This window comes from Meridianimarinicoccus zhengii, from assembly GCF_003254465.1.
In the GTDB taxonomy this organism is placed as follows: Bacteria; Pseudomonadota; Alphaproteobacteria; order Rhodobacterales; family Rhodobacteraceae; genus Meridianimarinicoccus; species Meridianimarinicoccus zhengii.
In genome coordinates, this window is record NZ_QDFI01000002.1 from 1 (window position 1) to 57,671 (window position 57,671).

Genomic DNA, 57,671 nt, shown 5'->3' on the forward strand with positions numbered 1-57,671 from the left:
CAGCACGCCCGCCTGCGCCATCGCCGCCACCGCCGGCGCGGGGTCGGGCGCGGCGAGCAGGCGCAGCATCTCGTGCCCGATCCGTTCGGCGGACACGCGCGCCAGACCGTTGGCCCCCGCGGCACAGGCCGCCAGCGCGTCCGCATCCACCCCGCCCGCCGGGTCGGCATACCAGGCGTGGAAGCGGAAGAACCGCAGGATGCGCAGATAATCCTCGGCGATGCGCGCGTCCGGGTCGCCGATGAAGCGCAGCCGCCCCGCGCGCAGGTCGGCAAGCCCGCCCACCGGGTCCAGCACCGCACCATCGGGCCGGGCATACAGCGCGTTCATGGTGAAGTCGCGCCGCGCCGCGTCATCCTCCAGCCGGTCGGAAAACCGCACCACCGCGTGCCGCCCGTCCGTGTCCACGTCGTGGCGGAAGGTGGTCACCTCGAACCCGCGCCGGTCCGCGACCACCGTGATCGTGCCATGGGCCGCGCCCGTGGGCACCGCTTTCAACCCCGCGGCTTCGGCGGCGGCCACGGTTGCGTCGGGATGCGCGTCGGTTGCGATGTCGATGTCGCTGACAGGCCGCGCCAGCAGCGTGTTGCGCACGCAGCCGCCCACGGCGTAGGCCGCATGCCCCGCCCCGGTCAGCGCCGCGAAGACCGCGCGCGTCGCCGGGTCCGCCAGCCAGTCGGCGTCCAGCCAGGCGACCGGGGCAAGGCTCACGGCGTCATCCGATCCGCAAGACCGCGCAGGATGCGCGCCGTGGCCCCCCAGATGTAATAGGGCCCCCACGGCACGGCATAGTACCGGCGCATCTGCCCGCGCCAGCGCCGCCCCTCGATCCGGTAGCGCGCGGGGTCGAGCACATGGTCCAGCGGCACGCGGAACACCTCGGCCACCTCGCCGGGCTCGGCGCGGGCCACGAAATCCCCGTCGATCCGCGCGAGCACCGGCACCACGCTAAAGCCCGTCACGGTTTCATGGGCGGGCAGGCGGCCCAGCACCCGCACCTGTTCTGCGGGCAGCGCGACCTCCTCATGCGCCTCGCGCAGGGCCGCTGCCTCGGGCCCTGTGTCGAACGGCTCCTGCTTGCCGCCGGGAAAGGCGATCTGGCCGGGATGGTGCACCAGCCGCGAGGACCGCTTGGTCAGCACCAGCGCGGGCGCATCGGGCGGGCCGATCACCCCCACCAGAACCGCCGCCGGGCGCAGGCTGCGCCCCGGCGTCAGGGCGATGCCGGGGTTCAGGTCGTAATCCGACGACGGGGCGCGCGACACGGCCAGCGCCGCGCGCAACCGCGCCGTCAGCGGGTCGTCCGGCGCGGCAAGGTCACGCGCGGCCATCGTCCCCGCCATCATCGCCCGAATCCTCGCCCGGATCGCGCGTGGCCTCGAACCCCAGCGTGGCGGGGTCGAATTCGTAATGCGCCCCGCAGAACTGGCAATCCGCCGTGACGATGCCGTCCTCGGTCGTCATGTGGGCGATATCCTTGGCCGAATAGATCGACAGGCTCTGGCGCACGCGATCCGCACTGCAGGTGCAGCCGAAATTGACCGGCTGGGGGTCGAAGACCCGCGGCGTTTCCTCGTGGAACAGGCGCACCAGCAGGTCGGTCGGCTGCACATGCGGGCCGATCAGTTCCATGTCGTCCACCGTGTCCAGAAGCATGTTCGCGCGGCTCCAGTCCTCCCCGCTGGTGTCGTCCAGCAGGTCGTCCGCATGCAGCAGCCCGCCTTCGCCCGACCCGCCCTCGGGCTGCGGGCGCACCGGCGCCTTCGGCATCATCTGCAGCATCACGCCGCCCGCGCGCCATTGCGCCGCGCGGCCCGGCACCCGCGCCTGTCCCCACGAGAGTGCGAATCGCGTCGGCAACTGTTCGGACTGCGCGAAATAGGTCTGCGCACAATCCGACAGCGACCCGCCCGCGATGGGCGTGATACCCTGGTAGGGCGTGGTGCCCTCCCCCTGGTCGAGCAGGATCGCGAAATAGCCCTTTCCGATCTGGTCGAAGGCCGGGCCGTCGGTCAGCTTGTCCGCGTCATAGCTCGCATAGGCGCGGATGCGCGCGGGCGCGCCATCCTCGGTCGGGCCGTAATAGTCGGTGGCGATCAGCCGCGCGCCGCCATCGCCGCGCACCTGCAGCGACAGCTTCCAGCGCAGCTTGATGGTCTGGCCGATCATCGCGGTCAGCAGGGCCATCTCGGCCACAAGCTCCTCGATCCGCGCGGGATAGTCGTGCTGCGACAGGATACGGTCGAGCACGCCGTCAAGGCGCGCCACCCGTCCGCGCACGTCGCTGCGGTCAAGCTGGAAAGGCAGGACGGTATCGTCCCAGGCGATCATAGATCCGATGGTCATGGGGTTTCCTTCGCCCGTTTGATTGGGGCATACCGCGCCCATATAGGCACGACAACCGCAGGACCAACCCATGCGCCGCTTCGGCCCCCCGCCCGAACCCGGCCGCCGCTACACCGCGCGGCCCGGCATCTACGCCATCCTGCTGCGCGAAGGGCGGGTGCTGCTGACACACCAGCAGACCCCATGGCCGGAATTCCAGCTGCCCGGCGGCGGGGTCGATCCGGGTGAACAGCCCGTCGCCGCCCTGCACCGCGAGGTGTTCGAGGAAACGGGATGGCGGATCGGTCCCGTGCGGCGGCTGTCGGTGCACCGGCGGTTCACCTACATGCCGGAATACGATCTCTGGGCCGACAAGATCTGCACGATCTGTGTCGCCCGCCCGTCCCTGCGCGTGGGGCCGCCCGCCGAACCGGGCCACAGCGCCCATTGGGTGCCCGCGGCGCTCGCGGCGGAGATGGTGGCCAGTCCGGGGGACGCAGCGGCATTGCGCGCCCTCATCGGCTGATCCGCGCGGCGGGCGCGGCCCGCGGGCAAGGCTTCAGGGCCGCGCCACGCAGGTCATCTCGGTCCCGTCCGGGTCGGGATCGCGATAGGTGGCGGTGTCGCCCCTGATCCAGATGAACCGCCCGAAACTGCCGTCATAGCGGCTGCCCGAAGCGGTCGGTGTCAGCACGCCCACATCGACCGAATCGCCCCGCTCGAACCGGACCGACGGCAGTGTCGTGTCGAAGAAGAAGGTCACGACCTCGTTCGCGGGGGTCCCGGCGCAACTCCACGCGGTCATCGCTACGGAGTCGCGCAGCATGTAGGTGGCGACCAGTTCGGCCTCGCGCCGCAGATACGCGGCCTCGACGCAGTCGCGCAGCCCGTCGCCGGCCTTCCAGCAGTCGTCGCGGCCCTTGATCCAGCCGCGCTGGAACGTCCGCAACGCCGCCTCGGTCTCTGCGGCGCCGACATCGAGCCCCCGCGCGACCTCCATCGCCGCGGCGAAGGTCTCGGCCATCGCCCGGTCGCGCATGGCCAGCGCGGCATCGGCGCAGACCAGTTCCTCCGCCGTGCTCGCGGCCCCGGTGCAATCGAAGGATGGCCCCTCCTGCGCCGCCACGGCCGTGGACAGCATCGCAAGATAGCCGGACAGGGCAAGGGCGTGGCGCATCGGCGGGACACTCGGCTGGGAACGACATGATATCATAGCGCGAATGCCGGTCGCTGTCTCAGCCATTCGGGCCGGCATATTCGAACAGCACCGCCGACAGGTCGTCGGGAAACCGCGCGCCGCCATGGAAGGCCGCAAGGTCCCAGACCAGCGTTTCCAGCAGCGCCGGGCCCCGCGTGTCGCGGCTGCGCACCAGCATCGCGGCCAGCCCGTCCTCGTCCAGTTGCGCCCCGTCCGGGCCGGGGCATTCCGTCAGCCCGTCCGAACACAAAAGCAGTCGGTCACCGGGCGCCAGCCGAAGCTCCACCCGCTCGTATTCCGCGTCCTCGATCAGCCCCACGGGAAGGCCACCCTCGCCCGCGAATTCCACCCGCCCGCTTGCCCGCTGCACCGCGGGATGGGGGTGGCCCGCCTGCGTTATCTGCACCCGCCCCGTCACCAGGTCGACCAGCGCGAAAGCCATGGTGAAATAATGATCCGTCTCGATCACGCGGGTCATCAGGTCGTTGAACCGCGCGACCACCTTTTCCGGCGGCAGCACGCGGTAATAATCCCCCGCCGTGTGGCTCAGCGCGATGTTGTGCTCGCGCGAGCAGGTGTTCAGGTGCCCCGCCAGCCGCGCGGTCAGCATGGCCGACGTGATCCCGTGCCCCGACACGTCGATCGCGTATAGCGCCACAAGCCGCTTGCTCGCCCGGAAGAAGCCGACCAGATCACCGCCCACATGGCCGCTCGACCGCATGAGCAGCGATACCTGCCCGGCCCCGAAATCGTGGAACCGTTCGCGCACCAGCGCGTCCTGCAGCTTGCGCGCCTCGCGCAGGTCGCTGTCCACCAGGTCGTACAGCCCCTGCAACTCGGCCAGCGTGTCCTGCACCAGCCGGTTCTTCGCGGTCAGTTCCGCCTGCATGTCGAGGATCCGCACCCCCGCTTTCAGCCGCGCGCGCAACTCGTCGCCATTCACCGGTTTCGTCAGGAAATCGTCCGCCCCGACCTCCAACCCCTGGGCGATCTCGGCCTGTTCGCTCTTCGACGTGAGCAGGATGAAATAGACGTAATCGCCGCCCTGCCGCGCCCGCACCGCGCGGCACAGATCCAGCCCGGTCATCCCCGGCATCATCCAGTCGCTCAGGACCAGCCGCAGACCGTGGGCTTCCATCAGGTCCAGCGCCGCCGCACCGCCATCGGCCTCGAACACCTCGAACCCGCCGCGCCGCAGGGTGGAGGCCAGCAGCATCCGCTGCGCCCGGCTGTCATCCACAACGAGGATGCGCGGCGGCCCGTCCCGTGCCGGGATGTCGGCGCTGGCGGTCTGGTCCGGGTCGGGCAGGCGGCGGATCGCTGTCATGGCATGTCTTTCCTCATGCGCCATGACTGCCACCACGCCGTTTAACGCAGCGTGAACGCTAAAATGCGGCCGAATTCCTGAACCGAACCTTAACTCGCGCCTGCTAGCCCGAGGTCAGCATCGCTGGAAATAGCGAAGGGGTGAGGTATGGACTGGAACAGGCTTGACGAACTGCGCACCGAAGTCGGTGCCGATGCGCTGGGCGAGGTGCTCGCGCTGTTTCTCGAGGAAACGGACGACATGGCCATGCGGCTTGCGGGCGGCGGCGACCCCGCGACGCTGGGCGACGACCTGCATTTCATGAAGGGTGCGGCCTTGAATCTCGGATTCGACGTGCTGGCCGATGCCTGCCGCGCGGCCGAAACGGCGCTGCGCGCCGATGGTCCCGCAGCCGTCGATGTCGCCGCGATCCTCGACAGCTACGCCGCCGCCAAGGCCGAACTGCACGCCCGCGAACCGGCCCTGCTGGGGGCGGCCTGATCCGTCAGATCAGCAGCTCGGCCAGCATCGGCGTGTGCGTGATGTCCTGATAGGCGAAGCCGCGCGCATCGAGCCGGGCAAAAAGATCCGTAAAATTCGCGGCATTCTCCGTCTCGATCCCGATCAGCACCGATCCGAAGTTGCGCGCCGATTTCTTCAGGTACTCGAAGCGCGCGATATCGTCGGCCGGTCCCAGCAGTTCCAGGAAATCGCGCAACGCGCCGGGGCGCTGGGGCAGGCGCAGGATGAAATACTTCTTCAGTCCCGAATAGCGCTGGGCGCGTTCCTTGACCTCGGGCAGCCGTTCGAAATCGAAATTTCCCCCCGAGGTGACGCAGACCACCGTCTTGCCGGCGATCTCGTCCGCGAGCGCAGGCAGCACGTCCACCGCCAGCGCGCCCGCGGGTTCCAGCACGATGCCCTCGATGTTCAGCATCTCGATCAGCGTGACGCAGATCCTGTCCTCGGGGGCGATCAGTACATGGGCCGGATCAGTGCCGCGCAAGGCGTCGAAGGTGCGCGCACCCACCCGCGCCACCGACGCGCCATCGACGAAATTGTCCACCCGCGGCAGCGTGATCGGCGCCCCTTCGGCCAGCGCCGCGGTCAGGCTCGCGCCGCCCTCGGGTTCCACCAGCCGCAGCGCCACGTCCGGCGCCACCTCCGACAGGTATCGCCGTGCGCCCGCCGACAGGCCCCCGCCGCCCACGGGCAGCACCACCATGTCCGGCATCCGCCCCAACTGGTCCAGCAACTCCACCGTGACCGAGGCCTGCCCCTCGATCACGTCCGGATCGTCGAAGGGTGCCAGGAAATGCGCGCCAAGCTCCGCGCAGTACGTCTGCGCCGCCGCCAGCGTCTCGTCGAAATAATCGCCCACCAGCCGCAGCTCGACCGCATCGCCGCCGAATGTCCGCGTCTTGTGGATCTTCTGCTGCGGCGTCGTCACCGGCATGAAGATCGTGCCGCGCACCCCGAAATGGCGGCAGGCATAGGCCACGCCCTGCGCGTGATTGCCCGCGCTTGCGCAGACGAACTGCCCCTGGTCCGGGTCGGCCGCGCGCACCTTGCGCATGGCGTTGAACGCGCCCCGGATCTTGTAGGACCGCACCGGCGACAGATCCTCGCGCTTTAGCCAGATATCCGCGCCGAACTTGTCGGACAGGAAATCGTTGCGTGCGCAGGGCGTGGGCGGGAAAACCGCCCGCATCCGCGCTGTCGCGGCAAGGGCGGCATCGGCGAAACTGGTCATGGCCCGGTTGTGCGGCAGGTGATGGAGCTTGGCAAGGCGCTTGTCGGGCTGGTCTTTCCGCGCGAACCTCGGGACCGAGACTTTGCGCGATACTGTGCTGACGCGCACAGTATGCTTGCCCACGATCTCCTATCGCTTGGATGTTGGCGCGTGTCTGCTGTCGCTCGTGTCAGGCTTGCCTTGTCGAGGCCGTCATGAAGCACTGGTCTGGGGAACGATGAAATGCCGAACACCAATAAACATGAGTGCGCCGCGGCGAAGGCCCGTGTAGCTTTCCATCATCCGAATGTTGACCTGCGGAGGTTGCCGAAATGATCCTCGGTTCGAGAAGTGCACAGACACCAAGTGAGAGCAGTCAGGAATCCCGCTCGAATCGCGGTGGCGGGGGTGACGACACCGAAGTCGCCGGTAAGCTTGCCGCGCTCGATGACGCGACGAATTACACGATCACCCATAGATGGCGCAAGGTCGGCAGCGTCGACGTCAAGGGCGCGCCGCATCACAGCCAGGTATTCCTGCAAAACGCGGGCGGTGACCTTATGTTCAGCTTCGGTCTGTTCGCCGACGAAGACGGCAAGGTCGTCCTGATCGAGCATTTCGAGCCGCTGGAACGCTATCACCTGAGTACGTCCTACAAGCCCAACCCGGTGCAGAAATCCGGTCTGGAGATCAAGCAGGCCTTTGCCGCAGCGAAGCAGAAATGCGGCCCCGACTACAAGCTGCTGCACAACAACTGTCAGAAATTCGCAAGGATTTTCATGCAGACCATCGGGTCAAAGCACCACCGGCATCTGTTTCATCCCTGACCGGAAAACCGCGGCGCGGCGATCCGCGTGTCGGAACGCCGGTCGATTTTCCGGACGGGTAACGACCCGCCGAACGACTGCGCGGCATCTGATCGGTGAGAAGCTGTCCCGCAGCCCTCAGCTTCCGTCTGTAAGGCGCGCCTCCAGCGTGGCCCGCACCTCCTGCGGCATGGGCGCGGCCTTGCGCAGGTGCGGGTCGAAGAACACCTCCACCACGTCGCAGGTCGCGTGCAGCGCGCCGGTGCTGGCATGCAGCATCCGCAGGTGGAACGCCGCACTCTTCGTGCCCACGCGCGATACCGCCCCGTCGATCACGATCAGGTCGCCCGCCACCAGTTCCTTGACGAACCCGGTGCTCGCCTGCGCGGTGACGCAATGCACCCCGTGGCGTTCCAGCATCCGGTCGTAGCCGATCCCCAGCGCCGCCCACAGGTGATAGCACGCGTCGTCGAAGAAGGGCGCGTAGTGGCGCACGTTCATGTGGCCGAAGTGGTCATGGTGCCACGGGTGGATCACGCCGCGCAGCAACTCGGTGCGTTTCGGTTCGGTCATGGCGGTCTCCTTTGCGACGGTTCGGAGTCATACGGGAGTCATATGAAATTCATATGCGAGTCATATCGCGTTTCGCGGCTTCCGGCCCCACCTTGCCCCGCCCGCCGAACCCGCGTAAACCGCCCCCCGATCCCGGCTGCGGAGTTGCCCCATGTCCCACCCTTCGAAAGTCGTGCTGGCCTATTCCGGCGGGCTCGACACCTCCATCATCCTCAAGTGGCTGCAGACCGAATACGGCTGCGAGGTCGTGACCTTCACCGCCGACCTGGGACAGGGCGAGGAACTGGACCCCGCCCGCAAGAAGGCTGAACTCCTTGGAATAAAACCGGAAAACATCTACATCGAAGACGTGCGCGAAGAATTCGTGCGCGATTTCGTCTTCCCGATGTTCCGCGCCAACGCGGTCTACGAAGGGCTGTACCTGCTGGGCACGTCCATCGCGCGCCCCCTGATTTCCAAGCGGTTGATCGAGATCGCGGCGGAAACCGGCGCCGATGCCGTGGCCCATGGCGCCACCGGCAAGGGCAACGACCAGGTCCGGTTCGAACTCAGTGCCTACGCCCTCAACCCCGACATCCGCGTGATCGCCCCATGGCGCGAATGGGACCTGACCAGCCGCACGAAACTTCTTGATTTCGCAGAGAAAAATCAGATCCCCGTGGCGTTGGACAAGCGCGGCGAGGCGCCGTTTTCCGTCGATGCGAACCTCTTGCACACCTCCTCCGAGGGCAAGGTGCTGGAGGACCCGGCACAGGACGCGCCCGATTATGTCTACCAGCGCACGGTGAACCCCGAGGACGCGCCGGATACCCCCGAATACCTTGAAATCACTTTCGAAAAGGGCGATGCGGTGGCGATCGACGGCACACCGATGTCGCCCGCGACGATCCTGACACGGCTCAACGAACTGGGCGGAAAGCATGGAATCGGGCGGCTCGATCTCGTCGAAGGCCGCTTCGTCGGCATGAAATCCCGCGGCATCTATGAAACCCCCGGCGGCACCCTGCTGCTGGAGGCCCACCGCGGCATCGAACAGATCACCCTCGACCGTGGTGCTGCGCATCTCAAGGACGACCTGATGCCGCGCTATGCCGAACTGATCTACAACGGCTTCTGGTTCTCGCCCGAGCGCGAGATGCTGCAGGCCGCGATCGACCACAGCCAGCAACATGTCACCGGCACCGTAAGGCTCAAGCTTTACAAGGGGCTGGCGCGTACCGTCGGGCGCTGGTCGGACCATTCGCTTTATAGCGAAAGCCACGTCACCTTCGAAGACGACGCCGGGGCCTACGACCAGAAGGACGCGGCGGGCTTCATCAAGCTCAATGCGCTGCGCCTGCGGCTCCTGGCCCTGCGCAACCGCCGTCTGGGCTGACACAAGATGGCCAAGCCCGCTCCGCGGGCCTGGCAGCGGATGCTGTCGGGCCGCAGGCTTGACCTGCTGGACCCGACCCCGGCGGATATCGAGGTGTCCGACATCGCCCACGGGCTCGCCTTCGTGGCGCGCTGGAACGGGCAGACCTTCGGCGACTATCCCTACTCCGTGGCCGAACATTCGCTGCTTGTTGAGGACATCTTCATCCGCATCGTCCCCAACGCGCCGCCGAAATGGCGGCTCGCGGCGCTGCTGCACGATGCCCCGGAATATGTCATCGGGGACATGATCTCGCCGGTGAAATCCGCCGTCGGTCCCGGCTACGGCGCGATGGAGGCGCGGCTGTCCGCGGCGATCCATCTGCGCTTCGGCCTGCCCGCGGTGCTGCCCGACACAGTCAAGCGCCAGATCAAGCGCGCCGACCGCGTGTCCGCTTGGCTCGAGGCCACGCGCATCGCCGGGTTTTCCGAAGCGGAGGCGGCGAAGTTCTTCCGTCCGCCGCCCCCGGACCTGATCCGGGGGCTCGACGTGCGCTTGCGCCCGCCAGTGGACACGCGCGCGGCCTTCGCCGACCGGGTCGCAGCGCTACTTGCGACGCTCTGACGGCGTGACCTGCGGCCGACCAAGCGCGACCGTGTGGCGCCGCAGTTCCCATTCCAGCGCAGCGCGGTCGCGCGGGTCCGGGCGGTGACGGTGGCTCGCAGCCGGCGGGGTGGACCGGGATTCGGTAAAAAGGCTTCTTGCAAACAAGGCTATCATGGTGGCGCACTCCTGCGTTCGGGTTGTGCACTCCACATAAGGCGATTGAACCGAATCCCGAAGTTGCGATAATTTCCAGACTGTAAGTCAGACTAACAGGTTACCCATGGACTGGCGTGAAATCCCTTCCCTGTCCGCCCTGCGTGCGTTCGAGGCCGTGGCGCGGCATGGTTCCTTTTCCGCCGCGGCGCGGGATCTGAACGTCACCCATGCCGCGGTGGCGCAGCATGTCCGGGCGCTCGAGTCCGAGTTCGGCACGGCGCTGGTGCAGCGGCAGGGGCAGGGGATGGGCCTGACCGAAGCCGGGTTGCGGCTGGCGGCGGGGCTTGGCGACGGGTTCGGCACGATCGCCGCCGCCGTGCGCGACCTGCGCGCCGACAGGGCGCTGAACCCGTTGCAGATCAGCGTCACGCCCAGTTTCGCCGAAGTCTGGCTGATGCCGCGCCTGGGCGAATTCTGGCGCCAGCACCCCGAGATCGAACTGGCGCTGCTGCCCTCGCCTGCGCTGGTGGACCTGCGCCGCGACGGCGTGGACCTGGCGATCCGCTACGGGCCGGGGGGGTGGCCGGGCACCTACGGCCATGGCCGGCTCGTGTCGCCCTTCGTGGTGATCGCGGCACCCGACTTTGCCGGTGGTGCACGAACCCTCGCGGATCTGGGGGACCTGGCGGCACAGCCCTGGGTGTTCGGGACCGCGTCGAACGAACAGATCGTCTGGGGCCGCTCGCTGGGGCTTGACACCGACCGGATGCGCGTCACGGAAATGCCGGGAACGAACCTCGTGCTGGCCGCGGTTCGGGCGGGGTACGGCCTGTCGGTGCAGTTGAAAAGCCTGGTGGAACGCGACCTGGCCGAGGGACGCATGGTCGCCTTGCACGAGGGCGAAAGCGGGCCGCTCGCCTATCACCTGCTGACGCCCGGGCCGCAGGTCAGCCCGCGGCTTCGGGTGTTTCTCGACTGGCTGACCCGGCAGGGCGGGGCCTGACGGCCTAGCGCGGGCTGCGCTTTGCGAGGATGCGCTGCAGCGTTCGGCGGTGCATGTTCAGGCGCCTTGCGGTTTCGGAAACGTTGCGGTCGCACAATTCGTAGACCCGCTGGATATGTTCCCAACGTACCCGGTCGGCGGACATCGGGTTGTCCGGAGGCGGCGGCAGGTCATCGCCCGTGGCCAGCAGCGCCGCGGTGATGTCGTTGGCATCGGCGGGCTTCGACAGGTAGTCGGTCGCGCCGATCTTGACCGCCGCCACTGCCGTGGCGATGGCCCCGTATCCGGTCAGCACCACGACCCTGGCCTCGGGCCGCTTTTCGCGCAGCACTTCGACCACGTCGAGCCCGTTGCCGTCCTCCAGCCGCAGATCGATCACGGCATAGGCGGGTGGGCGTGCCGTTGCGATGGCCTTGCCGGCGGCGACCGATCCGGCCATCTCCGGCGCGAAGCCGCGCTTCTCCATCGCTTTCGTTAGGCGGCGCAGGAAGGGTTCATCGTCATCCACGAGAAGCAGCGAGTTGTCCTCGCCAATCTCCATAAGCGGTTGTTCTGCCATGAACCTCGTCCTCTATCCCATTCCGGAAAGGATTAGCCGCAGCCCGCGGGCCCGTCAATTTCCATCATGGTCCTACATGTTCTGCGCGAAGCAGGCGACGGTGTCGGCCATCTGCTCGGGCGTGGTATCCCGGCGGAAAAACTCCACGAAGCCTGCCTCGGGCAACACCAGATAGGTCATCGTGGAGTGGTCGACCAGATAATAGGGATCGTCCAGATCGCCTGACACCTGGTAGAATGTCTTGTAAGCCTGACTTGCGGCGCGCACCTGTTCGGGGCTGCCGGTCAGGCCGATCATCTTGGGGTGCATGTTTGCAGCGAATTCGCCGACGATCTCGGGCGTGTCGCGGTTCGGGTCGATGGAGATGAAGACCGGTGTCACCGGCACGCCGCGGTCCGCGAGGATATCCACCGCCGCCACGTTGCGCGCGACATCGAGCGGACAGACATCGGGACAGAAGGTGTAGCCGAAATAGATCAGCGACGGTTCCGCGATGACATCGGCGTCGGTCACCGTCTCGCCCGCGGCGTTCACCAGTTCGAACGGTCCGCCGATATCGCCGCCCGCGACCTGGCTTTCGCGGCATTGCGCAAAGCGGTCGGCATCGCCGGGGCGCAGGGCGACCGATGCGGCGATCCCCCCCAGAACGAGCGCGCCGACACCGGCGAGGATCACGAGAAAGCGGGACATGGGCAGGGCCTTTCGTGCTGCTATCCGGTTGCGGCCAAGGCAAAACTCGGCAAGGTGCATCTAGAGGTAACGCACGGCACAATCAATCGCCAGCGACGGCGCGCCGCGGGCCGCGCAAGGGGGGCACAGCGCATGTCCGACACCGGCATGGCCATGTTCAAGACCGGGTCGCGCAGCCACTGGATCCGGCTGCGCACCCTGATCGTCCTGCGCTGGATCGCCATCGTCGGGCAGCTTCTCGCAATCACCGTGGCACAGGCGGTGTTCGGGCTGAACCTGCCGCTGGCCCTGTGTTATCTCGCGGTCGGCGCATCGGTCGTGTCGAACCTGATCGCGATCTATGCCTTTCCGGAAAACAAGCGCCTGACCGAGGCCGAAGTGGTGTCGATGCTCATGTTCGACATCGCGCAACTGTGTTTCCTGCTTTACCTGACGGGCGGGCTGAACAATCCGTTCGCGCTTCTGGTCATGGCGCCGGTGACGATCTCGGCGTCGGTGCTGCGGCTCAAGTCCACGCTGGTTCTGGGCGGGATCGCCTTCGTGCTGCTGTCGGTGGTGGGACTCGTGCATATCCCGCTGCGCACCCGCGAAGGGTTCATCATGCAGATGCCCCACGATTTCCTGTTCGGGTTCTGGGTGGCGATCGTCACGGGGCTGGCCTTCATCGCGGGCTACGCGCGGCGGGTCAGCATCGAGATCCACGCGATGTCGGATGCGCTGCTGGCGACCCAGATGGCGCTGGTGCGCGAACAGAAACTGACCGACCTTGGCGGCGTCGTCGCGGCGGCGGCGCATGAACTGGGCACGCCATTGGCGACGATCAAGCTGGTGAGTTCGGAACTGGCGGCGGAACTGGACGACCCGGACCAGCGCGAGGATGCGTGCCTGATCCGCGACCAGGCCGACCGCTGCCGCGACATCCTGCGGTCCATGGGCCGTGCAGGCAAGGACGACAAGCACATGCAGTTCGCCCCGCTCGATACCGTGATCCGCGAGGCCGCGGAGCCGCACAGCATGCGCGGCAAGGACATCCATTACAGCGTCGCGCCCGGTCGCGGCGGCGAGACCGAGCAGCCCATCGTGAAGCGCCAGCCCGAGGTGATCCACGGGCTGCGCAACCTTGTCCAGAACGGTGTCGATTTCGCCGAGTCGAACCTGTGGATCGACGCCCGCTGGACCCGTGACACGCTGAGCATCGCCATCGCCGATGACGGGCCCGGTTATCCGCCGCAGGTGATCGGGCGGCTGGGCGATCCGTTCCTGCGCCGCCGCCGCAGCGAGGAGGAGACGGCGAAGCGCCCCGGTTACGAAGGCATGGGTCTGGGATTGTTCATCGCCAAGACGCTTCTGGAACGGTCGGGTGCCGCGGTGTCGTTTTCCAACGGCGGCGACCCGTTCCTGACCGCAGACGAGCATCCCGCGCGATCAGGCGCGCTGGTCACGGTGACATGGCCCCGCGCCGCCATCTCGCCGGGAGCCGAAGGCCGGCCCGGTGCGCTGGGGGAAAACCAGCGCATCATGACGTGACGCAGGCGCAGCCTGAGGCTTCGCACACTGGACGTTCACCGGATCTTCACCCGCCTTAAGCAAGTGTTAATCCTGTTGCGCCATGGTTGCGTTTGGCGATACCCGATCAGTGGGGCGAGGTCTGCATGCTGGGTTTCGAGACGGTCATCGCGGTGGGACTTGCAAGCAGCCTCGTCACGGGGGTCTGCCTTGTTCTGCTGCCCCGTCTGCCGCGCTGGCGCCGCGACGACCCGGAACCCGCGGGCACCGCCCTGTCCCATCGGCGGGACGAGGATATCGTGTTCCTGTTCAGCGGCGGCGTGCTGGTCGATTCCACCCCGGCCGCACGCGGGCAGTTGTCGGCCGAACCGGCCCATGCCGATGATCTCGCCCGGTTCGTGATCGCCTATTGCCAGCGCTTCGAAGGTCTGTCGGAACGGCTGGAACGGTTCGAACCCGGCGACCGGTTCGAGATCGCCGAGGTTCCGGAAGATCCGGACAGCCTCCGGCTGGTGGCCGAGAACCTGGCGGGCCAGTTGCGCATCGCGATCACCGATCCCGCGCGCGACAGCCGGTCGGAAATGGTCGCCCATTACAGTCTGGCGGCCATGCGGGCGGAACTGTTCACCCTGCGGTCCATCGCTGAACGCTCGCCCATTCCCACGTGGAAGCGGCGCCATGACGGCACGATCATCTGGGCCAATTCGACCTACATGCGGCTTGCGGTGGAACTGGCGGGGGAGGACGCGCTGATCAGCTGGCCGCCGCCCGACCTGTTCGCCGGACTGATCGGAGACGCCGGACCGGACGCACCCCCGCCGCAACGGCGGGTGTCGCTCGTGCCCGACACGCCGCAGGCGCGCACGATGTGGTTCGACTTGATCGCGCTGCCCGGCGAGATCGAGACGTTGTATTTCGCGCTGCCCATCGACAATCTCGTGCGGGCCGAGAACGCGCTGACGGAATTCGTGCAGACGCTGACCAAGACCTTTGCCCATCTGCGCATCGGGCTGGCAATCTTCGACCAGAAGCGGCGGCTTGCGCTGTTCAACCCGGCGCTGGTGGACCTGACCGGCCTGCCCGCCGCGCAACTGAGCGCGCGCCCCACCCTGCACGCGTTTCTCGATGCGCTGCGCGATACCCAGAAGATCCCCGAACCGAAGGACTACAAGAGCTGGCGGATGCAGATCGCGCAGCTGGAAACCGGGGCCGCCGAAGGCACGTACGAAGATACGTGGCACCTGTCCAACGGGCAGACATTCCGGGTGAGCGGGCGGCCGCACCCCGACGGCGCGGTGGCCTACTTGTTCGAGGACATCTCGTCCGAGGTGTCGATGACCCGCTCCTTCCGGTCCGAGATCGAATTGAGCCAGTCTGTCGTGGATAGTCTTGACCTCGCCATCGCGGCCTTCGCGCCGAATGGCCAGTGCACGCTATCGAACCGCGCCTATGGACGGCTCTGGAGCCTCGATCCAGGCGAGGTGGAAGACATCGGCGCAGCCTGCGAACGCTGGCGCACCGCCTGCCAGCCCGGCACCGATTGGCAGGCGTTGCGCAATCGCGTCCTTGTGCCCGGCGAGCGGCTGCCCTGCACCCTGCCGGTGCATCTGCGCGACGGTCAGGTGCTGCGTTGCGATACGCGGCCGATCGCTGGCGGCGCCACGCTTGTGACCTTCGCCCGGCTGGACGCCGGCAGCGGTGCGGTGACGCAGTCGCCCATCGGCCTGCGGACGCCCGATAGCGGAGCCGTGCTTGCGCCCGCGGCGGATGTCACGGGCCTGCCAGCGCCGCCGCCGGGGCGCGCGGTCGGTCTTTAGCACGGCTGCGGTTCTCGCACTTGCGGCACAACCGCGTTAGCATGGCGGTACAGAGCCATTGCCCGAGGACCGCAGCCGCCATGCAGCACCACGTCAGGACCGCCTTTTCCTTCATGATGGGTCTGAAGAACCGGACCGACCGGGCCAACCTGTCGCTTGTGGCCGCGGGAGGTGCGTTCTTCGCGATGCTGTCGCTGTTTCCAGGTCTCGCGGCGGTCATTGCGCTTCTCGGCTTTCTCGCCTCCCCCGAGATCGTGGACGACCAGTTGCATCTCTTGCAGGACTTCATGCCCGGCGAAGCGTTTACTCTGATGCAGGACCAGATCCGGCGGCTGGTGCGCACCTCCAGTTCGACGCTTGGCTGGGCCACGGGGATTTCCACGCTGGCGGCGCTGTGGTCGGCGCGGCGCGGCACAGACGCCGTCATCCGCGCGGTCAATACGGTCTACGACGCCCCCATGCGCGGCGGGGTCCGGGCGATGGCCGTGGCGTTCCTGATCACGCTTGCGCTCACCTTCGTGGTGGTCGTGGCGATCCTGACCATGCTGGTGCTGCCCGTCACGCTCGCCTTTCTGCCACTCGGCCCTTACGCAGGTTTCGCGCTCCAGGTCACGCGATGGGCGCTTGCGCTCGTCGTGGTGTTGTCGGGGATCTGGGTGCTCTACCGTTTCGCCCCGAACACGAAGGGCGCGCGCGTCCGTTGGCTCAATACCGGGGCGATACTGGCCGTGCTGGTCTGGGGCGGCGCGTCCTGGGCGTTTTCCTACTTCCTTGCGAATTTCGGCAACTACAACCAGGTGTATGGGTCAATCGGGGCGGTGATCGCGCTCTTGATGTTTCTCTACATAACGATCTTCGTGGTGCTGCTCGGCGCCAGCGTGAACGCCGAGATTTTCGACAATGCACGGGCGCGGCGCGCGGCTGACGCCCCCGAGGCGGAAGAAGCGCCGGGTGCGCCCGCCGCGCCATCCGACCCGCCCCGCGCCGAGGACGACACGGCCGGGGCCGCGACCTGAGCCACGGCTGAAACCTTGCGTAAGATAACGTGACCCTCAGGCCCTTGCGCCCGTGACGGGGCCGCTTAAAAGGCGAATAACGACAAGGGGCAGGCGTCAGATGGCGGACCAGACAGCGGTGATCGTTCTTGCGGCGGGCAAGGGCAGCCGGATGCAATCGGACCGGCCCAAGGTGCTGCACGCCATCGGCGGCCTGCCGCTGCTGGGTCACGCGCTGCGGTCTGCCGCGGCACTGGACCCGGCGCGGGTTGTCGTCGTCGCAGGTCACGGCGCAGACGCGGTCGAGGCCGCACTTGCCGGGCTTGCCCCCGATGCAACGACCGTCCGTCAGGCGACCCAGCAGGGCACGGCCCATGCCGTGGCGCAGGCCGCCCCGGCGCTGGACGGGTTCATAGGCGATGGCGTGGTGCTCTACGGCGATACGCCGTTTATCTCCCCCGGTACGCTGGCAGCGATGGCCGACGCGCGCGCGGACGGTGCGGACGTGGTCGTTCTGGGCTTCGAGGCTGCGGACCCCGGCCGCTATGGCCGGCTGATCGTCGATGGCGACCGGCTGGCCCGCATCGTCGAGTTCAAGGACGCGACCGAGGCCGAGCGCGCGGTGACCCTGTGCAATTCGGGCGTGGTCATGGCGGATGCGGGGCTGCTGTTCGATCTCGTGGCGCATGTCGGCAACGACAACGCGGCGGGGGAATACTACCTGACCGATATCGTCGGGCTGGCCAACGGTCGCGGGTTGCGCTGCGCGACCGTCACCTGTCCCGAATGCGAGACGCTGGGCATCAACACCCGTGCCGAACTGGCCGCCGCGGAGGCCGTCTTCCAGGCCCGCCGCCGGGCCGAGGTGATGGCCGCGGGGGCGACGCTCGTCGCGCCTGAGACGGTGTTCCTGAGCGTCGATACCGTGCTGGGCCGCGACGTCGTGGTGGAGCCGAACGTGGTTTTCTGCCCCGGCGTGACGGTGGCCGATGGCGCGCAAATCCGGGCATTTTCGCATCTCGAAGGAGCTCATGTAGGCGCAGACGCAGTCGTCGGTCCCTATGCCCGGCTTCGGCCGGGAACCGTTCTGGGTGCCGGTGCGCGCGTCGGGAATTTCGTGGAAACCAAGAACGCCGATCTGGCTGCGGGGGTGAAGGTCAATCACCTGTCCTATGTGGGCGACGCCGCCATCGGGGCGGACAGCAATGTCGGTGCGGGGACGATCACCTGCAACTACGACGGTGTGCTGAAGCATCGCACGACCATAGGGTCGAACGCCTTCATCGGGTCGAACACGATGCTCGTGGCGCCGGTGACCGTGGGCGACCGGGCGATGACCGGGTCGGGATCGGTCATCACGTCGGACGTGCCTGATGGTGCGCTGGCGGTGGCGCGTGCGCGGCAGGTCAACAAGCCGGGGCTGGCCGTGCGGTTGCGCGACCGGCTTCTGGCGGTCAAGGCCGCGCGCGGCAAGTGATTTTCAGGGTGTTTTCGAAGGAGCGGGATTGATGTGCGGGATTGTGGGCGTTTTGGGCCAGCACGAGGTGGCGCCGGTGCTGGTCGAAGCCCTGCGTCGGCTCGAATACCGCGGCTATGACAGCGCGGGGATCGCCACGTTGCAGGATGGGCGGCTCGACCGTCGCCGCGCGACGGGCAAGCTGGTGATGCTCTCCGACCTTCTGGTGCACGACCCGCTGCCCGGCAAGATCGGGATCGGCCACACCCGCTGGGCCACCCATGGTGCGCCGTCGGTGAAGAACGCCCATCCCCACCAGGCCGGGCCGGTCGCGGTCGTGCATAACGGCATCATCGAGAATTTCCGCGACCTTCGGGCGGAGCTTGCCACCGACGGCTATGGCACCTGCACGGACACCGACACGGAAACGGTGGCGTTGCTTGCGCAACGATATCTCGCCGCCGGGCTGGAACCGGTGGATGCGGCACGGGCGACCATCGCGCGGCTCGACGGGGCGTTCGCGCTGTGTTTCCTGTTCGATGGGCACCCCGACCTGATGATCGCCGCGCGGCGCGGATCGCCGCTCGCCATCGGGCATGGCGAAGGCGAGATGTTCGTGGGATCCGATGCCATCGCGCTGGCCCCGCTGACCAACCGGCTGAGTTACCTCGAAGAAGGCGACATCGCCGTGCTGCGGCGCGACGGTGTGGCGATCACCGATGCGGCGGGCGCGCCTGTGGACCGGCCCATCCGCACGCTCGCCCCTGACACGAGCTTCGTGGACAAGGGCGGGCACAAGTACTTCATGGCCAAGGAAATCGCCGAGCAGCCGTCGGCCATTGCGGACACGCTGTCCGATTACCTGCGCCCCGGCGCGCCGGGCGTCACCGTGCCCGAAGGGCTGGATTTCGGGCCGGTCTCCCGGATCACGCTGGTTGCCTGCGGCACGGCCCACTACGCCTGCCTGACGGCAAAATACTGGTTCGAGCAGCTCGCCCGCTTGCCGGTGGAGGTCGATATCGCGTCCGAGTTCCGCTACCGCGAGCCGCCGCTGCCCGAAGGGTCGCTGGCGATCTTCGTCAGCCAGTCGGGGGAAACCGCCGATACGCTTGCTGCCCTGCGCCATGTCACCGCGCAGGGCGTGCCCACCGCGGCTGTCGTGAACGTGCCCGAAAGTTCCATCGCGCGGGAAAGCGGCGTGGTGTTGCCGACCCATGCCGGGGTGGAAATCGGCGTGGCCTCGACCAAGGCGTTCACCTGCCAGCTTGCCGTTCTGGCGGCGCTTGCGCTGCGCGCCGCGGCCGATCGCGGAACGTTGAGCGCAGAGGCGCTGGCCGAAGCGATCGAGAGCCTGCGCGCCGTTCCCGCCGCGGTGAACCAGGCGCTGGCACTGGGCGCCGATATCGCGGCGATGGCGCCCGAACTGGCCGAGGCACAGGATGTCATCTATCTCGGGCGCGGGTCCATGTTCCCGATGGCGCTCGAAGGGGCGCTGAAACTCAAGGAGATCAGCTATATTCACGCCGAAGGCTATGCCAGCGGCGAGCTGAAGCACGGTCCCATCGCGCTGATCGACGGCAATGTGCCGGTCGTCGTCTTCGCTCCGGTGGACCGGCTGTTCGACAAGACCGTGTCGAACATGCAGGAAGTCATGGCCCGTTCGGGTAAGGTGCTGCTGGTGACGGACGGAACCGGACTGGAGCGCGCGAGCGACGGGGTCTGGAAATGGCTGCGGATGCCGCGTGTCGATCCGGTCTTCGCGCCGATCGTCTATGCCGTGCCCGCGCAACTGCTTGCGTTTCACACGGCGGTCGCCAAGGGCACAGACGTGGACCAGCCGCGCAATCTTGCGAAATCCGTGACGGTGGAGTGACGCTGGAGCGGGTCGTCCGCCGGGGGGCGCCACGGATCTCAAGCGGGGGGCAGGGCGTTCCCGGTGCTTTCCGCGCAATTGCATGCGCGGGCGATCGGGCCGCGCGATGCGCCGCGCAATGTCGACACATGGCAGGCGGAATGCGGCCCGGAAAACGGGTTGCTGTGTGACAAACGCCACTACGCTGGCGCACCGGCCCGCCGCATTCAGGCCGGGGCCGGGGCCTGCGCGGCCGCCCAGGCCTTCAACGCCGCGGGTTCGGGCGATAGCTGGATCGCCATTCCATCGGCGAAGGCTTCGAACGCCGCACGGTTCAGTGCGTTGAGCCCGACGAGAACGGGTATGCCGCGAGCCACCGCCTCGGCGATCACGGGACGGAAGCCCCGCCCCTCGGCTTCGTGCTTGCCGAACTTGTTGACGATGAGGAAATCCGCGCCCGCGGCCAGCCCGCTCGCGGCCAGCCCGACCGCCGTCTCCAGCGCTGCGGGATCGAGGCGGCAGCCCCGCGACTGCCGCCCGAGATCCTGGCTGATGCGCAGGACCGGCCCATCGGGGAGTACCCGCACATCCATGTCGCACGGACCCGCATCGGCACGTTCGGTGTTGATCTGCACCGTTCCGCAACAGCGCAGGCCCCGGTTGGCAAGGTCCGCCGCGAGTCCAGTCAGAAGCAGGTCGGTGTCGCCGCGCCCCGGCGCCATCGTGTAGGCAAGTATCATGACCGGGCTCCTCAGGATTGGGTGAACGGCAGGAATTCGACAAGCGCTCGTGCGGGAAGATGCCCGGTATCGGCGGGCAGGAAGATCAGGCCGTCGGCGTGCGGAAGGTGGCTGACACGGTCGGAAAGGATGGCGCCGTCGCAGCGGACGATATCGCGCCCGTGGCCGTCGAACCCGGTCAGCATGGCCGGGCGCAATTCGCAACGTCCCGTCTTCCGGCGGATGGCGGCCGCGGTGACCACGTGGCGGCGGGCGGGCGCGGCGCCCGTTTCGCCCGACAGCGCGCGCAACAGGACCGTGCCGAAGACCTGCCACGTCACGAAAGCCGACAGCGGATTGCCCGGCAGACCAAGCCAGAACGCGGTTCCGATGCGTCCGAAGGACACCGGCTTGCCCGGTTTGATCGCCACGCCGCTGAACAGGATTTCTCCACCCGACGCGGACACAGCCGGCTTTACATGGTCCTCTTCGCCGACGGAGATGCCGCCCGTGGTCACGACAAGATCGGCGCGGACGGCGAGAGCGCGCAACTGTTGGGCAAGTTCCTCCCGGTTGTCGGCGCCATGGGCGGCTTCGACGATGACCGCACCCTCGGCCCCTAGCGCGGCGGCCAGCATGGGCGTGTTCACGTCCCGGATCTGCGCGGCCCCCAGTGTGCCGCCGGGCTGGCGCAGCTCGTCGCCGGTCACCAGAAGCGCCACGCGAGGACGGTCGCGGACCCGGACCAACCCAGCACCGGCGGCCGCGCAGGCGGCGGTGGCCCGCGGCCCAAGCCGGTGGCCGCTGCCCATTACGGTCGCGTCCGCGTCCATGTCGCTGCCCGCAAGCCGGATGTTCAGCCCCGCCGCGGGGCGGCTGTCGAGACGCATGGTTTCGCCGTTCCGTTCCACGTCCTCTTGCTTCACGACGGCATCCGCTCCGGGGGGAACAGGCGCGCCGGTGAAAATGCGGGCGGCCACGGCACCGGAAAGCGGCACGGTCGCGCCCTGTCCTGCCTGCACGCGTGCCACCACGGGCAGCTCCCATGGCCCGACGCCGGTGAGCGCATCGGTGATGACCGCGTAGCCGTCCATCGCGGCGCTGTCAAAGCCGGGCACGGGGGCGACGGACCGGACGGGCCGGGCAAGGATGCGCCCGTACGCACGGTCGAGCGGGACCGCTTCGATCCGGCCCGCCGGGGTCGCATGGGCCGCGATGCACGACAGCGCCGCATCCATGCCGATGAGCCTGCCGGACAGATCCCGGTCGTCGCAGCCGCATCCGGGCGTTTCGATCGCTCCCAGGGCCGTCATCGTGCGGCCTCCCGTCGCCGTGTGCCTGTCTGGAAATGGCCGGGTCCGATGCTGCAATCGAGATCGCGCAGACGCCCGTCCGTCAGCCCATAGATCAATCCGTGCACGCGGACGTCCGCCCCGCGCCGCCATGCCCTTTGCAGGATCGGCGTTTCGCAGACGCGCCGCACGCCTTCGGTGACGTTCAGTTCGGCCAGCCGGTCGCGGCGGCCTTCCAGGTCCGGTTCTCGGCCCAGATCGACCGCGAAACTGCGGGCAAGTCGGCGGATCGGTTCCAGCCAGTGATCGGCCAGCCCATGCGGCAGGTCCTCGGTCGCGGCTTTCACACCGCCGCAGCCGTAATGTCCGCAGACGATGACTTCGCGCACGTGCAGGGCGTCGACCGCGAATTCGAGCGCGGCGAGCAGGTTCATGTCGGACGAATGGACGATGTTGGCGACGTTGCGATGCACGAAGACCTCGCCGGGGTCGAGACCCGCGACCACGTTCGCGGGAACCCGGCTGTCGGAACAGCCGATCCAGAAGAATTCCGGTGCCTGAAGCGCGGCCAGCCGCGTGAAGTAGTCCGGTTCCCGTGCTTGGCGGGTTTCCGCCCAGTCCCGGTTGCGGGCCAGAAGATCAGTCAGCATCGAATGTCTCCGTGACAGGGGACAACCCGCGCCGCGACTGCATGTTCCGGGACCGAAACCGCAGGTCCATCCGGGCGCGGCGGGCACGGGCGAGCGGCGGCAGGATCGGGTTTGCGGCCCATTTGTCCATGATCACGCAGCTCCGGCGTTCGCACAGGCGATGCGCGCCGAAGAAGTCCAGCATTGCGGTGTGCCGCCCCGGATGGGTCGGGGCAACGGCGCCGCCGCTTTCTGCGCAATCTCGCTGTTCCATCGCACGCGCTTTCGTGAGGGTCAGATGGGTGCAAGGCTTGCGCCCCGGATCTCTGCCCCTTCGGCCAGTGTTTCGATGAATTCCCGTGACGCCCGCGCCCAGGCGGCCTTTTCCAGCGCCTGCGCGATCTTCGGGCGCACGGTGTCATAGGGTAGGACCTGTCCCGGTGCCGTCGCGTTCAGCCGGATGATGTGCCAGCCGTGCCGGGAAAGGACCGGTTCGGCGGTCATCCCTTCCTCGGCCAGCGTGCGCAGCGCGATCTCGAATTCGGGCACGGTATCGCCGGGGCCAAGCTGCCCCAGATGCCCGCCGGATGCCTTGGAGCCGCAATCGCTGTCGCGGGCGGCTTGCGCGAAGGACTTCGCATCGCCATCGAGCCGCGCGAGGATCGCTTGCGCGCGGGCTTCGGCCATGTCGCGGGCCGCGTCGTCGCGCGGGTCGCAGGCACACAGGATGTGCGACACGTCCCACAGGGGCGCCGACTGGAACCGGTCCGGGCCGCGCGCCCATTCGGCGCGCACCGCGTCCTCGGTCACCGGCGCGATGGTCAGCGCCGCATCGAGAAGGGCGCGGATCATCGCCTCCTCCTCGGTTTCGGTCCGGCCCGGTGCCAGTTCCTCGGGCTCCGGTTCAAGTCCGCGCCGCCGCGATTCCTGCAGCAGCAGTGCGCGGATCGCCAGTGCCTGCGCCGCCTTGCGCCACGCGATGCCCGGCTTGTCCTTCGGTCCGGTGTGGTTCTGGGCCTCGGCGGCGACGGCCGCCGAGGGGATGGTTTCGCCGTTCACGAAGACATCGGGGAAAAGCGCTGCGTTCATCGCGTTCACTCCGCCGCGGTGGGGGCCGCGGGCCGGCGCGTCTTGCCCTCGATCTTGTCGAAGGCGCGGCGGCGTTCCTCCAACGGGCGGCGGCGGCGCGACCGCACGACCTGATAACCGGGGCGCAGGGTGACGTAGCGGATCGGCACCGACAGCATGTGCACGAGGCGGGTGAACGGGAACGCGGCCACGATCACCATGCCCAGAAGGATATGAACCTTGTAGAGCCAGTGCACGTTGATGACCTGAAGCCACGCGTTGATCTGAAGCGTCATCACGCTTTGCGACCATGTCATGAAGCGCACCATTTCGGACCCGTCCATGTGTTCCAGCGTCAGGATGATCGTGCCCAGCCCGACGACGATCTGCAGCCAGAGTGCCACGAGGATCGCGATGTCGGCGAAACTGGAATTGACCCGGATGCGCGCATCGAACAGCCGCCGGTGCAGCAGCATGGACGCCCCCACGAATGCGACGATCCCGGCTGTGCCGCCCAGAAGCACGGCGATCCACTGTTTGAGGCCGTAGGGGATGCCAAGAACGTCGAGCACCCAGACGGGGGTGAAAAGTCCGATGAGGTGGCCGAAGAACAGCACGATGATGCCCCCGTGGAACAGCACCGACCCCCACATCAGCTGCTTGCGGCGCAGAAGTTGGCTGGACGAGGTCTTCCACGTGAACGGGTCGCGTTCATAGCGCGCGATGGTGCCGATCAGTGCCACGGCGAGCACGGCATAGGGAAGGATGCCGAAGATCAGGAAGTTGATGTCGAAATCGGGCAGCATGTCAGGCACTCCGGTTCAGGGGTGTTGCGGGCGCGTCCATATTGGCAAGCATGTCACGGACCTGGGGGCAGCCCGCTGCGGGGTCGGGGCCGAAGGTGACCTCGGTTTCTTCCCAGACCGCGTCGAGCGCTTCGAGATCGGTGGGATCGTCATCGGGCACAGCCAGCATCTCGGCCAGCGCTTGCGGCTCCGCCGACGCCCCGGCTAGTTGCGCCAGCGCGGCGAAGACGGCGGCATAGCCGCTGCCGCGCCGCACCAGCCGCGCATCGATCGCCGTCAGGATATGCGCGGCGTCGGCAAGGATATCCTGCGCCTCGGCCCATGGACGCGTGGACAGGAACTCCAGCAGCACCGGCAGATGATCGGGGAGTTCCGTGGTGGCGGGCTCGACCCCGCCCGCCCGGTAGGTTTCGATCAGGCTGACCATCGCCCCGCCGCGGTCCCGGCTTTCGCCGTGGACATGTTCGAACAGGTTCAGCGACAGCGTGCGCGAGCGGTCGAACAACATGACGTAGCTTTCCTGTAAGTCATAGAGATCGCCCATGCCCAGCCGCCCTGTCAGGGTTTGCAACGCGAGTTGCGTGTCGGGGTTGATCCGCCGATCGGCGTGGAACACCGCCCCGATATCGGGCATCGCCCGTTGCAGTTCCGCCGTCGGATAGCTCAGCGTCAGCGACAGCGCCTTGAGTGTGCGCTCCATCATCAGAACGTCTCCGTCGGAAGGGCGAAGCTCTTCTTCTTTCCGCCGAACATGGTGGTCTTGCCGCTGGTGCCGCTCGAACAGCCATTGCCATCGGTGAAGCCGCAGCCGCCGCGGATGTCCGCGCCGTCCTCGGTCTGTTCGCGATGTGCCGTGGGGATCGCGAAGCGGTCCTCGTAGTCGGCAATCGCCATGATCTTGTACATGTCCTCGATCATCCGGCCCGACATGCCGACACGGGCGGCGATGCCTTCGTCGCGCACGCCGTCCACCGACAGCGCGCGCATGTAGAGCCGCATGGCCGACATCCGTTCCAGCGCGTGCACGATGGGTTCCTCGTCGCCCGCCGTCAGCATGTTGGCGAGGTACTTCACCGGGATGCGCAGGGAGCGCACGTCCGGCATCTGGTCGCTCATGGCGATCTGCCCGGCCTGAGCGGCGTTCTGGATCGGCGAGAGCGGCGGGATATACCACACCATGGGCAGCGTCCTGTATTCCGGGTGCAGCGGAAACGCGACCTTCCAGTCCATCGCCATCTTCCAGACCGGGCTGATCTTGGCGGCCTCGATCCAGTCCTCGGGGATGCCGTCGCGGCGGGCGGCGGCGATTACCTCCGGGTCGTTGGGATCGAGGAACACGTCCATCTGCGCGCCGTAAAGATCGGTCTCGCGCTCGGCACTCGCCGCCGCCTCGATCTTGTCGGCATCATAGAGGATCACGCCCAGATAGCGGATGCGCCCGACGCAGGTTTCCGAACACACCGTCGGCTGGCCGCTTTCGATCCGCGGATAGCAGAAGGTGCATTTCTCGGATTTGCCGGATTCCCAGTTGTAGTAGATCTTCTTGTAGGGACAGCCCGATATGCACATCCGCCAGCCGCGGCATTTTTCCTGGTCGATCAGGACGATGCCGTCTTCTTCGCGCTTGTAGATGGCACCCGACGGGCACGACGCCGAACAGGTCGGGTTCAGGCAATGCTCGCACAGGCGCGGCAGATACATCATGAAGGTATTTTCATACTCTCCATAGATTTCCTTCTGCACGTCCTCGAAGTTGTAGTCAGCCGATCGCTTCGAGAATTCCCCGCCGAGGATTTCTTCCCAGTTTGGTCCCTTCTCGATCTTCTCCATCCGTTCGCCGGTGATCCGCGACCGTGGACGGGCGGTCGGGAACGCCTGCATTTCGGGCGCGGATTTCAGGTGGTCATAGTCGAAATCGAACGGCTCGTAGTAATCGTCGATCTCGGGCAGGTCCGGGTTGGCGAAGATGTTGGCAAGGATCCGCCACTTTGACCCCTGCTTGGGGTGCAGCTTGCCGCTGGCCGACCGCGCCCAGCCGCCGTTCCAGCGTTTCTGGTTCTCCCAGTCCGTGGGATAGCCGGTGCCGGGCTTGGTCTCGACGTTGTTGAACCACGCGTATTCGACACCGTCGCGGGTCGTCCACACGTTCTTGCAGGTGACCGAGCAGGTGTGACACCCGATGCATTTGTCGAGGTTCAGGACCTTGCCGATTTGCGCACGAACTCTCATTCCGCTGCCTCCACGTTCCGGGTTGCGGACCGGGCTGCGGGTTTGTCGAGCCAGTCGATCTTCTTCATCTTCCGCACGATCACGAACTCGTCGCGGTTGCTGCCCACGGTGCCGTAATAGTTGAACCCGTAGGACAGCTGCGCGTAGCCGCCGATCATGTGCGTCGGTTTCAGGGTTGCGCGGGTCACCGAGTTGTGGATGCCGCCGCGATGGCCGGTCTTTTCCGATCCGGGCGTGTTCACGATCTTTTCCTGCGCGTGGTACATGAACAGCGTGCCCTGCTTGATCCGCTGGGACACCACCACCCGCGCGGTCAGCGCGCCGTTGGTGTTGTACGCTTCGACCCAGTCGTTATCGACCAGCCCCGCCTTGCCGGCGTCCACCTCGGACATCCACACGACCGGCCCGCCCCTGTTCAGCGTCAGCATCAGCAGGTTGTCGGTATAGGTCGAATGGATGCCCCATTTCTGGTGGGGCGTGATGAAGTTCAGCACGACATGCGGGTTGCCCTCGGCCGCGTCGTTGTTGACGGCCGCGGTGATGGTCTTGAGGTCCACCGGCGGACGGTAGCCCACGAAGCCTTCGCCGAACGCCCGCATCCACAGGTGATCCTGATAGAGTTGCTGGCGCCCCGTGAGCGTCCGCCACGGGATCAGTTCGTGCACGTTGGTATAGCCTGCGTTGTAGCAGACCTCTTCCGACTCGATCCCTGACCACGTGGGGCTGGAGATGATCTTGCGCGGCTGCGCGGCGATATCGCGGAAGCGGATCTTGGTGTGATGCGCCCCTTCGGCCAGATGAGCGTGGTGGCGGCCGGTGGGTTTTTCCAGTTCCTCCCACGCCTTCACGGCCACCTCGCCGTTGGTTTCGGGCGCGAGCATCAGGATCATTTCCGCCGCGTCGATGGCGGTTTCCAGCTTCGGCTGGCCCTTCGACACGCCTTCGTCCAGCACCGCGCCGTTCAGGTCGCGCAGATGCCCGACCTCGACCTTGGTGTCCCAGGTGATGCCCTTGCCGCCGTTGCCGAGCTTTTCCAGAAGCGGCCCGACTGAGGTGAACTTCTTGTAGAGGTTTGGATAATCCCGTTCGACCGCGATGTAGTTCGGCGCGGTCTTGCCGGGGATCAGGTCGCATTCACCCTTTTTCCAGTCCTTGACATGGGCCTGCGCCAGCTCGCCCGGCGTGTCGTGCAGCAGCGGAAGCTGGACGATGTCCGTCTCGACACCCAGAACCTCTGGCGCGACCTCGCTGAACTTCTTCACGATCGACTTGAAGATGTCCCAGTCCGACCGCGACTCGTAGGCGGGGTCCACCGCCGCCTGCAGCGGGTGGATGAACGGGTGCATGTCCGACGTGTTCAGGTCGTTCTTTTCGTACCAGCTGGCCGTGGGCAGAACGATGTCGGAATAGACCGCCGTGGTGGACATGCGGAAGTCGATGCAGACCAGCAGGTCGAGCTTCCCCTTTGGCGCTTCGTCATGCCACACGGCCTCCTTCGGCATCACGCCGCCTTCCTCGCCCAGGTCCTTGCCCATCACGCCGTGATCGGTGCCCAGAAGGTGCTTGAGGAAATACTCGTGTCCCTTGCCGGACGACCCCAGCAGGTTGGACCGCCACACGAACAGGTTGCGCGGCCAGTTTTCCGGCGCGTCCGGGTCTTCGCAGGACATCTGAAGATCGCCGGATTTCAACTGTTCGACGACGTAATCCTTGATGTCCTTTCCCGCCGCCCTGGCCTGTTTCGATACCTCCAGCGGGTTGGTCTTCAGTTGCGGCGCCGACGGCAGCCAGCCCATCCGCTCCGCACGGATGTTGTAGTCGATGAGGCTGATGTCCCAGTCGCCCTCGGGCGCCGTGGGCGACAGGATTTCACCGGCGCGCAGCGTCTCATAGCGCCACTGGTCGGTATGCGCGTACCAGCAGGAGGTGGAGTTCATGTGCCGCGGCGGGCGGTTCCAGTCGAGCGCGAAGGCCAACGGCTGCCAGCCCGTCTGCGGGCGCAGCTTCTCCTGACCCACGTAATGCGACCAGCCGCCGCCCTCCTGCCCGATGCAGCCGCACATCACCAGCATGTTGATGATGCCGCGGTAGTTCATGTCCATGTGGTACCAGTGGTTCAGACCGGCCCCGAGGATGACCATGGACTTGCCATGGGTCTTTTCGGCATTGCCCGCGAATTCCCGGGCCACCGCGATGATCTTTTCCCGGTCAACGCCGGTGATCTTCTCGGCCCATGCGGGGGTGTAGGGGCTGTCGTCGTTGAAATCCTTCGACACCCAGTCGCCGCCCAGCCCGCGGTCGAGCCCGTAATTCGCGCAGAACAGGTCGAACACCGTGGCGACCAGCACCTCCTGCCCGTCGGCGAGCGTGACGCGCCGGGCGGGGATGTTGCGGGTCAGAACCTCGGGGTGGTCGCATTTCACGAAATCGCCCGTGGCCGCCCCGCCGAAATAGGGGAAATCGACGCCGACGACCGTGTCGTGGTCATTGTCGAGGATCTGGCTCAGGCGCAGATGAGCCTCTGCCCCGTTCGCCTGCTGTTCGAGGTTCCACTTTCCTTCCTCGCCCCAGCGGAAGCCGACGGACCCGTTGGGCACCACGACCTCGCCCGATGCCTCGTCAAAGGCGACGGTTTTCCAGTCCGGCTTGTTCGCCTCGCCCAGCTTGTCCTGGAAATCGTCGGCGCGCAGCATCCGGCCCGGCACAAGGTGGCCGTCCTTTTCATCAAGCCGCACCAGCATCGGCATGTCGGTGTATTTGCGGGCGTACTCCTCGAAGTACGCGGCCTGCCGGTCGAGATGGTATTCGCGCAGGATGACATGGCCCATCGCCATCGCCAGCGCCGCATCGGTGCCGGCCTGCGGGTTCAGCCAGATGTCGCCGAACTTCGCCGCTTCGGAATAGTCCGGGCTGACCACCGCGGATTTGGTGCCGCGATAGCGCACCTCGGTATAGAAATGCGCGTCCGGCGTCCGGGTCTGGGGCACGTTCGACCCCCAGAGCATCAGGAAACCGGCATTGTACCAGTCGGCCGATTCCGGCACGTCGGTCTGTTCGCCCCATGTCTGCGGCGACGCGGGCGGCAGGTCGCAATACCAGTCGTAGAAGGACATGCAGGTGCCGCCCAGAAGGCTCAGATACCGCGACCCGGCGGCATAGCTGACCATCGACATGGCCGGGATGGGTGAGAAGCCGAACACCCGGTCGGGCCCCCAGACCTTGGCGGTGTGCGCGTTGGCGGCGGCGACGATCTCGGTCGCCTCGTCCCATGTCGCGCGCACGAAGCCGCCCTTGCCGCGCGTTTTGGTATAGCTCCCGCGCAACTCGGGGTCGTTCTGGATCGCGGCCCACGCGGCGACGGGCTCCATCGTTTCGCGCAACTGCCGCCACGCGCGCATCAGGCTGCCGCGGATCAGCGGGTTCTTCACCCGGTTGGCCGAATACAGATACCAGCTGTAGGACGCGCCCCGCGCACAGCCGCGCGGTTCATGGTTGGGCAGGCCCGCACGGGTGCGCGGATAATCGGTCTGCTGGGTTTCCCACGTGACGATCCCGGACTTGACGTAGATCTTCCATGAACAGGACCCGGTGCAGTTCACCCCGTGGGTGGAGCGCACGATCTTGTCGTGCCGCCAGCGGCTTCTGTAGGTGTCTTCCCAGTCGCGGTTCTCGGTCGTGGTCTGGCCCCAACCGTCCGAGAATTGCTCCAGTTCCTTGCTCTGGAAGAAATTCAGTCTGTCGAGCAGATGGCTCATCTGGCTGTCCTTTCGGGTATCTGGGTGCGGGCGGCGATCTGCGCCGCCCGCGCATGCGTTTGGTTCACTAGGCGGGTTGGGCGGCAGCGTCCGCCGACCCGTTGCCACCGTGCTCGATGTCGTGCAGCAGCCCGCCGGGGCGCGTGTAGACGACCCAGGTCAGCACCACGCAGATCGCGTAGAAGATCAGGAAAGCCCACAGCGCCCCCACGGCCGACCCGGTCATCGCGATGGATGTGCCGTAGGCCTTGGGGATGAAGAACGCGCCATAGGCCGCAATGGCCGAGGTGAAGGCCGTGATCGCGCCGGATTCCATGGCGATCTGGCGCTTGCGCTCCTCCAGCCCCAGATGCGGCATCAGGCGCGGCACCTCGCGGCCCATGATGATCGGGATCATCTGGAAGGTGGACGCATTGCCGACCCCGGTCAGGAAGAACAGTGCCATGAAGCAGGCGAAGAACCCCACGAACGATCCGAGCCCGAGGAAGGTGATGACCCCGAACGTCGCCGCGATCATGGCGAGGAACGTCCAGAAGGTCACCCGCCCGCCGCCGAAGCGGTCGCTGACCCAGCCGGTGCCAGCGCGGCTGAGCGCCCCCACAAGCGGCCCGAGGAACACGAAGTTCAGCGCGTTGATCTCGGGGAAGGCGAGCTTCGTGAGCAGCGGGAAGCCTGCCGAATAGCCGATGAAGCTGCCGAAGGTGCCGGTATAAAGGATGCACATCAGCCAGTTATGCTTGCGCCCGAAGATCACCGCCTGGTCGGCGAAGCTGGCACGTGCATCCGCGATGTCGTTCATGCCGACCCATGCCGCGACGGTGGCCGCGATGATGAACGGCACCCAGACGAAGCCCGCGTTCTGCATCCACAACTGGCCGCCGTCCGACATGGTAACCGGCTCGCCGCCCAGTGCCCCGAACACCCCCGCCGTGATGACGATCGGCACGAGGAACTGCATCACCGACACGCCGAGGTTGCCGAGGCCCGCGTTCAGCGCCAGCGCGTTGCCCTTTTCCGCCTTCGGGAAGAAGTAGCCGATATTGGCCATCGAAGAGGCGAAGTTGCCACCGCCGAAGCCGCACAGAAGGGCGAGGACGAGGAAGATCAGGTACGGCGTCTCCGGGTTCTGCACCGCGTATCCGATGCCCATCGCGGGCAGCAGCAGCGACGCGGTGGAAATCGTGGTCCAAAGCCGCCCGCCGAAGATCGGCACCATGAAGCTGTAGAAAATCCGTAGCGTCGCGCCGGACAGTCCCGGCAGCGCCGCCAGCCAGAACAGCTGGCCCGGCGTGAAGTCGAAGCCGATGGCAGGCAGGCGCGCCACGACGACCGACCACACCATCCAGACCGAGAACGCCAACAGCAGCGCGGGGATCGAGATCCACAGGTTGCGCCGTGCGACGGCCCGGCCCTTGTCGGCCCAGAACTGCGCGTCCTCGGGACGCCAGTCTTCCAGCACGCGGGGCATCGCAGTTTTCTCGGGGTGGTGAATGGCTTGCATTTCGGGAAGTTCCGGCAGCCGGTCGAGCGCGTCGCCATGCGCGGCCCGTTCCATCGCCCGGACCGACAGGTGCATCCATGCCAGGGCGACCGCCACCAGCAGGAACAGAAGGGCGAAGCACGACGTGTAGATGCCGGTCAGGTCCAGCAGCGCGCCGAAGGCGATGGGCAGCACGAACCCGCCAAGCCCGCCGATCATCCCCACAAGTCCGCCGACCGCGCCGACATGCTTGGGGTAGTAGACCGGGATATGCTTGAACACCGCCGCCTTGCCGAGGCTCATGAAGAAGCCGAGCCCGAACAGGGTGGCGATGAAGGGCCACAGGCCCATCTGCGTGGAAAAGACGATCGGACCGTTCTTGCCCGCGATCACGTAGTCGGTGGGCGGGTAGGACAGCATGAACAGGAACACGAGGCTGAAGCCGAAGGTCCAGTACATGACCGTCCGCGCGCCGAACTTGTCGGACAGGTGCCCGCCATAGGCCCGGAACAGCGAGGCCGACAGGCTGAAGGACGCGGCCGCCATGCCGGCGAAGCGCACGTCGATCCCGTAGACGTCGATCAGGTAGTGGGGCATCCACAACGCCAGCGCCACGAATGCGCCGAACACGAAGAAGTAGTAGAGCGAGAAGCGCCAGACCTGGAGATTCTTGAGCGGCGCGAATTGCTGCGCCAGCGACGGCGCCTTGGCGCCCGTGCGGCGGCGTTCGACCAGCTCGGGATCGTCCTTGGCCAGGATGAAGAACAGCACGCCGATCGTCGCCAGCGCCGCCGCCCAGACATAGGCTACGCCATGCCAGCCATAGGCCACCATGACGAAGGGGGCGACGAACTTGGTCACCGCAGCGCCAACATTACCGGCGCCGAAGATCCCCAGCGCCGTGCCCTGGTGGCCCGCGTCGTACCAGCGGCTCACATAGGCCACGCCGATGATGAACGAGCCGCCCGCAAGCCCGATGCCAAGCGCCGCGATCAGATACATGATGTAGCTGTCGGCCAGCGTCAGCGCCCATGTGGCGAGCGCGGTCAGGATCATCTGCGACGAAAATACCAGCCGGCCGCCGTATTTCTCGGTCCACACGCCCAGAAACAGGCGGGTGACGGACCCGGTCAGGATCGGGGTGGCCACCAGCAGGCCGAACTGGGCTTCGGTCAGGCCCAGCTCCGCCTTGATGGCCACGCCGATGATGGAAAAGATCGTCCAGACCGCGAAACACGCGGTGAAGGCGACGGTGCTCAGCGCCAGCGCGCGGGTCTGGTCCGCGGGGCTGGCTGTGGCTTCGGTCTGCATGGCAGGGCCTCCGGCAAATTGTCGTTGCAACCCTTCTCAAGGTTGGTCCGACCCATGGCGCGGCGTCAGCAGAAAAGGTTTGATCCAGATCAGTTCGGGCGAATTTGTCGCTTTGAAATAAAGGGTTATAGATAAATGTCATGTCCGCCCGCAGGCATGTGCAAACGCGAGATCCACCTTTGTCGCGTGACAAATTGACAAAAATCAATTCTCTGCCCACCCTGCTGCCGCGCGAAGGGAAGCCACCGATGTCCGATTCTGAATTCTCCGAGGTTCGGCGACTCGATCTCTTCGCGGGCATGGACGACGCGCATTTCCGCGCGTTGATGCGCGGGGCCTATGTCCAGAGCTTTCCGCCCCAGATTGAACTCATCGCCGAAGGGGAACACAGCGATTTCCTGCACGTGGTGATGGCGGGCGCGGTCGACCTGTTCACGTCGTGGAACGGCCGCGACACCAGCATGGCCACTGTCCGGCCCATTTCCACGTTCATCCTTGCGGCGACGGTCCGTGATGCGCCCTATCTGATGTCGGCGCGTACGATGGAAAAAAGCCGGATCGCGCTGATCCCAAGCGCCGATGTGCGCGCGGTCTTCGATGCGGACGGCAACTTTGCCCGCGCCATCGTTGCGGAACTCGCGACCTGCTACCGGTCCGTCGTCAAGTCCCAGAAGGAACTCAAGCTGCGCAATTCGCGCGAACGGGTTGCGAATTTCCTGCTGCGCCAGCAGCGCCGGGCCGGTGGCAAGCCGGTCTTCGACATGGATCTCGAGAAACGCAGGCTGGCATCAGTGCTCGGGATGACGCCCGAAAACCTCAGCCGCGCGATCAAGGGGCTGCGGGGTCATGGCGTCGTCGTCGACGGCACCCGCGTTACCGTCACCGACCAGAACGCGATCGAGTGTTTCGCCAAGCCGAACCCTTTGATCGACGATCTCGCGACCTGAGCCGAGGCCGGGTCCGGCGGGGATCACGGCCCCTTGCGCCGCGCGCGGGGCCGCGGGCCTGCACCGAACTAATGCGACTGGGGCGCAGTCGGCATCGGGCACAACGGGGCACAGGCATCGCCCGAAATTAGCCGCGCAAACGACGCCAGCCGGTTCGAACACAGCAACGGGGCCGCCGCCGCGCCGTTCAGGCGCCCGTCGCGCCGTGCGACACAAGGCCAGCCGATCCCGTCGATCTGCGGACGACCCTTGCGAGGCGGTGCGTATCGGTGGCGGATTCATCACTATCCCGCCCATCCGTGCGCGTCACACCCGGAACGATATCGACGGCGATACCGGCGGCCCGGGCGGCATGGCGTTCATCGTCCAGTCGTTCGAAGCTGCCCGGGTCGTCCGGAGTCAGGCGCACGACGCGGCGGCCCTTCCGCGCCTCGGCCAGAATGACGCCGACGATGCGCTCTCGCGGCCACGCCTTGGCGCCCATATGCGTGCCAACGAACACCCGTTCGGCATCGCGCCGGGCAAGCTCCAGCAACTCCGCATCCCCCGGCCTGTCGTAAAAAACCACGTCGGCGTCCTGCAGGCGCTGCACCGCGCGCAGGGTCAGAAGATCCCGCGCGCCCGGCCCCGCGCCCACGAACGAGATGCGCCCGGCGGTATCGGTGTCGGGGGCGTGGCCTGCGGCAATGGCGGCCTTGATGGCGGTGATGGCACCGCGTTCGGCCCCTTGCGTCCAGTCCGCACGCGGGCTGCCTCGGAACACCCAGCCCCAGAAGGTGCGGCGCTGCTCTTGCGGCACCCTTTGCGCCACGGCCTCCCGCAGCCGCCCGGCCAGTGCCGCCAAGCCGCCGAGGTTCTGGGGCAGCAGCGTTTCCAGCGTCGTCTTGATCTCGCGCGTCAGCACCGGTGCCGTGCCTTCGCTGCCGATGGCTACGACCACCGGGTCACGGTCCACGATGGCGGGGGTCGTCAGGTCGCACAGTTCGGGCCGGTCCACCACGTTCACCGGGCAGCCCGCGGCCTGCGCCAGTCCGTAGGCTGCGGCGTCGAAGCCGGGGCAACCGGTGCCGATGAAGCCCATCGCGGCGCCCGCGAACACGGCCGCCGACAGGTTCGGCGTGCAGGCGACGCGCCCGGATGCCACGAGCGCGGCCAGTTCCGGGTCGGGATTGCGCGCCACCACCACGAGATCGGCATCGGTCTTGAGCAATAGCCGCATCTTCTGCGCGGCCTGTTCGCCGCCACCCACCACGACGACCCGGCGGCCCGTGGTGCGGATGAACATGGGGAAGCTTTTCATCATGGGCTCCTGTCAGGCGGGTTGGGCATGAGCGGCAGTCGCGGCCGTGCCCAGCGTGTCGAGCGCCAGCGCGGTTGTCTCCGCGACCATCGCGGTCTCGAACGGGGACAAGTGTGCAGGCAGGTCAGAACCGGGGCGCGGTTCGGCGGCGCAATTCCACACGGGCGGCAGGTCGACCTGCCACGCCGCCCCGTCGCGCAACCCGAAGGCGGCGACCATCTTGGCCGGGTTGCGTTCGAACTCGCCGCCACCGCCCTTGATGACGGTCAGCCGGTCCCAGTCCAGACGCTGCGCCGCGTCGGCCTGGAGCAGCCGGTAGGATGGGTGGAACACGCCCTGCACGCTGGCGGGCGCGCGTCCGGGGTTGAGCATCCGGCAGACGGTGTTGACGCAGGACCGCAGGCCGAGCACCGACCGCAGCCGCAAAAGCCCGAAGAGCGCGGGATGCGCGGCTTCCAGCGGCAGGTAGGCGATGCCGTCCAGGTCCAGCAGGTGCGCCGCCCGGTCCGGACTGTCGGCCATGGCGATACCGGCCTGTACCAGCCCCGCGCGCACCGCGTCGTCGCCGCCGTTCCAGCCGTGGATCAGCACCCGGTGCCCGGCCCGCGCCACCGCCCGCGCCGAGTGCAGGAACAGCGGTGCCCCCCGCGTGCGCCCGGCGGCGTAGCAGGGCCAGTCCAGATCGACAGGTCCAACGGGCGGCATGGCCGCCTGTGCCGCCGCCGCGAAGCCCGCGATCTCGTCGGCGGTCTCGCCCTTCATGCGCAGCAGCATCAGGAGCGCGCCGACCGCTTCGGGGGCCGCATCGCCCGACAGCATCAGGCGCATGGCGTCCGCCGCCTCGGCCCGTGTCAGCGACCGGGACCGGCCCGGCCCCCGCCCCAGCGTCCGCACATGGTCCGCGAGGCTCATTCCGCTGCCGCCCTTTGCAAGGCGCCGTCCAGCAGCGCTGCGATTTCCGGGCGGCATGAACCGCAGTTGGTGCCCGCCTGCAGGGCCGCGCCCACCGCGTCCGGATCGGTCAGACCGTCCGCGTCGATGGCCCGCAGGATCGTGTTCACGCCCACGCCGAAGCACGCGCACAGGACCGGGCCGGGGTCGGGCCGCCCCGCCGCCGGCCGCCCGGACAGCACGTCCGCCGCGTTCGTACCCGGCAGCGTCACAAGATAGTCGCGCATCACTGCCACGGGCGCGGCGGCGACGAAGATCGCCCCCACCAGTTGCCCCGCGCAGGACAGCGCCACACGCGCCAGCCCGCGTGCCGGGTCGTGGAACGAGGTCGCATCGGCGTCGGGCACGGCGAACAGGCGGCGCGCCTCGGCCTCCCAGTCCGCCACTGGCGTCGTTCCGGCAAGCTCCGCCCGCCAGCCAGCATGGGTCCGCGCCATGGCCCAGTAGGGCGCATCCGGCGCCATCGGCATTGCGGACACGGCGAAGCCATACCACGCGGCGGGCCAGCGGCGCAGGGCCACCACCGCGGCCTTGCTTTCGGGCTGGCCCGAAATCGGGTCGGTCACGGCGGGCACCAGCCGGTCGATCCGGGCCGAAGGTGCCGTTTCTCCCGTCCAGTGCATGGGCGCGAAGACCTGTCCGGGCTGCACGCTGTCGGTCACCCTCGCGCGCAGGATCGCGCGGCCCCGCAGGCTGTCCAGCGCCACGAGGTCGGCGGGCGCGATGCCCAGCCGGGACGCGTCATCGGGATGCAGCTCCACGAACGGCTCCGCCAGATGCGCCGACAGCCGCGGGCTGAGCGCCGTGCGCGTCATCGTGTGCCACTGGTCGCGGATGCGCCCGGTGTTGAGCCGGAAGGGGTAGCGCGGTTCCGTCTTCGCCGCGGGCGGGCGATGGCTGACGGCCACGATCCGCGCGCGACCGTCCGCATGGAAGAACCGCCCGTCGCCGAAGAACCGCCCGCCGCTGCGTGTCGCGGTGACGGGCCAGCGCACCGGGTCCAGCGCGGCGTAGCCAGCGTCGTCCAGATCGGCGAGACCCGAGATGTCGAAATCCCGCCCGAAGCCGCCCGCGATCCCGGACAGGGCGGCATGTTCGCGGAAGATCTGCGCAGGCGCGTCATAGGCAAATGCGTCGCGCCAGCCCATGCGGCGCCCCACCTCGGCGAGGATCGCCCAGTCGGGGCGGGCGGCACCGGGGGCTGGCAGGGCGGCGCGCTGGCGGCTGATGATCCGGTCGGAATTGGTGACGGTGCCGTCCTTTTCGCCCCATGCGGTTGTGGGCAACAGCACATCGGCCAGCCGTGCCGTGTCGGTGGCGGGGGTGATGTCGCTGACCACGGTAAAGGGGCAGGCCGCGATGGCGTCGGCCACGGCAACCGCATCGGGCATGGACACCGCCGGGTTGGTGTGGATGATCCAGAGCGCGCGAATGCGCCCATCTGCCACGGCGCGGAACATGTCCACCGCCTTCAGCCCGGCGCGGTCGGGCATGGCAGGGGCGCCCCAGAACCGCTGGACGGCGGCGCGGTGATCGGCGTTTTCCAGATCCATGTGGCAGGCGAGCATGTTGGCCAGCCCCCCCACCTCGCGCCCGCCCATGGCGTTGGGCTGGCCGGTGACGCTGAAGGGCCCCATGCCGGGCCGCCCGATCCGCCCGGCCGCCAGATGGCAGTTGAGGATCGCATTGACCTTGTCGGTGCCGCTGGAGGACTGGTTCACGCCCTGGCTGAAGACTGTCACGACCCGGTCGTGGTCGCCCCACATGCGGCAGAAGGTTTCGATCTGGTCGGCGGGGAGCCCGGTTGCGGCAGGATCGCAGGCGCGCGCCGCGGCAAGGGCCGCGTTGAAGCCGTAGGTGTGGGCAAGGAAATCCCGGTCCACGATCCCGGTGTCGGCGCAATGCACCAGCAGCCGGTTGAACAGGGCTACGTCGCTGCCGGGGGCGAGGGGCAGATGCAGGTCGGCCCGGTCGCAGCTTGCCGTCCGGCGCGGGTCCACGACCACGATCTTGGTTCCCCGCGCCTTGCGCGCCGCCAGAAGCCGCTGGTGCAGCACCGGGTGGCACCAAGCAGGGTTCGATCCCACCAGCACCACAAGATCGGCGGTATCGAGATCGTCATAGGTCCCCGGCACGGTATCGGTGCCGAAGGCGCGGCGGTGCCCGGCCACGGTGGACGCCATGCAGAGCCGCGAATTGGTGTCGATGTTCGCGGACCCGATGAAGCCCTTCACCAGCTTGTTGGCGACGTAGTAATCCTCGGTCAGCAACTGGCCTGACACGTAGAAGGCCACGCTGTCCGGACCGTGCGCCGCGATGGTGTCGCGGAACCGGTCGGCCACGAGTTGCAGCGCGCTGTCCCAGTCGGTGTCCGTCCCGTCCACGCGCGGGGTCAGCAGCCGCCCCTCCAGCCCCACGGTATCCCCCAGCGCCGTGCCCTTGGAACAGAGCCGCCCGAAGTTCGCCGGGTGGTCCGGGTCGCCGCGCACCGCCAGCCCGCCCACGCCGTCCGGGGTCAGCAGGACGCCGCAACCCACCCCGCAGTAGGGGCAGGCGGATTTCACCGCAGGCAAAGTGGTGCCGTTCATCACGCGGCCGGCGGCCGGAGAAGTGCTGCGGCGTCGATCAGCACGCGGCCGCCTTCGACCCGCACGGGATGAACCGCGATGCTGCCCGCATCCGCACCCTGCGCCTGCCCGGTGTTCAGGTCGAACACCCAGTTGTGCAGCGGGCAGGTCACGGATTGGCCGTGCACGATCCCTTCGGACAGCGGACCGCCCTTGTGCGGGCAGCGGTCGGTCGCGGCGAAAGCCTCCTCCGGGCCGGTGCGGAACAAGGCCACGCAGCCCATCGCCGTCTTGATCTTGCGGGCGCCGCGCAGCGGGATGTCGTCCACCGCTGCGATGTCGAGCCAGGTGAATCCGGTCATTCCGCGGCCTCCAGCGTCAGGTCGGCAAGGGGGGCGAAGCGCGCGGGGTCCGCCGCAAGCTCCGCCCAGGGGTCCTTCTGGTAGATGGATTGCGACAGCGCGAAGGCGTCGATCAGGCGCTGACGTTCGGTCAGGTCATCGACCACGCGCGCCTTGACCCAGTCGAGGCCCACCTTCGCCACCCATTTGTAGGGCCGGTCGAGGTACTTGGCGTTCTCGCGATAGAGCTGGATGAAGGCGACGGTGAGGTCGATCGCCTCCTGTTCCGTGGCCACGTCCGCCAGCCGTTCGGTTTCCTTCACGTCCATGCCCGCGGCCCCCGCGACGCCGACCTGGTAGCCGCTGTCCACGCAGACGATGCCTACGTCCTTGCAGGTCGCCTCGGCGCAGTTGCGCGGGCAGCCGGATACCGCGAGCTTGACCTTGTGGGGCGTCCATGAGCCCCAAAGCGCCTTCTCCAGCCTGATCCCCAGCCCGGTGCTGTCCTGCGTGCCGAACCGGCAATGGTCGGTCCCGACACAGGTCTTCACCGTGCGCAGCCCCTTGGAATAGGCGTGTCCGCTGACCAGCCCCGCGCGGTTGAGGTCCGCCCAGATGGCGGGCAGGTCCTCGCCCTTCACGCCCAGAAGGTCGATGCGCTGCCCGCCCGTGACCTTGACCGTGGGCACGGCGTACTTGTCCGCCGCATCCGCGATGGCGCGCAGTTCCTGCGGGGTGGTGATGCCGCCCCACATGCGCGGGACCACGGAAAAGGTGCCGTCCTTCTGGATGTTGGCGTGCTTGCGTTCGTTCACGAAGCGGCTTTGCGGATCGTCACGATACTCCAGCGGCCAGTCCGCGAGCAGGTAGAAATTGATCGCGGGGCGGCAGACATGGCAGCCGTTGCGGGTCGTCCAGCCAAGGTCCTGCCAGACGGCCTCTTGCGATTTCAGCGGCGTGGTCTTGATGAGCCGCCGCACGTCTTCGTGGGTCAGATGGGTGCAGCCGCAGATCGGTTGCGCCGTGGGCTTCACGAAGCCGTCGCCAAGCGTCACCTGCAAAAGCTGTTCGACCAGCCCGGTGCAGGTGCCGCATGATGCACTTGCCTTGGTGGCCGCGCGCACGGCGCCCAGATCGGTCGCCCCGCCATCGATGGCGGACACGATGGTCCCCTTGCACACGCCGTTGCAGCCACAGATTTCCGCCTCAGGCGGCAAGGCTGCAACGGCTGACAAAGGGTCCGCGGCGGCACCCCCCTGCGCCGCGGGGCCGAAGATCAGTGCCTCCCGCATGGGTTCGATATCGGTGCCGTCCTTGATCAGCCCGAAGAACCAGTTGCCGTCGGCGGTGTCGCCGTACATGACCGCACCCACCAGCCGGTCGTCCTCGATCACCAGCCGCTTGTAGATGCCTCGACCCGGATCGCGGAAGACGATATCCTCGCGCCCCGGCCCGTCGGCGAAATCGCCCGCGCTGAACAGATCACAGCCTGTGACCTTCAGCTTGGTGGCGGTGTCCTTGGGGAGGAACACGGCGGGCGTGCCCGTCAGCCCCGCCGCCACGACCTTCGCCTGATCGTAAAGCGGTGCCACCAGACCGAAGAGCTGCCCGGCACATTCGACACATTCGCCCACGGCCATGATATCGGGGTCGGAGGTTTCCATCTGCGCGTTCACGACGATGCCGCGCCCGACCTCCAGCCCCGCATCGGTGGCAAGGCGGGTTTCCGGGCGGATCCCCACGGCCATCACCACAAGATCGGCGGGCAGGGTGGTGCCGTCTTCCAGCAGCACCGCCTCGGCCCGGCCGTTGCCGATGATCGCCTTGGTCACGGCCTGCGTGCGCACGGTGATGCCGCGCGCTTCCAGATCGCGGCGCAGAAGGTATCCTGCGGCGGGGTCGAGCTGCCGTTCCATCAAGTGGCCCATCAGGTGCAGCACGGTCACGTCCATGCCGCGTTCCGCCAACCCTGCCGCGGCCTCCAACCCCAGCAGGCCGCCGCCGATGACCACGGCCTTGCCGCCCTGGTCCGCCGCGGCGATCATGGCGTTGGTGTCGTCGAGATCGCGGTAGGTCACGACGCCCGGCAAGTCGCGCCCCGGCACCGGGATGATGAAGGGCGCCGATCCGGTCGCGATCAGCAGCTTGTCATAGGACAGCGTGTCCGCGCCCACGGTCACGGTCTTGCCCGCGCGCTCGATGGCGGTGACGGCGGTGCCGAAGCGCGTGGCGATGCCGTGCTTCGCGTAGAACGCGTCGTCATGGGTGACGATGTCGTCATACGTCTTCTCGCCCGACAGTACCGGCGACAGCATGATTCGGTTGTAGTTCCCGCGCGGCTCGGCGTTCACGAGCGTGATGTCGAACGCGTCGGGCGCGGTATCGGTCAGGTGGTCGATCACCCGACCCGAGGCCATCCCGGCCCCGATGATGACGAGTTTCTGGGTCATGGGGTCACTCCGCGGCCAACGGCTTGGGCGCCGGTTTCGGACGCGCGCCGTGTTCGTATTCTTCGAGGAAATCGAGCACCTCCTGCCGGTAGGCGTAATAATCCGGGTGCTCCAGCAGCGCCTTGCGGGTGCGCGGGCGCGGCAGTTTCACGTCGGTGATCTTGCCGATGGTGGCCTGCGGGCCGTTAGTCATCATCACCACCCGGTCGGCCAGCAGGATCGCCTCATCCACGTCATGGGTGACGCAGATCGCGGTGACCTTGGTGCGCGACCAGACCTCCATCAGCACTTCCTGCAACTCCCACCGGGTCAGGCTGTCGAGCATCCCGAACGGCTCGTCCAGCAGTAGCAGTTTGGGCGACAGCGCGAAGGCCCGCGCGATCCCGACGCGCTGTTTCATGCCGTTCGACAGGTCCGACGCGGCGCGGTCCATGGCGTCGGCCAGTCCCACCCGTTCGAGGTAGTAATCCACCACGTCCTGCCGTTCGGCCCGCGACGCGCGGGGATAGACCTTGTCCACCCCGATCGCCACGTTTTCCCGCGCGGTCAGCCAGGGAAACAGTGACGGCGACTGGAACACCACCGCGCGTTCCGGGTCGGCCCCTTCGACATGGCGGCCATCGAGCTTGATCGCGCCCTTCGTGATGGCGTTCAGCCCCGCCGCCATGGTCAGCACCGTCGACTTGCCGCAGCCCGAATGACCGATGAGCGAGATGAATTCGCCCCGGTTCACCTTCAGATCGAACCCCTCGACCACGGTCAGGGGGCCTTTCGGCGTCGGATAGACCTTGTGCAACTGGCTGAAATCGAGAAACCGGTCGTCGATCAGCCCGTCCTGTACCGTCCGCACGGCGGCGGGCAGGGCGTGGATCGGGGTGACGTTGGGCAGCACGCGGTCGCCATCGACCTTCGCCGCGATCCCCACGTCCATCAGGTAGGTCGTCACCCGCGCGCGCAGCGCCTTGAACACCGGGTCGGTGTTCATCGTGGTGCGGTCGCGTGGGCGGGGGATCGTGACGCGGAACTCGTCGCCCAGCGTGCCATCGGGGTTCAGCGCGATGATCCGGTCGGCGAGCAGGATCGCCTCGTCCACGTCGTTGGTGATCAGGACACAGGTCTTCTGGTCGGCTTCCCAGATGCGTTCGATTTCTTCGGCAAGGTTGGCGCGAGTCAGCGCGTCGAGCGCGGAAAGCGGCTCGTCCAGCAGCAGCATCTCCGGGTCCATCGCCAGCGCGCGCGCCACGTTGACCCGCTGGCGCATCCCGCCGGACAGTTCGGCCGGGCGGCGGGCGGCGGCGTGGGACAGGCCCACCATGGAAACGTAGCGATCCACCTTGGCGGCGCGTTCCGCCCGGCTGAGACCCGGAAAGACCGTGTCCACCGCCAGCGCCACGTTGCCCGAAACGGTCAGCCACGGCATCAGCGAATAGTTCTGGAAGATCACGCCGCGTTCGCGCCCGGGTTCGGTGACCGGACGGCCCTTGTAGGTGACGGTGCCGCTGGTGGGCGCCGTCAGCCCCGCCATCAGGTTGATGAGCGTGGTCTTGCCGCTGCCGGAAAAACCCAGCAGCACAAGGAACTCCCCCTCCTGCACGCGCAGGTCGATGTCGCGCAGCACGTCCTTGCGGGCTGTGCCGGTGCCGAAGGAATTCGAGACGCCCTTGAATTCGAGAACGGTCATGGCCCTCTCCTCAACGGTTGTTCGAGAAGGTGAAAAGCGATTGCAGCGCGTACATCACCCGGTCGAGCAGGAAGCCGATCACGCCGATGGTCAGCACAGCGACCATGATCCGCGCAAGGCTGCTGGACGACCCGTTCTGGAACTCGTCCCACACGAATTTCCCAAGACCCGGGTTCTGAGCCAGCATTTCCGCCGCGATCAGCACCATCCAGCCTACGCCGAGGCTCAGCCGCAGCCCGGTGAAGATCAGCGGCAGCGCGGATGGCAGGACCAGCTTGGTGATCTTGGTCCAGGTGTTCATCTTCAGCACGCGCGAGACGTTGATTAGGTCCCGGTCGATGCTCGCCACGCCGAGCGCGGTGTTGATGAGCGTGGGCCAGAGCGAGCAGAGCGTGACGGTCACGGCCGAGATCACGAAGGATTTCGCAAGCAGCCCTTCATTGCCCGATGACATGGCCGACACGATCATGGTGACGATGGGCAGCCATGCGAGCGGCGAGACCGGCTTGAAGATCTGGATGAGCGGGTTCAGCGCGGCGTTGGCCGTGGGCGAAAGCCCGGCCAGGATGCCCAGCGGCACGGCGACGACGGTGGCGATCAGGAAGCCGAAGAACACGGTCTGGATCGACGTCCAGATCTGGTCGTAATAGCTGGGCGCGCCGGTGTAGGCGATGGACTTGACCTCGTCGCTGCGTCCGGCGTCGATCAGGCGCTGGTTGCGGGTTTCGACCATCGCTTCGAACTTCTCGCGCTTTTCGGCCTTGGCCTGCGCGTCTTCGTGCAGGGTGACGAATTCGGACCAGACCTGTGCCGGGCCGGGTATGGCCCCCAGGCTCGTCTGCACCTGCGGTGCCAGCGTGCCCCACATCACGAGGAACGCGGCGATGGCCAGCAGCGGGACGACCAGAAGCCGCCACAATTCAGCCACTTGCGCGCGGGGGTTGTCGCCTGCCGCGGCGCGCAGCATGGGCGTGATCCAGGATAAGCCGAGCACCTGGAACCACCTGTCGGCGGCGTTGATGCGGGTGAAAAGGCGCGCGCGGCGGGCGGCGCGGTCCGGGTCGGCGGCGATGAAACCGGGGTCTGTCGTGGTCATTGTGGGGGGCTCCTTGGCGGGGCGAGCGTCGGCTGAGGGGCGAAATGCGGGCGTCGGAATCGTGTAGGACTCTTGTCGGACTCCTGTATGACTCGGCGCGGACCACTTGGCGGCGATGGCCCGCGCCCTGCCCCGCCCGCTCCGCACCCGTTGGGGCGCGACGGGCGGGGACAGTGTCAGCCTTCGACGCCGGCGCCGGTGACGATCTGGTCGCCCTTCAACCCGATCGGCAGGCTTTCGAGATACGCATTCGGCGCGCGCCCGTCATAGGCGATGCCGTCGATGACGTCGGCCGCCGGGGTCGGCGCCTTGTAGCCATCGCTGTCCCAGGGGAAATCGACCTCGTTGGCGAGCCCTTCGTCCACGAGGATCCGGGCGGCTTCGAGATAGATTTCGGGCTTGTAGACGGACCGGGCGACCTCGTCGTACCAGTCGTCGGACCTGGGTTCGGCGATCTGTCCCCAGCGGCGCATCTGGGTCAGGTACCACACGGCATCCGAATAGAACGGGTAGGTCGCGTTGTAGCGGAAGAACACGTTGAAATCGGGGATGTCCCGGCGGTCGCCCTTTTCGAATTCGAAGAACCCGGTCATCGAGTTGGCGATGACCTCGGCGTCCGCGCCGACATATTCGGGGCGTGCGAGGATCTCGACGGCCTCGGGCCGGTTGGCGTTGTCGTTCGCATCGAGCCACATGGCCGCCCGGATCAGCGCCTTGGTCACCGCAAGCGTAGTGTTGGGGTTTTCCTCCGCGAATGCGGCGGTGATGCCGAATACCTTTTCGGGGTTGTTCTTCCAGATCTGGTAATCGGTGATGACCGGCACGCCGATGCCCTTGAACACCGCCTGCTGGTTCCACGGCTCGCCCACGCAATAGCCGTGGATCGTGCCGGCCTCCAGCGTGGCGGGCATCTGCGGCGGCGGGGTCACCGACAGGAACACGTCCGCGCCGATCTGGCCCGTGACGTTCTCGGGGCTGTAATAGCCCGGATGCAGGCCACCGGCGGCAAGCCAGTAGCGCAACTCGTAATTGTGGGTGGAGACGGGGAAGACCATGCCCATGTTGAAGGGCTTGCCTTCACTGCGGAACTGTTCGACCACCGGCGCGAGCGCCTCGGCCGAGATCGGGTGCTGGGGACGGCCGTCATCCATGCTGGCGATGTGCGGGCGCATCATGTCCCACACCTCGTTGCTGACCGTGATGCCGTTGCCGTTCAGGTCCATGGAGAATGGCGTGACGATGTGCGCCTCGGTCCCGAAACCGATGGTGGCGGCCAGTGGCTGGCCGGCCAGCATGTGCGCCCCGTCCAGCTGCCCGTCGATGACCCCGTCCAGCAGGACCTTCCAGTTGGCCTGCGCCTCCAACGTCACGAAGAGACCTTCGTCGAGGAAATACCCCTGCTCGTAGGCCACGGCGAGCGGGGCCATGTCGGTCAGCTTGATGAAGCCGAAGGTCAGCTCGTCCTTTTCCAGCTCCAGCATCTGGGCCGCTGCGGCCCCGGCCAGCGCGGTGGAGGCCATCAACCCGATCATCAGATGTTTCATGCCCGTTCCTTTCGGTGTGGCCCGGCTCGGGGCCGAAAACGCAAAAAAGCCGCTGCACCTGCACCCAATTGATCGGTGCGGCGCGAGCGGCTTTGCTCAGCTTGTCCCTGACGGTGGGAGAATTCCTTGGCCCACGCCATTGCGGGCCTGATTGTCGGTAGACCTGCCTCGCGCCCGCCGCGAAGCGTTTTGTTGCAGTGCAGCGACGGAATGATGGAACAGTGCCCTCAGGCACCGGCCACCTGCACAAGAAACGATCAGTCGGCGGTATCCGGGTCAAAAATGCGTCCATCGAAGAACGCGTCGGGCAGCAGCGTCATCTGCCCCTTGCGGGATGCGACGGCCATTGGATGGCGAATCGTGCCTTCGATCTTGGCCGACGCACCGGGCAGGTCCGCGTCGGTGCCTGCGAGGTGCAGCCGGTAGAGATCGCTGCGGAACACGGCGGCCGCGGCGTCCTCGGCCGGACCCGCGGGCAGGCCGTGGCGATGGGCTAGCCGTCGCGCGATCCAGCGCGCCTGGCTGCGCCACGGAAAGGTTGCCGCGCCCCGATGAAAGCCCACGAATCCGTCCACCTGCCGCTGTTCGGCCCGTCCGGACAGGGTGAACCGCCCGCTCAGCGCCCGGTCCACAAGTTCCGACGGCATGTCGAGCCATGCAGACCGCGACAGGATCTCGGCGGCGGCGGTGCGGCTGCCGGGTTGCGACAACCATTGCCCGGCCTTCCACACGGCGCGCATCAGCCGGCCCAGCAGGTGCGGTTCGGTTTCCGCCCAGTCGGTGCGCACGGCCAGCACCTTTTCGGGGGCGAAGGCCCAGATCGCCCGGCCCGGCAGCAACAGCGCCCCCGCGCCCGCATCCACGGCGACGGACCCCCACGGCTCCCCCACGCAAAAGGCATCGAGATCGCCCTCGGCCATCGCCTGCGCCATCAGCGGCGGCGGCACGGTGCGGATTTCGATCTGGGCTCCGGCCAGTGCCGTGCCTTCGATCCAGTAGCGCAGCAATTCCACATGCATCGAGAAGGGAAAGGGCACACCGAACACGATCCGGTCGCCGCCCGCGGCCGCCAGCGCCGCCGCAGCGCGCTGCGGGTCGGCAAAATCGAACCCGTAGCCCGCGTCGCGCAAGCGGTCTTCCAGCGCGCGGCTGACGCAGATCACGTTTCCGTTCACCGACAGCACCGATACCGCCGACACGGGCTGGCGCACGCCGCCCAGCCCCATCGCCATGGCTACCGGCACCGGCGACAGCAGATGCGCGGCATCGACCCGCCCGAAGGCCAGCATGTCGCGCACCGACGACCAGCTTGGCGCCGGGATCAGGTCGAGCGCGATGCCCTCCGCCTCGGCGAAGCCCATCTCCTGCGCGATCACCAGCGGTGCCGCATCCAGCAGCGGCACGAAGGCGACAGGCACGGTGACCGGCTTCATCGCAGCAGGCCCGAGGCCGTCACCAGCGCCTCCGCCACGTCGGCGACGCGGCGGCCCTGGTCCATCGCGGTCTTGCGCAGCAGGGCATATGCCGCATCCTCGTCGATGCCCTTGGCCTTCATAAGCAGGCCCTTGGCACGGTCGATGACCTTGCGTTCCTCCAGCGCGCGGCGGGTTTCGGCCAGTTCGTTGCGCATCTGGCGCATCATGCGGAAGCGCGCGATGGCCGTGTCCATCACCGGTTTCAGCCGCGCGGGGTGGAGCCCGTCGACGACATAGGCGGATACGCCCGCCTCCACCGCCGCGCCCGCCAGCCCCCCGGCTTCGCCGGAGACGAACATGGCCACGGGGCGTTCCAGCGGACCCGAGGCGAGGGTCAGTTCCTCCAGCATGTCGCGGGTGGGATTGTCGATGTCGATCAGCACCACGTCGGGGGCATGGGCGGCGATCTTGCGCGCCAGCCCCGTGACCGAGCCGATCACGTGCACCTCGTGGTCGCCGCTGTCGCGCAGGGCATCCACGATGGACATGGCCCTGTCCCGATCCTCTTCGACGACGACGATTGTCAGTGCTCTGGTCATGGTGCAGCACCTGCCCCGGCTGCGGTCGCGGGCACAAGCGGGAAATGCCGGAGCGAGACGCCGTGCGGCGTTGCGCCGGGCATTCTGGGCGGCGGCTGCCGAAGATCCGGGCAGCGCGCGCAGGACGGCGGCGGCTGGCCGGGCCTGGACCGGTGCGGGATCGGCCGCGGGGGGCGTGCCGCGTCAGCCCGGTGCCGGGCGGTAGATGCAGTCCGCGAGCGTGCCGCGGTTGAGATCGGCGATGAAGGCGGTCTCTGCGTGGGCAAGCCGGGCCTTCAGGCGGCAGTCCGGTGTCAAAGTACACGCATTGCCCGCCGCGAAACATTCCACCATGGCCTGGTCGGCTTCGAGGCGCTGTACGACGTCGCCGAGGCGGATTTCCGCGGGTGCACGGGCGAGGACCGCGCCACCGCCGCCGCCGCGCCGGGTCTTCAGAACGCCTGCCGCCGCAAGGGCCGAGATCACCTTGGCGAGATGATTGCGCGATACCCGGAACTCGGTGGCAAGCTCGGCCGCGGTGAAGGCGCGGGACGGATCGCCCGCCATGCGCATCAGCACGCGCAGCCCGTAATCGGTGAAGGATGTGAGGCGCAAGGTCGCGCTCCTGATTTGGTATTTGATTTGCGTAATGGCCGCGCGTATGCGCATTTCAGATGCTAATTCCTGCCCGGCACCGGGACAAGCGCGAAAGGGGTCTCCATGTCCCGTTCCCGATGGCAACACGGCCGCGGCAGCCCGCTTCCAACGCCGCGAGATGCCGTCGCGCGACATGCGCGCGGGACTGCCCGTGCATCCGGACCGGCGGGTCAGCCGCGTTCGGGAAGACACTGAAAAGGACACACCGATGAGCACGACAAGCGCGCAGCAGATGCGCGACTGGCGCGGCCCCGCGATCCTGGCCTACGGGTTCCGGCCATTCTTCTTCGGCGCGGCGCTATGGGCGATGACGGCGATGGCGCTCTGGGTGCCGATGCTTTCAGGGCATTTCGTCATGCCGACGGCGTTCGATCCCGTGTCGTGGCATGCGCACGCGTTCCTTTTCGGCTATCTCGGCGCGGTCATCGCGGGCTTTCTGCTGACGGCGGTGCCGAACTGGACCGGGCGCCTGCCGATCGTGGGGTGGCGTCTTGGCGCATTGGCGGTGGTGTGGCTGGCCGGGCGGCTTGCCGTGTTGGTGTCGATGCACCTTCCGCCGGTCGCGGTCGCGCTGACCGACCTGGCGTTCCCGGTGGCGATCTGTGCCGTCATCGCCCGTGAGATCGTGGCGGGCCGGAACTGGCGCAATCTCGTGGTCCTGGGGATGCTGGCGGTTTTCACGCTTGGCAACGGGCTGTTTCACCGGGAAGCGGCGCTGGGCGGCGGCGCGTCCCAGGGCCATGGCCTGCGGATCGGGCTGGCCGCGGCGACCATGATGATCGCGGTGATCGGCGGGCGGATCGTGCCGTCGTTCACCCGCAACTGGCTGGTGAAGCGGGGCAGCGCCGTTCTGCCCGCGCCCCCGATGCAGCGGTTCGACAGAATGGCGCTGGGGGTGCTGCTGGCGGCGCTGCTGGGGTGGGTGGCGGCCCCCCTGCACCCGCTGACCGGCGTCATGCTCGGGCTGGCTGGGGTGATGCATGCCTGGCGGCTTTCCCGATGGGCGGGGCACCGGACACTGGCGGAGCCGCTGGTGGCGGTGCTGCATGCCGGCTATGCCTTCGTGCCGCTGGGGGCGGTCGCGCTGGCCGCGGAAATTCTGTCCCCCGTCTTGGTGGGCATGGCCGGGGCGCAGCATCTGTGGATGGCGGGTGCCATCGGGCTCATGTCGCTGGCGGTCATGACGCGGGCGACGCTGGGCCATACCGGCCAGGGGCTGACGGCCGGACCGGGCACGGTCGCCATCTATGCCGCACTGGTCGTCGCGGTGCTGGCACGGGTCGCGGCGGGGCTGTGGCCAGCGCTTGCCGGACCCTTGTACGTCGTTGGCGGATCAGGGTGGATCGCGGCCTTCGGCGGCTTCGCACTCGTCTACGGCAGGCTGCTCCTGCGCGTGCCCGCCGGCAGAAGAACCTGACGGCGCCCCCCGTGCCATCGGCGCCCGCGGAAGAGCCGGGTCTGGCCGGATGACGGGCCGCGCGTCGACCTGCGGCCTGTCGCGGCCTGGGTCCTTGATCGAGCGCTATTGTCCATGCGCCACCGTCATGGACGGGTCCCCCGCGACTGCCTGCCGATGGGGATCGACCGGATGCCCCGGATTTCGTTGCCATCGCGGCGTGCGGGATCATGAATATGCGTGACACTGGCCCGCCAGTTGTCGCGCTGGCATCCGGGGACGGATCGGCCGCATGGTTCGGGGCAGGCCGGCGCCACGTCAGGGGCGCAGCGGCGGACCTATTTTTCCGTCACCGTGCCGTCGGGCGCGGAACGAAACCGGCACTCGGAAAATATCCGTGCGTGACACCTTGCGCAGATCGTGTCGTCGAGGCGGGGCACGAGATAGGCGATGGCGTCGCCCTTCGACAGGTGCACCTTTCCGGCAGGCAGATGCCGCGTCACCGAATAGCGGTCAAGTTGTTCGATGGTGCGCGCGATCTTGGTCTGGATGCACAACTCGCCGCCGCGGGCGCGGCGACGTTCCGCTTCCTCGATCAGCAGTTCCGCGGCGGGCAGGTCAAGCTGGCCCACGCCGCGGATGACGAAGACCATGTTCTTCTGCGCCGGGTATAGGGTTTCGAATTCGCGGAACTTCCGGCGGACCGCCTCGACCGAGCCGAAATAGAGCGGTCCGTCCAGTCCGACCGACATCAGTTGCGGGCATTGCGCGAGCCCGTTGGCCAGCGCGGGCCGAAACGGTCGGCGCGGCTGGCTGGGGTCCGGCGCACCGATGCTGAGGAACGGGTGCGACGAGCGGTCGAGGAACACCATGATCGACAGGATGACGCCGCAATAGATCGCGAATTCAAGCTCGACGAACAGCGCGACGAGAAAGGTTATGCCGGCGATCGCCGCCTCGGCCCGCGAGGCGCGCAGGATACGGCGGATCATGCGCAGGTCGATCAGTTTCCACGCCACCAGCATGATGACGCCCGCCATGGCCGGGATCGGGACCAGCACGAAAAGGGGCGAGACGAAAAGCAGGATGGCGAACAGGAACACGACGGCGAAGACCGCCGACAGGGGCGTTTCCGCGCCGGCTTCGTAGTTCACGCCGCTGCGGGTGAAGGAGGCGGAACTGGGGTAGCAGTTGAACAGGCTGCCGACGACATTCGAGGCGCCTTGCCCGATGAATTCACGGTTCGTGTCGACCTCCTGCCCGGACCGCATGGCGATCCCGCGCGAGATCGACATCGCCTCCAGCAGGCCGACCAGCGCGATGGCGAAGGCCGGCGAGGCGAGGTCGCGGACATGCGCGCCGGTCAGGGTCGGCAACTGGAAATGCGGGATCACGGCGTCGATCCGCCCGACGGTGGCGACATGGTCGCCCAGCCCGCCCATCATGGCCAGCATCCCTGTCCCCGACGCGAGAGCGATCAGGTAATTCGGCCAGGCGGGCAGGTAGGTCTTGACCCCGACCGCCACGGCCAGCGTGGCCCCGGCGATGATGGCTGCCGCGGGATCGATCTGTCCAAGCGCGGGCGCAAGGGCGCCGAAGAATTCGACAAGGTGTTCGGGTCTGGGCAGATCGAGGGCCAGCGCGTGGCGCATCTGGCTGAGCAGGATGAGAACGGCCGCCGCGGTGATGAACCCGACCATCACCGAATGGGATACGAAGTTCACCAGCGACCCCAGCCGCATCGCCCCCAGCGCGAACTGGATGGCCCCGACGAGGAGCGCGAGCAGGATGGCCGCGTCGATGAAGGCCGGGCTGCCCACGTCGTAAAGCCCCGACAGCGTGCCGAAGACCAGCGCCGAGATGGCCGTGGTCGGGCCGGACACCGCGTGCCACGACGAGCCGAGAAAGGCCGCGATGACCGGGGGCACCATGGCCGTGTAGAAGCCGTATTCCGGCGGCAGGCCGGCGATGGCCGCGAAGGCGATACCCTGGGGCAGAACGATGGTTGCCCCGGTCAGCCCGGCGAAGGCGTCGCGGCGCAGCGTCCGCGCCGAGACACGGGCGAACCAGTCGGGCCGGGATACCAGCGACGACAAGGCCCGCCCGAAACCCGTTCCGAGCTGACTGAAGCGCGGAGTGCCCGGCATCAGGCGCCCGTTTCGACGACGAAATGTCCGGGCCGCGTCGTCGTGGCTGCGAGAGTCCTGTATCGGGCGATCTCCTCGGGCAGATCGACGATGCCGAGCCCCGGTGCCGGGCTGATCGGGTATCGGTTGCGGACCGCGCCGTCGGGCCAAAGGTGAAACGCCCCGCGCAGCGGGTTGGCGTTGGTATCCACTTCGAGCAGACCGTCGCACGGGATTGATGCCAGCACCGCCGCCGAGGCCGCGAGCCCGATACCGCCGCCGAGGAAATGCGGACAGTAGAGCAGGCCCTTGGCGGTCGCCTGCATCCCCACGTCGCGGCATTTCGAAACGCCGCCCCATTTCGCCACGTCCGGCTGGATGACCCTGAGGCTGCCACCATCGAGGGCGGTGGCGAAATCCGTCGTGCCCCAGATGTTCTCGCCGCCTGCCAGCGGTATGGCGGACGCCGCCGCGACGCGCTGCCAGTCGGCGTCAGGCGCATCGGCGGGCAGGGGTTCCTCCAGCCAGCCGACGGGCTGGACGGCAAGCGCCGCAAGAAAGGTCATGGCCTCGTCCGCGGTCCACCCCTGGTTCGCGTCAGTGAACAGGCGCTCATGGCGCCCGAGCGTGGCGCAGGCGCGCCGGACGCCGTCGATGTCCGCCGACAGGTCGAAGGCGACCTTGACCTTGAACGCGTCGAACCCCAGCGTGCGGCTTTCGTCGATGACACGGTCGGCGGCGCCGATATGGATGCCGCTGGCATAGGTGGGCACCGACAGCGGGGCGTCGGGGTTGAGGAACCGGGCCAGCGGCAGGTCCGCCCGCCGCGCCAACAGGTCGTGGAACGCGGTGTCGAGCCCCGCGATCACGTGGTTGAACGGTCCCCATTCGCCGCATTGCAGGGCCCGGATGTGCGTCTTTTCGGTCAGGTGGTCGAACAGGCTCGACGGGGCGCCGAAGGCGTGACCGAGGATCAGGTCCGACACGTCCTCGATCAGCAGGCGCGCCCGGTGCTCGGCCCCGGCGGCGGGCCAGTTTGCGAAGATCTCGCCCCAGCCGAAGGCGCCGTCCGCATCTTCCAGCCTGACGAAGACCGCGGGCCGGCTGGTCATGGCACCGAAGGAGGTCACGACCCTTTCGGCAATCGGCACGCGGTAGCACCAGACATCGATCCGGGCGATTTCGGTCTTGCTGTCAGAGTCGGTCATGCTTCCCTCGGAGGTGGATGAGGTTCCCGCCGACGCCGCGTGCCCGCGCCGGCCCCGTGCCCCATGCCGGACCGCCCCGCATCGCAGGGACGGCCGGTCGGGGCGGGGGTCACGCCTGTCCCCGGCGAAAGACCGTGTGTTCCTGCGTGTAGAAATGCAACGTCGAGGGGCCGTTCGACCCGCCCACGCCCAGCGACGAATTCTTGACGCCGACGAACGGCGAATGATCCTCGGGAAAGCTGCCGCAGTTGACATGCAGCATGCCGCTTTCCGCTTCGGCGATGAAACGCTCCACGAGCGGCATCTGTTCCGAATACAGGCAAGCCGACAGGCCGAATTCGACATCGTTGCAGATCGCCAGCGCCGCGTCTGGCGTGTCATAGGGAATGACCGCCAGCACCGGGCCGAACACCTCGTCCCGTGCCACTTCCATGTCGGGCGTGACGTTGGACAGGATCGTGGGGGCATAGAAATAGCCACCCTGCCGGTCGATCATCGCGCCGCCCGCGGCCACATGCGCACCGGCGGCCCGGGCACGATCCACGAAACCCGCCACGTCGGCACGCGCCTTTTCGCCCATCAGGGGACCGATCGTCGTGGCGGCATCCAGTCCGTCGCCCACGCGCGCGGCGTTTGCACGCTGCGCAAGCCCTTCGACCACGGCGTTCTCGATCTCGCGGCGCACGATGACGCGGCTGATCGCGGTGCAGCGCTGCCCGCAGACGGCAAAGGCCGCGGCGAAGATCTGGTCGAGCGCGGTATCGAGATCGCTCGCGTCGTTCAGGATGACCGGGTTCTTGCCCCCAAGCTCCAGGCTAATCTCGGCAAGGTTGGCGGCAGCGGCCTGCGCGACCATCCGCCCGACGCCGACGGAACCGGTGAAGGTGATCGCATCGATGCCCGTGGCGGATGTCAGCGTGCTGCCGATGCTGCCCGACCCGTTGGCGATCTGGAATATCCCCGGCGGCAAGGTCGCATCCGCCACCTCTTGCATGATGAAGGCGGCCCCGGGGGTGTTGATCGACGGCTTGAGGATCATGGCGTTGCCGTAAAGCAGCGCCGGGATCGTCTTGCGAATGGGCGTGCCGAAGGGAAAGTTCCACGGGTTGATCCCCAGGATCACGCCGCGCGGGCGGCGGGTGGAATAGACCGTCGTGGCGGGTTTTTGCGACGGGAGAACCTCGCCGATCGGGGCGGAGGCCCGGCGCGTCGTGGCGCGCCCCTCGCCGGTGGACTTGGCCACTTCGCCGCGCGCTTCCGCGATGATCTTGCCCATCTCGCGGGTGATCGACCGTGCGATGTCCTCGGCCCGCGCTTCCAGACCGTTCAGGAACCCGTCCACGATGCGGCCGCGTTCGGGCTGGGGCACCCTGGCCCAGTCCCGCTGGGCGTCCCGCGCCGTCTGGACGAGGCGCGGCACGTCATCGGGCGTGATCGTGGGGTAGGTGCCGACGATTTCGGCGGGATTGGCGGGGTTGCGGATTTCGACTGTCATTGCGGTCCCTCATGGTTCTGTGTGCTGCGCACGGTTCGGGCGGCGCTTTGGGGGGCATCGCCTATTGCTCGCCCCGGATGATCGCGGATGCCTTTTCGGCGATCATGTACGTGGCGGCATTGGTGTTGGCCGACGGGATCTTGGGCATCACCGACGCATCCACGACGCGCAGCCCGTCCACCCCCCGGACGCGCAACTGCGGATCGACCACGGACCGGTCGTCGCCGCCCATCCGGCAGGTGCCGACAAGGTGATAGACCGTCGTCGCATTGGCGCGGATCGCGTTCATGATGTCTTCGTCGGATTGGTATGCGTCGCCGGGTATGACCTCGCGCGACCACTGACTGCGGAAGGCGGGCTGGCGATAGATCTCGCGCAGGATCTTCAGGCCCTCGACGGTCACGTCGCGGTCGCGCTGTGCTGAGAAGTAATTCATGCGGATGGTCGGATCGCGGCCGGGGTCGGTGGAATTGATGTGGATGCTGCCGCGGCTTTCCGGGTGGCATTGCCAGAACGAGGTCGTGAAACCGGAATAGGCGTGGAGCGGCTTGCCCGGCTTGTCGACCGACAGGGGCATGACGAAAAGCTGGATGTCGGGGCGGCCGCCTTCGGCGTATTTGGTCGCCATGGCGCCGCCGACCTGTCCGGCGCCCACGGATAGCGGCCCCGACCCCTTTATCAGCCATTCCAGCCCCATCCTGGCAAGGCTGATCGGGTTCGCCATGTGGTCGTTCAGCGACAGGCCCTTGTCCGCCAGTTCGACGATGGTGCGCATCTGGATGTGATCCTGCAGGTTCTCGCCGACCTCGGGCGCGTCGTGGCGCACCTTGATGCCCAACGCACCCAGCCGTTCTGCCGGGCCGATGCCGGACAGTTGCAAGAGTTGCGGGGTCTGGACGGAGCCGGCACACAGGATCACCTCGCCGTCGGCGATGGCCGTGTGGTCCTTGCCGTTCTTGCGATAGGTAACGCCGCGTGCGCGCGACCCGTCGAAGGTCAGGCCGGTCACGTCCGCGCGCAGCTTCACGGTCAGGTTGGGCCTGCGCATCGCGGGCTTGAGAAACGCGGTCGCGGCGCTGTCGCGCCAGCGGCCGCGCAGCGTCAGCTGGTAGGACCCGATGCCATGCGCGCTCGCGCCGTTGAAGTCGGGGTTGTCGGGCAGCCCGTATTCGCGTGCTGCCCGAAGCCACGCGTCGCAGGCCGGGTTGTGGTTCCGCAGGTCGCTGATCTGCAAGGGGCCATGCGCGCCGCGGTATTGCGAGGGTTTCCCGGAATAGGTTTCCAGCTTGCGAAAATGCGGCAGGACAGCGTTGAAATCCCAGCCTTCGGCGCCCATCGCCGCCCAGTCGTCGAAATCCTGGTGCTGGCCGCGAATGTAGATCAGTCCGTTGATCGAACTCGACCCGCCGATGACGCGGCCCCGCGGACAATCCATCTGGCGCCCGCCGATCCCGGGATCGGGTTCGGAGCGGTAGAGATGCGAGAAATTCGCGTTGTAGATGGCCTTGTAGTAGCCCACCGGCACCTTGAGCCAGAAATTCCTGTCCGGGCCGCCGCTTTCGAGAACGAGGACCCGGCAATCGGGGTCTTCGGTCAGGCGCGCCGCCAAAGTGGCACCGGCGGTACCCGAACCCACGATAACGTAATCATAACCTGACACAGTGTCCCCCTTCGAGGTTTCGTTTCCTGGTGTTGGAACCAGCGATCCATTCCCGCTGGCCCCTGTCGTTCTGCTGTCGTTCCGGCTGTCAGATCGCCTTCAACCGCGCCGTTCGCCGCGCCCCGGCCGGTGCCGGACAAGGCCCGCCCGTGCGCAGGTTCGCTAGAACACGCGCAGGATGCCCAGCGAGATCTGGGGGAACATGATGATCGGGATGAGCACGCCGATCAGGATGAAGATGAATGGCCAGGTCTCCCGCAGGATCGACGCGTAACTTGCCCCCGACACCTGCTGCACGATGAAGAGGTTGAGCCCGAACGGGGGTGTGAGCAATCCGATCATCAGCGTCAGCACGGTGACGATCCCGAAATGAATCGGATCGATCCCCGTCGCCACCGCGACCGGCAGGAACACCGGGACGGCAATGGTCAGGATCGCGATCAGTTCCATGAACATTCCCATGACCAGCAGGACGGCCGCGATGATCAACAGCAGGATCGTGGGGTTCTGGGTCACATTGGTCAGGAAACCCTGCACGACGACCGGGATCTGCTGGGTCGAGACGAGCCAGCCATAGATGTTGGCTGCCGCGACGATCAGCATGATGGTCGCGGTGGACCGCGCCGCCAGCCGGAAGCTTTCCACGACGTTGCCAAGGTTCATGCTGCGATGCACGACCAGCCCTAGCAGCAGGGAATAAATGACGGCGGCGGCGGCGGCCTCCGTCGGGCTCATGATCCCGCCCCAGATCCCGCCAAGGATGATGACCGGCAGCAGGAGCGACGGAATGGCGCTGACGAATGCGGAGCCTATCGCGGCAAACCCTGCGAAGGCCGGGTCACGGGGAAAGTTCCGGCGCTTCGCGATCACTGCGATGTAGGCCATCATGGCTAGCCCCATCAAGATGCCGGGTACGAAACCAGCGAGGAACAGCTCGCCGATTGCCGCACCGGAAATCACACCGTAAAGGACGATGGGCACCGACGGCGGAATGATCGGGCCGATGGTCGATGAGGCGGCGGTGACGGCTGCGGCG

47 protein-coding genes (1 of these 47 running past the window's edge) are annotated in these 57,671 nt (G+C 67.4%); 13 read left to right on the forward strand and 34 right to left on the reverse strand.

Features of this window, described 5'->3' with window-relative positions:
- The 3 genes from DDE13_RS00770 to hslO form a co-directional block, all read right to left on the reverse strand.
- The coding region (locus DDE13_RS00770) for a CCA tRNA nucleotidyltransferase (RefSeq protein ID WP_235868529.1) at window positions 1-711 on the reverse strand (711 nt) is incomplete at its 3' end.
- The gene (locus tag DDE13_RS00775) at window positions 708-1,343 is read right to left on the reverse strand and encodes a CoA pyrophosphatase (RefSeq protein WP_394340275.1); all 636 of its coding nucleotides are present in this window, start codon (window positions 1,341-1,343) and stop codon (window positions 708-710) included. The genes DDE13_RS00770 and DDE13_RS00775, both read right to left, overlap by 4 nt.
- Window positions 1,318-2,346 carry an Hsp33 family molecular chaperone HslO gene (gene hslO, locus DDE13_RS00780; protein ID WP_111400842.1) on the reverse strand — a complete coding sequence of 343 codons (1,029 nt, stop codon included), beginning with the start codon at window positions 2,344-2,346 and terminating at the stop codon, window positions 1,318-1,320. The genes DDE13_RS00775 and hslO overlap by 26 nt, the downstream gene beginning before the upstream one ends.
- Before the next feature lie 70 nt (window positions 2,347-2,416).
- Here hslO and DDE13_RS00785 point away from each other — a divergent pair, with 70 nt between their 5' ends.
- On the forward strand, window positions 2,417-2,851 hold the full coding sequence (locus DDE13_RS00785) for an NUDIX domain-containing protein (RefSeq protein ID WP_111400843.1): 435 nt from the start codon (window positions 2,417-2,419) through the stop codon (window positions 2,849-2,851).
- 33 nt (window positions 2,852-2,884) lie between these two features.
- On the opposite strand, the gene DDE13_RS00790 is transcribed toward DDE13_RS00785, so the two are convergent.
- A complete protein-coding gene (locus DDE13_RS00790) occupies window positions 2,885-3,502 on the reverse strand; it encodes a lysozyme inhibitor LprI family protein (RefSeq protein WP_111400844.1) in 618 nt (205 codons plus the stop codon).
- A 58-nt stretch (window positions 3,503-3,560) separates the two neighbouring features.
- On the reverse strand, window positions 3,561-4,850 hold the full coding sequence (locus tag DDE13_RS00795; protein ID WP_111400845.1) for a PP2C family protein-serine/threonine phosphatase: 1,290 nt from the start codon (window positions 4,848-4,850) through the stop codon (window positions 3,561-3,563).
- Between the two features lie 147 nt (window positions 4,851-4,997).
- On the opposite strand from DDE13_RS00795, the gene DDE13_RS00800 reads away from it, so the two are divergent.
- Window positions 4,998-5,330: an Hpt domain-containing protein gene (locus DDE13_RS00800; protein WP_111400846.1), complete on the forward strand. Its 333-nt coding sequence runs from the start codon at window positions 4,998-5,000 to the stop codon at window positions 5,328-5,330.
- A gap of 4 nt (window positions 5,331-5,334) precedes the next feature.
- On the opposite strand, the gene ilvA is transcribed toward DDE13_RS00800, so the two are convergent.
- Window positions 5,335-6,582: a threonine ammonia-lyase IlvA gene (gene ilvA, locus DDE13_RS00805; RefSeq protein ID WP_111400954.1), complete on the reverse strand. Its 1,248-nt coding sequence runs from the start codon at window positions 6,580-6,582 to the stop codon at window positions 5,335-5,337.
- 311 nt (window positions 6,583-6,893) lie between these two features.
- On the opposite strand from ilvA, the gene DDE13_RS00810 reads away from it, so the two are divergent.
- Window positions 6,894-7,388: a hypothetical protein gene (locus tag DDE13_RS00810; RefSeq protein WP_111400847.1), complete on the forward strand. Its 495-nt coding sequence runs from the start codon at window positions 6,894-6,896 to the stop codon at window positions 7,386-7,388.
- 117 nt (window positions 7,389-7,505) lie between these two features.
- On the opposite strand, the gene DDE13_RS00815 is transcribed toward DDE13_RS00810, so the two are convergent.
- Window positions 7,506-7,940 (reverse strand): acyl-CoA thioesterase, encoded by a 435-nt coding sequence (locus tag DDE13_RS00815; RefSeq protein WP_111400848.1) that lies wholly within the window; start codon window positions 7,938-7,940, stop codon window positions 7,506-7,508.
- A gap of 151 nt (window positions 7,941-8,091) precedes the next feature.
- Here DDE13_RS00815 and DDE13_RS00820 point away from each other — a divergent pair, with 151 nt between their 5' ends.
- The 3 genes from DDE13_RS00820 (at window position 8,092) to DDE13_RS00830 (ending at window position 11,059) form a co-directional block, all read left to right on the forward strand.
- The gene (locus DDE13_RS00820) at window positions 8,092-9,315 is read left to right on the forward strand and encodes an argininosuccinate synthase (protein WP_111400849.1); all 1,224 of its coding nucleotides are present in this window, start codon (window positions 8,092-8,094) and stop codon (window positions 9,313-9,315) included.
- A 6-nt stretch (window positions 9,316-9,321) separates the two neighbouring features.
- Entirely contained in the window at window positions 9,322-9,918 is a 597-nt protein-coding gene (locus DDE13_RS00825; protein ID WP_111400850.1) for an HD family hydrolase, read from the forward strand.
- A gap of 262 nt (window positions 9,919-10,180) precedes the next feature.
- Window positions 10,181-11,059 carry a LysR family transcriptional regulator gene (locus DDE13_RS00830; protein ID WP_111400851.1) on the forward strand — a complete coding sequence of 293 codons (879 nt, stop codon included), beginning with the start codon at window positions 10,181-10,183 and terminating at the stop codon, window positions 11,057-11,059.
- 4 nt (window positions 11,060-11,063) lie between these two features.
- On the opposite strand, the gene DDE13_RS00835 is transcribed toward DDE13_RS00830, so the two are convergent.
- Both DDE13_RS00835 and DDE13_RS00840 read right to left on the reverse strand, forming a co-directional pair.
- Window positions 11,064-11,618 (reverse strand): ActR/PrrA/RegA family redox response regulator transcription factor, encoded by a 555-nt coding sequence (locus DDE13_RS00835; protein WP_111400852.1) that lies wholly within the window; start codon window positions 11,616-11,618, stop codon window positions 11,064-11,066.
- 72 nt (window positions 11,619-11,690) lie between these two features.
- Window positions 11,691-12,308, reverse strand: a complete 618-nt coding sequence (locus tag DDE13_RS00840; RefSeq protein WP_111400853.1) for an SCO family protein — start codon at window positions 12,306-12,308, stop codon at window positions 11,691-11,693.
- A 132-nt stretch (window positions 12,309-12,440) separates the two neighbouring features.
- Here DDE13_RS00840 and regB point away from each other — a divergent pair, with 132 nt between their 5' ends.
- From regB to glmS, 5 genes are all read left to right on the forward strand, one after another.
- Complete coding sequence (gene regB, locus DDE13_RS00845; RefSeq protein WP_111400854.1) at window positions 12,441-13,835, forward strand: sensor histidine kinase RegB; 1,395 nt, start codon at window positions 12,441-12,443, stop codon at window positions 13,833-13,835.
- Window positions 13,836-13,960: 125 nt separating this feature from the next.
- Window positions 13,961-15,631, forward strand: coding sequence for a PAS-domain containing protein (locus tag DDE13_RS00850; RefSeq protein WP_111400855.1), 1,671 nt, complete (start codon window positions 13,961-13,963; stop codon window positions 15,629-15,631).
- A gap of 80 nt (window positions 15,632-15,711) precedes the next feature.
- Window positions 15,712-16,647: a YihY/virulence factor BrkB family protein gene (locus DDE13_RS00855; RefSeq protein WP_162630812.1), complete on the forward strand. Its 936-nt coding sequence runs from the start codon at window positions 15,712-15,714 to the stop codon at window positions 16,645-16,647.
- A 100-nt stretch (window positions 16,648-16,747) separates the two neighbouring features.
- On the forward strand, window positions 16,748-18,103 hold the full coding sequence (gene glmU / locus DDE13_RS00860) for a bifunctional UDP-N-acetylglucosamine diphosphorylase/glucosamine-1-phosphate N-acetyltransferase GlmU (RefSeq protein WP_111400857.1): 1,356 nt from the start codon (window positions 16,748-16,750) through the stop codon (window positions 18,101-18,103).
- Between the two features lie 31 nt (window positions 18,104-18,134).
- Complete coding sequence (gene glmS, locus DDE13_RS00865; protein ID WP_111400858.1) at window positions 18,135-19,955, forward strand: glutamine--fructose-6-phosphate transaminase (isomerizing); 1,821 nt, start codon at window positions 18,135-18,137, stop codon at window positions 19,953-19,955.
- Between the two features lie 206 nt (window positions 19,956-20,161).
- On the opposite strand, the gene DDE13_RS00870 is transcribed toward glmS, so the two are convergent.
- From DDE13_RS00870 to DDE13_RS00915, 9 genes are all read right to left on the reverse strand, one after another.
- Window positions 20,162-20,674: a DUF2478 domain-containing protein gene (locus DDE13_RS00870; protein WP_111400859.1), complete on the reverse strand. Its 513-nt coding sequence runs from the start codon at window positions 20,672-20,674 to the stop codon at window positions 20,162-20,164.
- An 11-nt stretch (window positions 20,675-20,685) separates the two neighbouring features.
- On the reverse strand, window positions 20,686-21,966 hold the full coding sequence (locus tag DDE13_RS00875) for a molybdopterin molybdotransferase MoeA (protein ID WP_111400860.1): 1,281 nt from the start codon (window positions 21,964-21,966) through the stop codon (window positions 20,686-20,688).
- Window positions 21,963-22,595: a carbonic anhydrase gene (locus DDE13_RS00880; RefSeq protein ID WP_111400861.1), complete on the reverse strand. Its 633-nt coding sequence runs from the start codon at window positions 22,593-22,595 to the stop codon at window positions 21,963-21,965. Before DDE13_RS00880 ends, DDE13_RS00875 begins: the two co-directional genes overlap by 4 nt.
- Before the next feature lie 273 nt (window positions 22,596-22,868).
- A complete protein-coding gene (locus DDE13_RS00890) occupies window positions 22,869-23,663 on the reverse strand; it encodes a peptidylprolyl isomerase (RefSeq protein ID WP_111400863.1) in 795 nt (264 codons plus the stop codon).
- Window positions 23,664-23,668: 5 nt separating this feature from the next.
- Window positions 23,669-24,448 carry a respiratory nitrate reductase subunit gamma gene (gene narI / locus DDE13_RS00895; protein WP_111400864.1) on the reverse strand — a complete coding sequence of 260 codons (780 nt, stop codon included), beginning with the start codon at window positions 24,446-24,448 and terminating at the stop codon, window positions 23,669-23,671.
- Between the two features lies 1 nt (window position 24,449).
- Window positions 24,450-25,148: a nitrate reductase molybdenum cofactor assembly chaperone gene (gene narJ, locus DDE13_RS00900; protein WP_111400955.1), complete on the reverse strand. Its 699-nt coding sequence runs from the start codon at window positions 25,146-25,148 to the stop codon at window positions 24,450-24,452.
- A 2-nt stretch (window positions 25,149-25,150) separates the two neighbouring features.
- The gene (narH, locus tag DDE13_RS00905; protein ID WP_111400865.1) at window positions 25,151-26,677 is read right to left on the reverse strand and encodes a nitrate reductase subunit beta; all 1,527 of its coding nucleotides are present in this window, start codon (window positions 26,675-26,677) and stop codon (window positions 25,151-25,153) included.
- Window positions 26,674-30,432, reverse strand: coding sequence for a nitrate reductase subunit alpha (locus DDE13_RS00910; protein ID WP_111400866.1), 3,759 nt, complete (start codon window positions 30,430-30,432; stop codon window positions 26,674-26,676). The genes narH and DDE13_RS00910 overlap by 4 nt, the downstream gene beginning before the upstream one ends.
- 67 nt (window positions 30,433-30,499) lie before the next feature.
- Entirely contained in the window at window positions 30,500-33,223 is a 2,724-nt protein-coding gene (locus DDE13_RS00915) for a nitrate/nitrite transporter (protein WP_111400867.1), read from the reverse strand.
- A 140-nt stretch (window positions 33,224-33,363) separates the two neighbouring features.
- Between DDE13_RS00915 and DDE13_RS00920 the strand changes: the two genes are divergently transcribed.
- Window positions 33,364-34,170, forward strand: coding sequence for a helix-turn-helix domain-containing protein (locus tag DDE13_RS00920; protein WP_328587829.1), 807 nt, complete (start codon window positions 33,364-33,366; stop codon window positions 34,168-34,170).
- Window positions 34,171-34,357: 187 nt separating this feature from the next.
- Here the strand turns inward: DDE13_RS00920 and DDE13_RS00925 are convergent, their stop codons facing one another.
- From DDE13_RS00925 to DDE13_RS00975, 11 genes are all read right to left on the reverse strand, one after another.
- Window positions 34,358-35,470: an SAM-dependent methyltransferase gene (locus DDE13_RS00925; protein WP_222626000.1), complete on the reverse strand. Its 1,113-nt coding sequence runs from the start codon at window positions 35,468-35,470 to the stop codon at window positions 34,358-34,360.
- 12 nt (window positions 35,471-35,482) lie between these two features.
- The gene (locus DDE13_RS00930) at window positions 35,483-36,382 is read right to left on the reverse strand and encodes a glycosyl transferase family protein (protein ID WP_111400869.1); all 900 of its coding nucleotides are present in this window, start codon (window positions 36,380-36,382) and stop codon (window positions 35,483-35,485) included.
- Window positions 36,379-39,009 (reverse strand): nitrate reductase, encoded by a 2,631-nt coding sequence (locus DDE13_RS00935; protein ID WP_111400870.1) that lies wholly within the window; start codon window positions 39,007-39,009, stop codon window positions 36,379-36,381. Before DDE13_RS00935 ends, DDE13_RS00930 begins: the two co-directional genes overlap by 4 nt.
- Window positions 39,009-39,350, reverse strand: coding sequence for a nitrite reductase small subunit NirD (gene nirD / locus DDE13_RS00940; RefSeq protein WP_111400871.1), 342 nt, complete (start codon window positions 39,348-39,350; stop codon window positions 39,009-39,011). The genes DDE13_RS00935 and nirD overlap by 1 nt, the downstream gene beginning before the upstream one ends.
- Window positions 39,347-41,779 (reverse strand): nitrite reductase large subunit NirB, encoded by a 2,433-nt coding sequence (nirB, locus tag DDE13_RS00945; protein ID WP_111400872.1) that lies wholly within the window; start codon window positions 41,777-41,779, stop codon window positions 39,347-39,349. The genes nirD and nirB overlap by 4 nt, the downstream gene beginning before the upstream one ends.
- 4 nt (window positions 41,780-41,783) lie before the next feature.
- Entirely contained in the window at window positions 41,784-43,460 is a 1,677-nt protein-coding gene (locus DDE13_RS00950; protein ID WP_111400873.1) for an ABC transporter ATP-binding protein, read from the reverse strand.
- 10 nt (window positions 43,461-43,470) lie between these two features.
- Complete coding sequence (locus DDE13_RS00955; protein ID WP_111400874.1) at window positions 43,471-44,556, reverse strand: ABC transporter permease; 1,086 nt, start codon at window positions 44,554-44,556, stop codon at window positions 43,471-43,473.
- 176 nt (window positions 44,557-44,732) lie between these two features.
- Window positions 44,733-46,100, reverse strand: coding sequence for a CmpA/NrtA family ABC transporter substrate-binding protein (locus tag DDE13_RS00960; RefSeq protein WP_111400875.1), 1,368 nt, complete (start codon window positions 46,098-46,100; stop codon window positions 44,733-44,735).
- A gap of 257 nt (window positions 46,101-46,357) precedes the next feature.
- A complete protein-coding gene (locus DDE13_RS00965; protein ID WP_111400876.1) occupies window positions 46,358-47,533 on the reverse strand; it encodes a CmpA/NrtA family ABC transporter substrate-binding protein in 1,176 nt (391 codons plus the stop codon).
- A complete protein-coding gene (locus DDE13_RS00970) occupies window positions 47,530-48,114 on the reverse strand; it encodes an ANTAR domain-containing response regulator (protein ID WP_111400877.1) in 585 nt (194 codons plus the stop codon). The genes DDE13_RS00965 and DDE13_RS00970 overlap by 4 nt, the downstream gene beginning before the upstream one ends.
- A 183-nt stretch (window positions 48,115-48,297) precedes the next feature.
- Complete coding sequence (locus DDE13_RS00975; RefSeq protein WP_111400957.1) at window positions 48,298-48,708, reverse strand: RrF2 family transcriptional regulator; 411 nt, start codon at window positions 48,706-48,708, stop codon at window positions 48,298-48,300.
- 250 nt (window positions 48,709-48,958) lie between these two features.
- Here DDE13_RS00975 and DDE13_RS00980 point away from each other — a divergent pair, with 250 nt between their 5' ends.
- Window positions 48,959-50,167 (forward strand): NnrS family protein, encoded by a 1,209-nt coding sequence (locus tag DDE13_RS00980; protein WP_111400958.1) that lies wholly within the window; start codon window positions 48,959-48,961, stop codon window positions 50,165-50,167.
- 317 nt (window positions 50,168-50,484) lie between these two features.
- On the opposite strand, the gene DDE13_RS00985 is transcribed toward DDE13_RS00980, so the two are convergent.
- The 5 genes from DDE13_RS00985 to DDE13_RS01005 form a co-directional block, all read right to left on the reverse strand.
- On the reverse strand, window positions 50,485-52,293 hold the full coding sequence (locus tag DDE13_RS00985; protein ID WP_111400878.1) for a SulP family inorganic anion transporter: 1,809 nt from the start codon (window positions 52,291-52,293) through the stop codon (window positions 50,485-50,487).
- Window positions 52,293-53,480, reverse strand: coding sequence for a mandelate racemase/muconate lactonizing enzyme family protein (locus tag DDE13_RS00990; RefSeq protein WP_111400879.1), 1,188 nt, complete (start codon window positions 53,478-53,480; stop codon window positions 52,293-52,295). The genes DDE13_RS00985 and DDE13_RS00990 overlap by 1 nt, the downstream gene beginning before the upstream one ends.
- A gap of 109 nt (window positions 53,481-53,589) precedes the next feature.
- Window positions 53,590-54,975: an aldehyde dehydrogenase family protein gene (locus DDE13_RS00995; RefSeq protein ID WP_111400880.1), complete on the reverse strand. Its 1,386-nt coding sequence runs from the start codon at window positions 54,973-54,975 to the stop codon at window positions 53,590-53,592.
- A 61-nt stretch (window positions 54,976-55,036) separates the two neighbouring features.
- Entirely contained in the window at window positions 55,037-56,635 is a 1,599-nt protein-coding gene (locus tag DDE13_RS01000; protein ID WP_111400881.1) for a GMC family oxidoreductase, read from the reverse strand.
- A gap of 162 nt (window positions 56,636-56,797) precedes the next feature.
- Window positions 56,798-57,671, reverse strand: the 3' portion of a protein-coding gene (locus tag DDE13_RS01005) for a TRAP transporter large permease (protein WP_111400882.1). 404 nt of this gene lie beyond the right edge of the window; the window shows 874 of its 1,278 coding nt (coding positions 405-1,278); its start codon lies beyond the right edge, outside the window; the stop codon is at window positions 56,798-56,800.

Bases quoted from the DNA above. Each gene is read 5' to 3' on its own strand.
- DDE13_RS00775 (WP_394340275.1), bottom strand. From the start codon at position 1,343: ATGGCGGGGACGATGGCCGCGCGTGACCTTGCCGCGCCGGACGACCCG.
- hslO (WP_111400842.1), bottom strand. From the start codon at position 2,346: ATGACCATCGGATCTATGATCGCCTGGGACGATACCGTCCTGCCTTTC.
- DDE13_RS00785 (WP_111400843.1), top strand. From the start codon at position 2,417: ATGCGCCGCTTCGGCCCCCCGCCCGAACCCGGCCGCCGCTACACCGCG.
- DDE13_RS00790 (WP_111400844.1), bottom strand. From the start codon at position 3,502: ATGCGCCACGCCCTTGCCCTGTCCGGCTATCTTGCGATGCTGTCCACG.
- DDE13_RS00795 (WP_111400845.1), bottom strand. From the start codon at position 4,850: ATGACAGCGATCCGCCGCCTGCCCGACCCGGACCAGACCGCCAGCGCC.
- DDE13_RS00800 (WP_111400846.1), top strand. From the start codon at position 4,998: ATGGACTGGAACAGGCTTGACGAACTGCGCACCGAAGTCGGTGCCGAT.
- ilvA (WP_111400954.1), bottom strand. From the start codon at position 6,582: ATGACCAGTTTCGCCGATGCCGCCCTTGCCGCGACAGCGCGGATGCGG.
- DDE13_RS00810 (WP_111400847.1), top strand. From the start codon at position 6,894: ATGATCCTCGGTTCGAGAAGTGCACAGACACCAAGTGAGAGCAGTCAG.
- DDE13_RS00815 (WP_111400848.1), bottom strand. From the start codon at position 7,940: ATGACCGAACCGAAACGCACCGAGTTGCTGCGCGGCGTGATCCACCCG.
- DDE13_RS00820 (WP_111400849.1), top strand. From the start codon at position 8,092: ATGTCCCACCCTTCGAAAGTCGTGCTGGCCTATTCCGGCGGGCTCGAC.
- DDE13_RS00825 (WP_111400850.1), top strand. From the start codon at position 9,322: ATGGCCAAGCCCGCTCCGCGGGCCTGGCAGCGGATGCTGTCGGGCCGC.
- DDE13_RS00830 (WP_111400851.1), top strand. From the start codon at position 10,181: ATGGACTGGCGTGAAATCCCTTCCCTGTCCGCCCTGCGTGCGTTCGAG.
- DDE13_RS00835 (WP_111400852.1), bottom strand. From the start codon at position 11,618: ATGGCAGAACAACCGCTTATGGAGATTGGCGAGGACAACTCGCTGCTT.
- DDE13_RS00840 (WP_111400853.1), bottom strand. From the start codon at position 12,308: ATGTCCCGCTTTCTCGTGATCCTCGCCGGTGTCGGCGCGCTCGTTCTG.
- regB (WP_111400854.1), top strand. From the start codon at position 12,441: ATGTCCGACACCGGCATGGCCATGTTCAAGACCGGGTCGCGCAGCCAC.
- DDE13_RS00850 (WP_111400855.1), top strand. From the start codon at position 13,961: ATGCTGGGTTTCGAGACGGTCATCGCGGTGGGACTTGCAAGCAGCCTC.
- DDE13_RS00855 (WP_162630812.1), top strand. From the start codon at position 15,712: ATGCAGCACCACGTCAGGACCGCCTTTTCCTTCATGATGGGTCTGAAG.
- glmU (WP_111400857.1), top strand. From the start codon at position 16,748: ATGGCGGACCAGACAGCGGTGATCGTTCTTGCGGCGGGCAAGGGCAGC.
- glmS (WP_111400858.1), top strand. From the start codon at position 18,135: ATGTGCGGGATTGTGGGCGTTTTGGGCCAGCACGAGGTGGCGCCGGTG.
- DDE13_RS00870 (WP_111400859.1), bottom strand. From the start codon at position 20,674: ATGATACTTGCCTACACGATGGCGCCGGGGCGCGGCGACACCGACCTG.
- DDE13_RS00875 (WP_111400860.1), bottom strand. From the start codon at position 21,966: ATGACGGCCCTGGGAGCGATCGAAACGCCCGGATGCGGCTGCGACGAC.
- DDE13_RS00880 (WP_111400861.1), bottom strand. From the start codon at position 22,595: ATGCTGACTGATCTTCTGGCCCGCAACCGGGACTGGGCGGAAACCCGC.
- DDE13_RS00890 (WP_111400863.1), bottom strand. From the start codon at position 23,663: ATGAACGCAGCGCTTTTCCCCGATGTCTTCGTGAACGGCGAAACCATC.
- narI (WP_111400864.1), bottom strand. From the start codon at position 24,448: ATGCTGCCCGATTTCGACATCAACTTCCTGATCTTCGGCATCCTTCCC.
- narJ (WP_111400955.1), bottom strand. From the start codon at position 25,148: ATGGAGCGCACACTCAAGGCGCTGTCGCTGACGCTGAGCTATCCGACG.
- narH (WP_111400865.1), bottom strand. From the start codon at position 26,677: ATGAGAGTTCGTGCGCAAATCGGCAAGGTCCTGAACCTCGACAAATGC.
- DDE13_RS00910 (WP_111400866.1), bottom strand. From the start codon at position 30,432: ATGAGCCATCTGCTCGACAGACTGAATTTCTTCCAGAGCAAGGAACTG.
- DDE13_RS00915 (WP_111400867.1), bottom strand. From the start codon at position 33,223: ATGCAGACCGAAGCCACAGCCAGCCCCGCGGACCAGACCCGCGCGCTG.
- DDE13_RS00920 (WP_328587829.1), top strand. From the start codon at position 33,364: ATGTCCGCCCGCAGGCATGTGCAAACGCGAGATCCACCTTTGTCGCGT.
- DDE13_RS00925 (WP_222626000.1), bottom strand. From the start codon at position 35,470: ATGAAAAGCTTCCCCATGTTCATCCGCACCACGGGCCGCCGGGTCGTC.
- DDE13_RS00930 (WP_111400869.1), bottom strand. From the start codon at position 36,382: ATGAGCCTCGCGGACCATGTGCGGACGCTGGGGCGGGGGCCGGGCCGG.
- DDE13_RS00935 (WP_111400870.1), bottom strand. From the start codon at position 39,009: ATGAACGGCACCACTTTGCCTGCGGTGAAATCCGCCTGCCCCTACTGC.
- nirD (WP_111400871.1), bottom strand. From the start codon at position 39,350: ATGACCGGATTCACCTGGCTCGACATCGCAGCGGTGGACGACATCCCG.
- nirB (WP_111400872.1), bottom strand. From the start codon at position 41,779: ATGACCCAGAAACTCGTCATCATCGGGGCCGGGATGGCCTCGGGTCGG.
- DDE13_RS00950 (WP_111400873.1), bottom strand. From the start codon at position 43,460: ATGACCGTTCTCGAATTCAAGGGCGTCTCGAATTCCTTCGGCACCGGC.
- DDE13_RS00955 (WP_111400874.1), bottom strand. From the start codon at position 44,556: ATGACCACGACAGACCCCGGTTTCATCGCCGCCGACCCGGACCGCGCC.
- DDE13_RS00960 (WP_111400875.1), bottom strand. From the start codon at position 46,100: ATGAAACATCTGATGATCGGGTTGATGGCCTCCACCGCGCTGGCCGGG.
- DDE13_RS00965 (WP_111400876.1), bottom strand. From the start codon at position 47,533: ATGAAGCCGGTCACCGTGCCTGTCGCCTTCGTGCCGCTGCTGGATGCG.
- DDE13_RS00970 (WP_111400877.1), bottom strand. From the start codon at position 48,114: ATGACCAGAGCACTGACAATCGTCGTCGTCGAAGAGGATCGGGACAGG.
- DDE13_RS00980 (WP_111400958.1), top strand. From the start codon at position 48,959: ATGAGCACGACAAGCGCGCAGCAGATGCGCGACTGGCGCGGCCCCGCG.
- DDE13_RS00985 (WP_111400878.1), bottom strand. From the start codon at position 52,293: ATGCCGGGCACTCCGCGCTTCAGTCAGCTCGGAACGGGTTTCGGGCGG.
- DDE13_RS00990 (WP_111400879.1), bottom strand. From the start codon at position 53,480: ATGACCGACTCTGACAGCAAGACCGAAATCGCCCGGATCGATGTCTGG.
- DDE13_RS00995 (WP_111400880.1), bottom strand. From the start codon at position 54,975: ATGACAGTCGAAATCCGCAACCCCGCCAATCCCGCCGAAATCGTCGGC.